Consider the following 57,671-nt stretch of genomic DNA (forward strand, 5'->3'; position numbering starts at 1 on the left):
AAGCAGAAGGCCAAAAGGCTAAAGCGAGAAGTGAAACAAATAAATGAATTGGCAAAAAAGCGTTATGCTTTCAGCCTTGAGCTTTCAGCTCAAAAGAAATTCAGGTGCCTATATCGGCGGTGTCTACCTCTTCCCATTCCGAACAGAGAAGTCAAGCCCGCCAGAGCCGATGGTACTGCGGTAAAACGTGGGAGAGTAGGTCGGTGCCAAATCTTATCCGCCTCAAAGGCTGAATCGTGAAACCCTTCATCATATTGATGAGGGGTTTTTGCGTTTAACACCAATTGGCATTGGGCATCCAGGTCTATATTGGGGAAGTAAACCGTGCTTTGTTGAATTTAGCTTACAAAAAGTACACGTTTGTGGTAAAAAAGTCTTAGCTCTTGATTCTAACCTCTTGATTCTTCTTCAACCATTCCCCAATTCCGGTATATTTGGCTTCATAACATCAAACACATACCATGGATAGACGTGCTTTTGTCAAAACATCGGCCATTACTGGGGCCGGTTTAATTGCCGGTCCGCAGTTTTTAAAGGGTTTTGCTGCGCCTGTTAACAGCGCGGCTGCACCCTTAACTTTAAACGGCAACCGCTTTGTTACCTTTTGCATCATGATACGTACTACGCCATGGGAGGTATCCAGGGATGTAAAGCTGCACCCGCGCGATGAAGCCAACTGGCATACCCTGGCCGGCGTTAAGGCTATGCGTGAAGCTTTTGCCAAAAACAACCCCGACGGGCGGCTAACCTGGGGCTTTACCCTGAACGCGCTGGAAGATAAACGTAAAAACTATGCCGAAATTCGCGCCTACACGGTAGAGTGCCAGCAAAAATATGGCGACGAGGTATCTTATTTCCCCGGTTACTTCCCGGCCATGTACCTGCCACGCGAAAGGATCAATAAGGAAATGACCGAGGCCATCCAGATCATTACCAATTTTGTAGGCAAGGGCTACCGGCCGCAAGCTATCATGGGCGGTTTTTTATCTGCCGATAATTTAAAATACCTGGCCGAGCAGGAAAATATCCACGCGGCGCACGCCGTTATCTGGAGCCAGTTTAATATTGATGGCGGGGGTGCCGACGGTTCGCCCTCGTACCCCTTTTATCCATCAACAGAACATTTTTGCAAGCCGGCGCAAGGCAGTAACGATTTTATTGATTGTGTAAACCTGGACGGCTGGACCATGGATTTTATTTGCGCCCGCCGCAGCGGGGCCATAGGCCAAAAGATTGACGGCTATAACAGCCGCCGTGGCGTAGGCCCGCTGGAAACGTATGTGGGCTGGGGATTAGATTTGGGGCACCGCGAAGTAATGCACACCCAATCCATTCATTTTGATAAGGGCTTCGAGTTAAACAAATTTGGCTGGGTAACCAATATATGGGAGGCACAGCTGGTTTACGAGATGGGCAAAGATTTAATTTGCAACGCACTTGAAATGTGGGTAACCGATACCAAAAAACGCTGGCCCGATACCCATTTTGTAACCTTTGGCGAGTATGGCAACATCTGGCGAAACCAAAATAAAAATAACAACCAGCTAAACTACCGTTTTGAAGAACGAGGCTCGGGCCTGGGCGACTCCTACAACAACCTGGAAATTAAATGGTACATGAACAAGGAGTTCAGGCTGGCTACGCTGCGCGACTGGCACCTGAACACCGCACCCAAAGTAATCGACTTTACCCGCTACGATTTAAAGGCCACCGAACCTACCGACCCAAGCCCTGCACATCCCGTAAAAAACTGGAGCCTCATCAACGTAATAAACCAAAAAGATACCCGCCCGCAGGACGCGCCCAAACTGGTTAAAGAGCTTGATAAACCATCACAGGATTTAATAGCCAGGTATTATCCCGAGGTTATGGTTTAACCTGCTGCCGGCGCAGTCGTGTTACGCGTGTTATTTTCCAATTGCCAAATGGCAGCGGTGGCGGCATAGGTCGCCACCTCAATCAACGGCAACGCAGGGGAAAACGCATATAAGTTGGGTTAACATAACTTAACACATTTCGAAAATATTTTTTGTAAGTATTTGATAGTCAATGCTTTGTATTTTATCATGGTTAACATGATTTAGCGCAGGTGTGGGGTAAAGGTTTCAGCATTGGGTCACCTGTGCTATCGTCGGTATTTGTTTAAAGGAAGTCACAAGTGACCCTTAGGCAGGCCGCCGCACAACACTTGAGTTAAGGGGACCCCCTCAGGAGACACAAAAGCGGTGCCCCGTGCGAATCCCCTCTCGAGCGGGGCGGAGGGGTGTGTCAAGCCAATGAATTCGGAATTCGGATGTTCGATTTCGGATTTTTTTATTTTCGGATTTCGGAATTTTGTCCCCTCAGGTTCTCTCAGCGAGGAACCTGAGGGACGATGCCCGTCGTATCCAGATAATTCATCGCCTGGCATGCGCCCTCAGGGTCCTTTTTCAAAGAGACCCTGAGGGGACAACGAAAAGTCTTAATTCTTGATTCTAACCTCTTGACTCTTCCTATCCTCTCCAAAAAAAGTCTTGCTACTTGATACTTACTACTTGATACTAAAATGCCCCCTCCCCGCAAATCACCAAAAAAGTCTTAATTCCAACCTCTTGACTCTTCCTATCCCCTCCAAAAAAAGTCTTGCTACTTGATACTTACTACTTGCTACTAAAATGGGCGTTCCCTGCGGGCCGGGCTGTACGCTTATACGCCTGCAGGCATTACGCTCGCGGGCCGGTATCCGCTGCCATCCCTAACGCGAACGCCGGGAAACAAACCCACTATACGGCACCTTTGGTATAAATGCTGAAACGGTTTAGCGCGAACATTAAAATAAAGTAAAGGCGGAAGATGCTAATACGTTTTAGCGCAGGTATTGAGTAAAGGGTGGGAGTTGGCTCACCTATGCTTAATCACGTATTTGTTTAAAGGAAGTCACAAGTGACCCTCACGCAGGCAGCCGCACAACACTTGCGCTAAAGGGGGGCAGAATTAATCTAAATGATCAATTTCCGTTTACAAATAAATTCGCCATCAACTCCGCTTGTTTCAATATCGTGTCTATTGCTTTGGCTTGCTTATCCGGCGGGTAGCCCCATTTGGTCAATGTTCTTTTTACAATTACCATCAATTTGGCACGGGCGCTTTCTCGTATAGTCCAGTCGATAGTGGCATTTGCCCTTACTTTATCTGTAATTTCTCTGGCAATATCCTTTAGTTGTTCATCGCCTAAAACCTGCACGGCGCTGTCGTTTATCTCCAGGGCATTATAAAAAGCCACTTCATCAGTAGTTAAGCCAAGCTGTCGCCCTTCCTCATCTGCTTTTTTAATTTCTTTGGCAATGTTAATTAGCTCCTGTATAATTTCGGCAGTGGTTAAAAGGTTGTTTTGGTATTTTTTGATTGCCCCTTCCAACATTTCGAGCAGCTTTTTGCTTTTTACAAGGTTTGTTTTCGACCGTGTTTTTATTTCGTCGTTCAGTAATTTTTTTAGTAGTTCAAGGGCAAGGTTTTGATGTTTCATGCCCTTTACTTCCATCAGGAACTCGTCCGACAAGATTTCTAACCCGGTAATTTCCGGTTTCTGTAATCCGGCAGCTTCAAAAATATCTACCACCTGGTCTGAGCTGATGGCCTGGTCAACTATCTGCTTAATGGTAGTTTCTATTTCAAAATCCGATCTGCCGGTTCCGGTTCCTTCAAACTTTACCAACCGGGCTTTTACTGCCTGGAAAAAGGCTATGTCTTCGCTAATGCGTAACGCCTTTTCGTTCGGTGTAGATAAGGCGTATGCCTGGCTTAGTAACGTAACCTCCCGAATAAAGCGGTTTTTACCATCCTTTAATCCTAAAATATGTTCTTCGGCTTGTAATATGATGGATAGTTTTTCCTGTGCCGATACTTTGAAAAAACGGCGGTAGTTAAATTTAAAACTGTTTTGGTAGTACGCTTCGGGCTCCTCTAATAAAATATCGCTCTGAGTGTAAGCCTTCTCGTTAAAAAATTGCTGCACTACTTCCATCTTTTCTTCCATCAGGTGAATGGCCTGGCTGATATCTAAAGTTGGTTCGCCTTTGCCCCCCGCGGCCGAGTAAAAAGACAAGGCTTTTTTCAGGTCGGTGGCTATGCCTAAATAATCAACTACCAAGCCGCCCGGCTTATCTTTAAACACCCGGTTTACACGGGCAATGGCCTGCATTAAACCATGCCCCTTCATTGGCTTATCAATGTACAAAGTATGCAAACAAGGGGCATCAAAGCCGGTTAACCACATATCGCAAACGATAACCAGTTGTAAAGCATCAGCCGGATCTTTCATGCGCTCAGCCAAATCCTTGCGTTGTTGTTTTGAGGTGTTGTGTCGTTGCATTTCGGGGCCGTCGGCACTGTTGGAGGTCATTACAACCTTTATAGCCCCCTTACTTAAATCATCACTATGCCAATCGGGCTTTAAGGTAGTTATTTCACGGTATAAGTCGGCAGCTACGCGGCGGCTTATGGCTACCACCATGGCTTTGCCGTCGAATACTTTTTGGCGCTGCTCAAAGTGGTTTACAATATCGTTGGCCAGGTTTTTGATACGCCCGGCATTACCTACTATTGCTTCAAGCTTCGTCCACCGGGCCTTGGCTTTTTGCGATTCGGATATCTCCTCATCCTTTTCCAGCTCTTCGTCAAATTCTTCAATCAGCTGTTTGCCTTCTTCGTCCAGGTTTATTTTAGCCAGCCTGCTTTCGTAATAAATACGCACGGTGGCCCCATCGGCAACGGCCTGGGCTATATCGTAAACATCAACATATTGGCCAAACACCTGCGGGGTATTTATATCCGTGCCTTCAATAGGCGTACCGGTAAAACCAATGTAGGTAGCATTGGGCAGGGCATCGCGCATATATTTGGCGAAGCCGTAGGCAATGCGTTCGCCAGTTTTTTGTTTGGTTTCTTTATCTACTACCTGTTTTATCGATGCTTCAAAACCGTATTGCGTGCGGTGCGCTTCGTCGGCTATTACCACTACGTTCCTACGGTCTGAAAGCTGGTCATAAACTGCCCCGCGGTCTTCGGGCGAAAACTTTTGGATGGTAGTAAATACAATACCGCCGCTGGCTACCTTTAACAGTTCTTTCAAATGTTCGCGGTCACGGGCCTGTACGGGTTCCTGCCTTAGCAATTGTTTACAATCGGCAAAGGTTTCAAATAACTGCTCGTCAAGGTCGTTCCTGTCGGTTATTACCAAAATGGTTGGGTTTTGCATTTGGGCCGACGTAATCAACTTGCCCGAATAAAACACCATGCTTAGGCTTTTGCCCGACCCTTGCGTATGCCATACCACGCCCCCCTTTTTGTCGCCTTTGGCACCAGATGCTATGATGGTTGATTCCACCGCCTTATTTACCGCGTAGTATTGGTGATAAGCCGCTAATTTTTTTACGGTTTCAATTTGGGTAATGCCTGCCGTATCAATCTTCTTGGTTTTTTCAAATACAATAAAGTTTCTGATCATATCCAGCAGCGTGGCCGGGTTCATCATACCCTTCAACAAAATTTCCAGCTGAGGGTTAAAACGCGAGGCTTCTTTTTTGCCGTCGGCGGTTTTCCAGGTCATAAAGCGGCTAAAGCCTGCCGATACGCTGCCTGCTTTACACTCGTGCCCGTCAGATATAATACAAATAGCATTATAAGTAAACAGCGAGAGAACAGTGGCCTTATAAGTTTGCAACTGATCAAACGCCTTACGCATGGTAGCGTTTTGGTCGGCAGCGTTTTTTAGCTCGATAACCACCAGGGGTATGCCATTTACAAAAAGGAGGATATCGGGGCGTTTGTTCTGATTTTTTTCGACGATAGTATATTGGTTAATTACCAAAAACTCGTTGTTAAAAACATCATCAAAATCAATAAGCGCGACTTCGTAGCTACGTTCAAAACCGTCTTTTTGATAAGGAATTTTTACCTTCTCCACCAGCAGGCTGTGAAAGCTTTCGTTATTATACAATAGATCGGGTGAGTAAATACGCAGTATCTTTTGAATCGCCTGCTCCTGCGCATCGTGCGGGATGCCGGGGTTTAAGGTAGTTACCGCCTTGCGTAATCGGGCCGTTAAAATTACCTGTTCAAAATTATCCCGCTCGGCAAGCTCGGCACCGGGCGCAATAGCAAGCCCCGGCAAATAAGTCCATCCGCTGTTTTGGAGGGTTTCAATGGCAAAGGCTTCTATATGGCTTTCGGTGATGGGCTTCATTAAGTGAAATTACAATTTTGAATCCAAATCTATAACCCGCTTTTCGTAAGCATTTATCCGGTCAACAGCCTGTAGTATTTCACTTGTCCAGATACTTTCGTTAGGGAGCTGAAACCAAAGTGGGTTACCTCCCTGGCTTGGATATCCAATTTCTTCTTCATGCCCGTTCCATCTCATGGCCAACCGCGTATCGCTGTTTTCCCATATGCCATAGGCTACAGAAAAACCATCGTTATTGTAAATAATGGTGTGAACATGAAATTTGGCAGGCCTTACATCTTCTGGTTTCATTGTTTTTTGATTTAGGTTTTAATTTTAAATATAGTGTTTATTGTGGCATTTGCACTCTTACTTCGCCACTCATTAACTTAGGTAACAAGGTATCGCGCATGTTGATAAGTGAGCGAATTTGAGCTTTATTTTTTTTTATCTTTTTAATAGCATCATCGCAAAAGGACAGTGCGTTTTTCAGAATAAATTCGTTCGGAATATTTATTTTCAAGTCCTTAATCTGATCAAATGTTATTTGAGGAAAAGTACCCGATCTTGATTCCGCCAGTACCTGCAACCATTCCAAAGTTTGAGGATGACTTAAATAAAAATAAATAAAAGCCTGGCTTACAATCCCTTTTGAACGCAATACCATAAGTTTTGTAGATGCTACATAATTTGATGCATCAAAGTCCACATAGGCGTATCTGCCGTTAGCCGGCCTTATTTCACTGAATAAAATATCATCTCGTCGCATAGACTTTTTTGCTTGCCCTGGCAAATTATTTACCGCAACAGGTTCATGCACCAAAACGTCCCCTAAATAAATGTCGGAGGTGTTTAAAAAAACGATATGGTCATCGGGGAATTTATGTGTGGTTGATATGGTTGTAATTAAGTCGCCTAAAATGAGCTGTCTTTCAGATTGTTGTTCCGCTTCCTCCACAAACCATTGCCTAAAAAGCGTTTCAGCCAATTGCTCCAATGTTTTATTTTGGCGATTTAAGAGGTCGATTTTGTTATCAAGGCATTTAAGTATTGCGGCAATACACTGTTGTTCAACTAAAGGAGGCAAAGAAATCGGGATATTCTCTATATCGTTCTTAGAAATATTGGCTTGATTAGCACTCCCGGAAGATTGACTTGCTATATATTGATGAGTGTCTTCATCTTTCAGAAAGTAATACAAATATTCATTAGCTAATTTATCAGTGTTAGACAACAACTTTGCCACTCTTTGGTTAATAAATGCTCTGAGTTCAAATTTGTATTTTGAAACTAATCCTACTACTTGCGTTTGTAATTCTGGGTGATTGCCTGTTAATGATATCAATACATCATCCATTTCGGCTGTGTATTTCAAGAGTTTATCATAATAGAAATGAAACTGTACGTCGTTTAAATGAACGTCCCCATTTGCAACATTCTTAATCTTAATTACGGGCAATGCGCCGCTTTGGTAGTTATCAAGAAAATCTGCAGATTTAAAAGCGTATCCGTTGATGACTTCTATCAATTCCCCTAACTTATGCTCTTTCCATCTTCTATAAAATTCTACCCCAACCCGATCAATATGGCCTAATAACTCCGGCTCCTTAATCTCATTATAATCCAACAAGTCAATTTTATATTTTATCCCTTTATCATCAAAAGCCACGCTCATTTTTAACATATCGTCAAGCGTTAGCTGGTACCCTTTTAAGGCTATATCTATATCAGAATCATCGCGGTAATTGCCTTTGGCTCGTGAACCAAATACATAAGCTTTATCAACCTTAGGGTTGGCTTCAAAAACCTTAACCAGTTTTTCAATGATATCATCCTGCAATCCAAATCTCATCCGTTTTTCTCCTGGTTTATTTTTTCAATTTGCAGGCGTGTCTCTAACTGTATGAACAAGCCATAAAAAACCTCGATAATTTTGGCTGCTATTTCATCGGCGGTATCCTCATCGTAAGTATGCGAGGTAAGGTCTCGGGACTTTTTTAACTGTTTCCAACCTTCCTCATCTGCTATATATCCATCTGCTACAGCCTGACTAACAATTATATTTGGCCCGCCGTTATCATTTGGTCTTTCGTGATGTCGTAACAAGTCTTGCAATGTTTTCCATGCTAAATCATAGGTAAATTCAAAACCTTGTATTAAACCTTGTTCCTCCAAATCAGATAGTGGCCGTTCCTCATTTAGCCGGACAGCAGCACCGAGGCGGGCTAATGCTTTGCGGTAATTATTAAACCGCTGTATCCAGCGAACGTCTTTGTTATCCATTTATTGGTTGTGTACTTATCCAGTTTATATGAACATTTCCGTCTTGCTCAATTACTTTAAAACCAAGGCTTTTCTTTTTTAGCACGTCGCTACCTTTAAATTTATAAGTTTTATTAAAAGGGTTGCTCTCGTGGTTAATCTCAACAATTAAAATGTCAGCAGCTGTTAAACCGACGATGCTAACTCTGTAAAATCCAGAAGTTTTCAACCTTGTAGATGGTCTGATGGTTCGTTTTCGTATAACTTCCTGCATGGTTATCTGATAATTATTTTGGCCAAGTTATCTGCTATCTGCTTATTCAGTTCGGCTTCTTCGGCAATCTGCGCTTCCAGCTCGGCTTTTAAAGTAGTAAAGCGTTCCTCAAAATTAAAGTCGTCTTCCTCATCGGCCAGGCCAACATAGCGGCCTGGGGTAAGCACATAGTTTAATTCTTTTACCCGCTCAATGGTAGCTACATTACAGAAGCCGGCCACATCTGCATAATTACCATCGGGGTTGCGGTAATTGTGGTAGGTACCAGTTATTAAATCCATATCGGCCTGGCTCAGGTCGCGGTTTTTACGGTTTACCAAATAGCCCATATTACGGGCATCAATGAACAATATTTCGTTTTCACGTTTACGAAAACCGCCGTTGGTTTTATTGCGCGATAGAAACCACAAACAGGCCGGGATCTGGGTGTTTAAAAATAGTTTGGTAGGCAGATTTACGATGCAGTCCACCAGTCCGTTTTCGATCAAGGCTTTACGGATATCGCCTTCGCCGGTGGTATTGGTGGTTAACGATCCTTTTGATAACACAAAACCAGCCTGTCCGGTTGGGGYAAGATGATAAAGGAAATGTTGTATCCACGCATAGTTGGCATTACCGGCGGGGGGCACCAGGCGCTGGCCTAAAACCGTCCAGCGGGCATCATCGCGCAATAGTTCGCCACTCCAGTCGCTGTCATTAAACGGCGGATTGGCAATAATATAATCGGCCTTTAAATCCTTATGGGCATCATTTAAAAAGCTGCCTTCATTATTCCATTTTACGTTACTGCTATCAATACCACGGATGGATAAATTCATTTTTGCTAAGCGCCAGGTAGTTTGGTTGCTTTCCTGCCCGTATATCGAAATCCTATCCAGCGGGTTTAAAGCCAAACCGGTTTTACCTTTTTGTTTATAATGATCCTGGTGGCTGGCTATAAACTTTTCGCTTTGGACAAACATGCCACCGCTGCCACAGCAGGGATCAAAAACGCGGCCTTCGTAAGGCTCCAGCATCTCTACCAATAATTTTACTACACTGCCCGGCGTATAAAACTGGCCGCCTTTTTTGCCTTCGGCCAAAGCAAATTCGCCCAAAAAGTATTCAAATACCTTACCCAGCAAATCTTTACTTTGCGCTTCTTTAGTACCCAAAGTGGCCGACCCCACTAAGTTTACCAGGCCGCCTAAACTTGCCTTGTCCAGTTTTTCCTGCGCGAATACTTTAGGTAATACGCCACGCAACGAGGGGTTATCCTGTTCAATGGCATCCATGGCATCGTCAATATCTTTACCAATAGTAGGCTGGGTAGCCATGCCTTGTATGTGCGCCCAACGGGCTTTTATGGGCACAAAAAAAACTTTTTCGGCTATGTACTCATTTTTATCTTCCGGGTCGGCGCCATCGCTTATTTGTTCAACCAGCTGCTGGTGCAGTTCAACAAAGGCGTCGGATATATATTTAAGAAAAATCAACCCCAAAACCACGTGCTTGTATTCGGCCGCATCCATGTTTTTGCGCAGCTTATCGGCAGCTTTCCAAAGTTTTTTTTCTAAAGGTTCTTCCTGTTCTATTTTAGCTGATTTAGCCATGTTATAATTGTCGATTTATCCGGGTTTATTCTTACCTAAAATACACAGTTAACTTTAAAGGCGACCATGTAATAGTTAAAAACTATGGCTAAGATACTATATTACTTTATTACAAGCGGGCGTATAAGGCTTTAGTTTTTTGAGGGATTTTATAAAGGGAAAGCTATCAAGAGGTTGGAAAGATACTGATGCCAATTATTATACAAGCGTTGTGCTGTACCCGCAAGCCACGTTGTGTTGCGTACCGCTGGCACGCAAAGATTGTTAATTTGTTCGGGCTACAAAGCTTTTGCTCCTCCGGAGCATCCTGTCGGCCGCCATCTTAGCACAAGTGTTGCGTGCTTGCCTGCGGGTTAGGCTGCTTGTGAATTTACAGACGAATGTGAAGCACAGGCGCACCCTTGTTCAAGGCCTGTGCTAAAAAAGGGCTAATATGTCACCCTTTCAGGGCTTTGGTTGATGTGGTTTTGTCGATGGGCGATGCCCATCGCAGGCGGATGTCGCCCTTTCAGGGCTGGGCTATGGGTGGCAGTTTGGTACACAACCCGGTTTGAACTTTGCCGGCCCTGAAAGGGATGATATGCCAACACAGAGCGACGCCCTGTGTTTATAACGCGATAACTATGTGAGAGCCCTGAAAGGGTGACATATCCCTCGCCGGACGCTAAGTGTTGGATAGGGATAGTCATTAGTCACTGGTCATTAGTCATTGGTGGTATGGTGGGTTAGTTGGCCGTTCATTGGCTCCCCCCCGCTGCCGTCCCGATAATATCGGGGTGTGCTTGCATGCAAATCGCCACGCTCATTTGTAGCACCAATCAAAATCTATCCCCGCAGCTCGCGTTAGTGATGGAAGTGGATACCGGCCTCGCGCCTAATGCCTGTGCAGTATGAGTACAGCACGGGCCGCAGGCAACGCCATTATTCGTCATTAGTCATTGGTCATTAGTCATTGGTGGGAAGTTCATTAGTCGGATAGTCATTAGTCATTGGTCATTAGTCATTGGTGGGAAGTTCATTAGTCGGATAGTCATTAGTCATTGGTGGGAAGTTCATTGGTTCATTAGTTCATTAGTTCATTGATGGGATGGTGGGTTGGTTGGAGGCTGGTCATTAGTCATTGGTGGGAAGTTCATTAGTTCAAGGTTCATTAGTTTGTTGGTAGCACAGTTTATAAAGTAGTACGTTCATGAGGTGGTTGGTGCATTGGTAGGGGGCTCATGGGCATCACATTGACGGTGGGCCTGGTGGTGTTGGTTTTTGTAAAAGGGATATTTATGGGCGAAGGCAAATAAATTGGTAACAATGGGGCGGTAAATGCATCATATACCCAATTTATAAACCGGAACCCTGGACTATGATGAAGAAACACGCTGTTTTAATTGGTGTAGTAATTGGGCTGATTTTGATGGGGGTAGCCATTGGGCTTTACCCGGGCGGCACCATGTTTGATGAAACTACCGTGGGCTTTAGCTGGAGCCGGAATTTTATTAGCAACTTGTTTGGCGCCAGGGCCCTAAACGGCGCCCCAAACCCGGCCATGATTTGGGCATACGCGGGGATGCTGCTGTTCCCCTGTTGTTATGCGCTGTTTTTTGTACATATGGCCGGCAAAATACCGGTAAAAAATGCGGGTATTATACTCAAATACCTGGGGCTGGTTAACGTGGTTTTCACGTTTTTAACGGTAACCCGTTATCACGATTTGATGCTGATTATATCAACCAGTTTGTTTTGGACGGGCATAGTGATTATTACGGTGTATATCCTGAAAACAAGGCTGCGGCTGTTTAAGCTGCTTTGTATTGCTTGTTTGCTGCTTTTTTACTACGGCGTGTACCTGTGGGCCACCAGCAACTGGGACCTGCTGCCCACGATACAAAAGGTAAATTTCGCCACGTCGACCCTGTTGATTTTAGGGCTGGAGTATTTTACCAAAGCGGAGGATTTCGCTGACGTTCATTAGTTCATTAGTTTATTGGTGGTAGTATAGTCATTAGTCACTGGTCATTAGTCATTGGTGGGATGGTGGGGTTGGGGTATAGTCATTGGTCACTGGTAATTAGTCATTGGTGGAATTGGAATATAGTCATTAGTCACTGGTCATTAGTCATTTGTGGGATGGTGGGGGTGGTTGGCGGGGTTTTGCATGGGGAACGACATGCGGGCGCAGACATACGAAGTTTTTAGAACCTGGTAAGTCTGGGATTTCTCAATTTGTGATAGCTCGCTTTTGGTTGACTTTTTATAAAACGAATAGCGTTAAAACCCCAGCACCAATCCCGGATCAGGCACATTGGCCCTATACTTTTCCATCTCCGAGTATTTACATACACCCGGGTAATCGCCAAACTTGCCTTCCATATCAAACATCAGTTGAAAATGCAGGTGGGGCGGCCACCGGCCATTTTCGGTATTATCGCCAAGGGTGGCTATTTGCCGGTCTTTTTCAACCGGCATACCAACAGTCAATACTTCCAGGCTTTTGCGGCTCAGGTGGCCGTAAAGGCTATACAGTATTAAACCATCAAGGTTATGTTGCAGTATAATGCAGGGCCCATAATCGCCCAGGTTGTTGTTGTCCTGGTAGCTGTGTACTTCGCCGGCAAAAGGCGTATAAATAGGAGTACCCGCCGGGCCCCAAATATCAACACCCAAATGCAGGCGACGTGGCTCGTCTTCGGTATCAAAGTGGGCGCTTGCGGCGTAAATAGTGCGGTGTTCCAGGTAGCCGCCAATGCCGTAGCGACAATTATTCGCTTTCAGTTTATCGCTTACCCAATTGGTAAATTGTTGGGTATCGCCAATGATGGCAGTACTCAACCCGGTATTGGCGGCGGTAAAATCCAACGGAAAAAGCCGGTCGGCACCGGCATTGTAGTCAACCACTTTGCCAATGGCATCGGGGTGGTTTTGTAAATAAGTTTTCAGCTGTTGGTGCCGGTGCATGAAGTATTGATCATTTTAAGTCATTAGCCCCAAGCCTTAAGCCTAAAGAATGGTTTTATCTTTATTGACTCAAGACTCATCCCGACTTAGAACTTAAGACTTGAATTGCTATTCGGTATCGGGCTGGCGCTCTTCTTTGCTTATTTTATCAAAGATCTTATCCATACGTTCTACATATTCGCTGGTATCATCCACAAAAAACTCCAGCTGGGGGATAATCCTTACCTGGTCTTTAATGCGGGCACCCAGTTTGTAACGAATTTCGGAGGCATGCAGCTTAACGGTTTGCAAGGCCAGCTGCAAATTAGTGTTGCCAAAAAAGCTTAAAAAAATACGGGCGATGGCCAAATCGGGGGTAACACGTACTTTGGTTATGGTTACCAGGGTATTAGGCAAATAATTCATGCCTTCGCGCTGAAAAATGGCGGCCAGGTCTTCCTGTATTACCCCTGCAAATTTTTGCTGACGTTTTGATTCCATGTTGATAAGTTAACGCCAATTGAGGCAGATGTTTATTTATTTGGTTCCCTTTAGGAAGTCGGAAGTCTTTAGTCGGAAGTCTTTAGTTAAAAGTAGAAAAGAGAAATAAACTTTTCGACTTTGGACTTTTCGACTTTGGACTTAAAGCTAATTACACATATCCTGCGGGATCTCTTTTGTTATTTTTACTACTTTTTTTACCACAAGGGTGCTGTCATACTCCGATCCCATACCCTCTTTACCCGATTTTAATTTTAACCCCTCTACTTCAACATAAACCGGCTCATAAGGTTTTTCGAAATTCATTTGAGAGTATTGCAGCTCCAGCCGCGCCGAGCTATCGGTTACCCAAAACTCCTGCCCGCTATCGCAATCTTTAAATGATTTTATCTCGGGGCCAAAACTATATAAACCTTTATAAACAACAGGCTTATCTGCTTCATCCGGTTTCCTGTTACATGAGGATACCGCTATAAAAAAAACAAATAAAAAGGCCAGATACTGAAAATAGCTTATCCTCATATAACAAATTTACAAATCCTGTTTGATTTCGTCCAATCCTTTGATGCTTAATCGTGCACTTATTCCCGATGCAATTACAGAAATAGCCCCTACGGTTAAAAAAACCAGCCCAAAATCGCCTATTTCCAAATCAACGGGATAGGCGTCGAGCACCGATAGCGTTGCCCCCATTTTTATTAAACCATAGTGCTGCTGCAGCAGGCAAACGCCCAAGCCCAGGGCAATACCTATAATGCAGCCAAATATCGATATCATCATCCCTTCAAAAAAGAATATACCCTGTATCAGCATTTTATTGGCCCCCAGGCTGCTCAAAATAGCAATATCTGCGCGCTTATCAATAACCAGCATGGTTAACGAGCCAATGATATTGAATATTGCAATAATAAGCACAAAGGTTAATATCATAAAAATACTCCAGCGCTCGTAGTTCAGGGTTTTATACAACTCCGTATTTTGCTCCTTCCGGTTTTTTACCGTGTAGCTTTTGCCTATAGCATCTATTATTTTGTTTTGAACCGATTCAAGATTGGTGCCTTTTTTATAAATAAGCTCCAATGAACTTACTTCTTTAGGCTGATCGAGCAGATCGCGGGCAAATTCAATAGGTGTTACCACAATATCGTCAAAATCCTGCTGGATACCGAACACGCCCGATGGGTTTATGGAGCGTACCCTAAACTCATCCAACGGATTTGCGGAGTTTACCGCGGTACGGCTGGGCGAAAATATCTGGATAGGCAACAACGCGTCATGTACATTAATGCCCAGGTTTCCCTGGATAGTTGCACCAACCACCGCAAAGTTGCGCCCGCCGCTTTTCAGCGTAAAGGAGCCGTTTTGTACGGTGCTGTCCAGTTGTTCATTTTTTAAAAAATCGTCGCTTACGCCTTTTATCGTCCCCAAAAATGGCTTGTCGCCATATTTTATCAAAGCTTTTTCCTGTAGCACCTGGGTAAATGAAAACAGCTGCGGATCATTATGCAGCGATGTAAAATAAGGTGTATTGGGGTCGAAAGTTTTGCCCAGGCGGGTCTCTATCTTAATCTCGGGAGTAAAATTGCTGTAAAGCGACAGGATCACCTTCTCGAACCCGTTAAACACCGATAGAATAATAATAAGCGCGGCGCTGCCAACCAACACCCCCAACATGGATATGCCCGAGATGATATTGATGGCGTGCATCTTCTTGCCCGAAAACAAGTATCTTTTAGCTATGTATACCGAGGTGTTCAATTTAGGGTGTACGTTTTACGTGGTAAGTTATACGTTTTTTGTTTAATTTCATTTCTTCCGGCTACGTATAACGTAAAACGTGCAACGTATAACCTCCCCAATTTTCTAAGCATGCGCGTCCAACGTATAACCGCACCAATTGCTAAGTCAAAAACGGGTTATTTTGTTTTTCGTAACCGATAGTTGTTTCGGGGCCGTGGCCTGGGTAAACGGTGCAATCATCGGGCAGGGTAAACAGTTTTTGTTCAATACTATCCATTAGCTGGGTAAAATTGCCGCCGGGTAAATCGGTACGGCCAATACTCCGCCTGAACAGCACATCGCCGCCAATTAAAATATTGGCCTCCTTATCATAAAAACACAATGATGCAGGCGAATGGCCGGGTGCGAAGATGAGTTCTAATATGGTATTGCCAAACTTTATGCTGCCTGTTTGGGGCAGATACTCATCCGGCAAGGGCGATACCTCATACCTGATGCCCATTTGAGGAGCGTACGATACTACTGCGGTTAGTACCGGCAACTCGCCCTGGTGAAATTTGGGTTTGAGCCCGTATTTATCAAATACAAATTTATTACCCAGTACATGGTCGATATGGCAATGGGTATTTAGTAATAAAACGGGGTTTAAATTATTATCCTTTATAAAATTCACCACCACATTTTGCTCGGTAGCGGTATACATTCCCGGATCAATAATTGCACATTCGCCGGTTTCATCATATAAAATGTAAGTATTCTCCTGGTAAGGGTTGTTCTCAAATGATATAACTTTTGCCATGGGGTAAAAGTACGGATTTAATTTGTTGGGCGGGGATGAGTTTAAAAACGCGGTAAAAAGCGTAGACCGCATAGTATCTAACTATGACTTATTTGTTTTAGTCATATATTTCCCTCAAAAAACGGGCCTGTCACCCTGAGCCCGTCCAAGGGTCGCGCGGAGAGGCCTTTGCCCGCTATGGTTCGACAAGCTCACCATGACAGCCCTTTTCACGATGTCATTCCCCCTTCAGAATTTCGCGAAATTTTATCACTTAGCATGACAGCCATTTTTCACGCTGTCATTCCTCCACCAATTCCACTTCGGCAACAGGGCTAAACAAATAAACGCGTTTGGTTTTTACCTCCACGCATTTAAAACGCTTCCGCAGCTGCTCTTCCTTCCTGAAAATGCGGTCGCCTTTTATTTTAAACAGGGCTTTAAAGGGAACTTTCTCAACCGTTAACATCGCCTCTTTGGGCGCATCATATTTACGGAGCGACCGGTACAAATTCAGGTCCGAACAACTGGAGGCGGCCGGATTATCCAGGTAGCTGGTAATGGCGTGCTTTACATCGGGCGGGAAAATATCCTTTTCAAAAAAAGGCTGCATCATTTTTTTAAAATTGCCTTTCCACTCGGTACCGTGCGGCTTGGCTTTTTGTTTATGCTCGTTCCAGGTATGCAGGTGCGCAAACTCATGTACAGTGGTTACCAAAAATGCATAGGGGTTAAGGTCATAGTTAACCGATATACGGTGACCTTTACCGGCATATGGCGACCGATAATCGCCAAACTTAGTGCCGCGGTTGCGCGAAATTTTAAACTCGCATTTAAAGTAGTCAATCCAGCGGCCGATGAGTGGGGCTGCATCAGGTGGAAGATATCTTTCTAAAACTTTTACTTTATCCAATTTTTACCTCAACACAAATATAAGAATTGATAGTCGATAGTCCATGGACCATAGTTGATGGTTTGTAAAGTTATTGAGAGCCTGCCAGAAAGCCTACTGCCATGAACCATGATCTATCAACCATGAACCCAAACCTATTTCAACAAGTGATACACCATAAAACTGGCCGAATAAGCCAGGGCTGTCATGTAGGCAAATTGGGCAGCGGGCCAGCGCCAGTCTTTGGTTTCGCGGTAAACCACTGCCACAGTACTGGCGCACTGCATGGCAAAGGCGTAAAACATCATCAGTGAAAAAGCTACGGCCAAAGTAAACACAGGCTTACCTGTATCGGGATTGGTAGCGCCATGCATTTTTTGCTGAACCGATTCCATTTTATCGGCATCGCCTTCTACGCTGTAAATAGTGGCCATAGTGCCTACAAAAACCTCGCGGGCAGCAAACGAGCTGATGAGGGCTATCCCTATTTTCCAATCGAACCCTAAAGGCTTAATAACTGGTTCAATTACATGACCAAATACGCCGGCATAGGAGTTTTCCAGCTTTTCTGATGCGATAACCTTATCCAGGCTATCGGGTGTCATGGTTTTAGTGTATTTGGGCTGACTAAAAGTTTTATCTATCTGCGCAAACCTATCACCGGGGCCGTATGATTTTAGCACCCAAAGAATGATGGATACCGCTATAATTACTTTACCTGCCTGAAAAACAAAAGTTTTAGAACGGTCATACATAGTAAATGCCACATTTTTCCACCTCGGCATCCTGTAAACCGGCAGCTCCATAATAAAGTAGCCGCGTTCGCGCGATTTCAGGATAAATTTCATAACGAAGGCTACTACAATAGCCGATACAATGCTGAGCAGGTACATGGCAGTAAGCGCAAGCCCCCGCATGTTAAATACCCACCAAACATTACGGTCGGGCACTACCAGCGCAATCAATAAGGTGTAAACCGGTAAGCGGGCCGAGCAGGCAACCAATGGGGTAACCATAATGGTAATCATCCTGTCCTTCCAGTTTTCGATGTTACGGGTGCTCATGATAGATGGTACCGCGCAGGCAAAGCCACCAATAAGCGGCACCACCGATTTGCCGTTGAGCCCCACTTTACGCATCACCTTGTCCATCATAAACGTAACGCGCGACATGTACCCCGTATCTTCCAGTATGGATATTAATGCAAAAAGAATGGCTATCTGGGGCACAAAAACCATTACCCCGCTTAAGCCGGCAATTATACCATCGCTTACCAGGCTCACTAAAGGGCCGGCCGGCATGGTTTTACTTATTAAGCTTTGCAGTTTTATAAAAAGCTGCTCGATAAGCGACATGGGGTAAGCCGACCAGGAGAATATAGCCTGGAAAATAAACATCAGTATAGCGAAGAAAATGATAAAGCCAAATACCTTATGTGTAAGTATTTTATCTATTTTGTTGCTTACAGTTTCGTCATGCGCCGTTTCGGGTTTCGTAACGGTATCGTATAAAAGGTCGTTTATAAAGTTATAGCGGGCAATAGTTTCGGAGGCTTGCGCCTTTTGCGAGTGGAAAGCATGTTCTTTTTCCAGTTCTTCAATGCGGTCGCTTTCGGCAGGCGTTAAAAAGCCCAGTGTTTCGTGCTGGTGCGCCAACTGCAGGGCTAAATAAGGATTATCAATTTTATATTCGGCCTGAATTTGTGCTACCAGGTTTGGTGCAATCGATTCTACATCAATAGTATCCTGCTGCAGGGCAATTTTATTAGCGTAGGCTATAGTTGTTTTAAGCTGATCGATCCCTTTTATTTTCCGGGCAGATATAGGTACCACAGGTACACCCAACTTTTGGGCAAACAAATTAACATCGATGATAATACCAGCTTTTTCTGATACATCAATCATGTTAAGGCCAACAACAACCGGAATTTTCAGGTCGGCTATCTGGGTGTACAGCAGTAGGTTGCGTTTAAGGTTGGATGCATCCAGGATTACCACGATCAAATCGGGCACCATGCCTTTAGCTTTGTCGGCTAAAACAGAAAATACAATGGATTCGTCTTTGCTTTTGGGGTAGATGCTATAGGTACCTGGCAGGTCGATAATTTCGGCGGTGCGTCCATCGGGCAGCTGGCAAAAGCCTGTTTTTTTGTCGACAGTAACCCCAGGAAAATTTCCTATTTTTTGATTAAGACCGGTTAGTATATTAAATAGAGTTGATTTACCGGTGTTTGGATTTCCTACAAGCGCAACTCTGATATCGGCTTTCAATGGTTACAAAAACTACTGCAAAATAATAGTGGAGGCCTCAAATTTACGAAGACTTAACTGATAACCTGAAACATGAATAGCTATCGGATCGCCAAGGGGTGCTATGCGCGAAATTTTAATTTCTTCACCCGGCAAACATCCCATTTCCATCAATTTAACCGACATTTCAAGGTCAGTAAATTCTTTAACAATCCCTATTTCGCCTACTTCAAGTTGTGAAAGTCTCATCGTATAAAATTAACCTGAGCAAATGTAAGCTTATTTATATTAAATCCAAATAAACAGCCATGGCGTTTTTATATTATTTGAAAATTTGAGGATTTGAAAATTTGAAAATGATTTTAATATGATGTAAAGTCGAAAAAGATATCGGGGCACGGCATTTTCAAATTAACAAATTTTCAAATTGCTCTGAATTTTGGTAACTCCAAAAGTTGGGCAACCGCAGCCTTTTTTGAAGATGCCGCATGATGAAAAACCAGTTAGCAGGATTGCTGCACCCAAGATAATAAGTTTACTTTTCTTCATTGCCAATTGCACTTACTGTTAGCATAACACCAAAAATACCCATACAAGTTCCCAACACATCGCAAAACAGATCACTCCATTCGGCGCTGCGCCATGTAAAAAATGCCCATTGCAATAATTCAATTAAGCCGCCGTAAAAAATACCGGCTACCACGATTATGAATGCCTGCTTATACGAGAAAGTTACCGGCTTTTGTTGCCTTATGGCGCCATTACAGTACAGTACCGTTAAGGTAAAAAACAACCCGGTGTGTGTAATCTTATCAAAACCTTTAAAAAAAAGCGGGAATTTGCCCGATGATCCCAGGTTAACAGAGCAAATTATCAAAACAAATAAGGCCCACAATATTGCGGGCCCCTGATATTTTAGCGTTGCTTTCATTAAGCGCCAACAACAGATTTATAGTCATCAGCAGATAAAAGGCCTTCAATTTCCGAAAGATCGGCAACAGTGATTTTTACCATCCAGCCTTCGCCATAAGGATCTGAGTTTACCAGGTCGGGCTGGTTGTTAAGTGCGGGATTAATTTCGGTAACTGTACCGGTTACAGGCATAAACAGGTCTGATACTGTTTTTACTGCTTCAACCGTGCCAAAAACGGCATCTTTAGCAACTTCTTTCCCTAAGGATGCAATATCCACATAAACAATATCGCCAAGCTCGCCTTGAGCAAATTCGGTGATGCCAATTGTAGCTTCATTGCCTTCAACTTTTATCCACTCGTGGTCTTTAGTGTACTTTAATTCAGCGGGAAAATTCATGTCGTTAAATTTTATGTGCCCAAAAATAATAAAAATTAGGCTATAGCAATAATTAAAGATTTATTGGGAGGCACAAGTGTTAAGTCGAAAGTCATTAGTCGAAAGTCTCGGGCATAATTTTCCTGTTTTCGACTTTGGATTTAAGACATCCGACTAACTACTATCCAATAATTCCCTCGTACCGTAAACGGTTCAATGGTATACCAACATCCTATTTTTCGCTGTAATCTATCACCTGGGCACTCAATATTTTTATCCTGTCGAGTATAGAGCTGTCGGCATTTTTGCGGTAGATGTCAAGGAGTTTATTAATCCGGCTTTTATCTGCATCCTTTACAAGTTTTTGGGCCATTAACTGGCTAACGGCATTCAGCACGCGGTACTCTACGTGTTTCCAGGTTACCTGGTCGGCATATTGCAGCAAACGGTCAAGGTCGCCGGGTTCGGGCTTGGTGATGATCAGCGTAGCAAGCGCCACAATAAGCCCCTGGTTAAAGGAGGTAGCGTTTAGCTCCAGGATCTCATCCTTGGTAATTTTATTGGTTAATGCATAGGCCGCCATATTGCCCGCGCTGGCATTCTTCATACGCACACGCGTACCATAATCACCCGACCGGATACTCATATAGGCCTCTGCCTGTGCTTTCAGGTTGTCAAGGTTGGCCTGTTTATCTTCGGCTACCGCGGCCGGGGCGTTCTGAATGAGCGACTGCGTGAGCATTGACTGCCCGGCCTCTACGTTTTCAATTTTTGCCTGTGCGGTGTCAATTTGATTTTTTAGTTCGGTTAGCGTAGCAGCCTTATCTACCTCCCTGAATTCGGCAGCCAGGTAAAGGCGGGTAACCAGGTAACCAAACAAAAAGCCAACCACAAAGTAACCGATAACAAGGCCATACGCAAAAGCCATGGCAGTGGGCGCTTCGGTTTTACCTGCTTCATTAAGGCCGGTGGCAAAGGCCTGCGCTATTCCCTTTAAATACGGGGGAATTTTAGTAAGCTTTACCAATCCCAAACCCACTATAATTTTTGTGAGCCAATCGGATATATCTGATAGATTGGTATTAACCTGCTGGCGGTAATTATCGCCGCCGGCAGTGCTGCCCGCGCTTTGCACCACTTTGGGGATGCCAAAAAGGAAACCGATGAAACCACCACTAATGGTACAGGCGATAATCCATTCCACCGCGGTCATGGCCGCTTGCACATTATGCGCCCAAATAAGTGCGCTTATGAGCCCAAGCCCAAAAAAGCTTGAACAAAAATAAAGGACCGGCAATATTTTTTCACGTTGCCTTTGGTCTTTTTCGATAATGGCGCGATCCATAATGCCAGGAATTTTGATTTAATTGACTAAGTAAATTTAGCCGCCCCGCAGTGGATATTGCCACGTAAAACTACGTTATTGCAAAGGTGTTTTTACGGATTTTGGGGCGAATTTATATAATATCTCATTGAAAATCAGATCATATAACACCCAGTCCCTGGCACCGGCGCCATACCGGCAATAAATCAAAAAAGCCCTGTTCCATCATCCGGAACAGGGCTTTCATTAATTAAATTGAATTATTTTATTTCAGTGTAAAACCTGTTTTTCCCATGGTGCTGCCATCGGCATAAAGCAACACAGTGTAAGTACCCTTTACAAACGGCGGGGTTGGGTTAACCCAGTCAATAGTGTACTCGGTGCCATCATCCTTAAAATCTATGGATGTTTTGTAGGTGTATTGCAGGTCGGCATTATCGGAGCTAAATGTACCGCCATCGGGCGCGGTTATCAGGTTACCTGTAGGGTCAATAATACGCACATAAATATCGTGCATAGTTTTATTGGCCAACGTATTACTGGCAACTGTAAAATTTATCTTTATTTTTTTTGCAGGCCCGGCGCGGGTTACATCAACCTCTTTACCGCTACCCTTTATTTTGTAGGCCACAATATTTGATGTGGCCAGCTTTAAGGCCTGCGCTACTTTTACCTTGGCATCCAGGTCCTGGTTTTGCTTGGTAAGGGTATCGGCTTTTTTAGATACCGTGGCCAGGTTGTTTTTAAGTGTATCCCGCTCTGTTGTAAGCGTGACATTCTGCTTATGCAGTTCTTCAATATCGGCGGTGTATTTGGTTACAAAATAACGCAGTTGCTTAACATCTTCTTCGGCTTTTACCAATTCGGCCTTGGTAAGCTTCCCTTTTGCCAATTGTACCCGTAAAACTTTAATTTTTTCTTTTAATGAATCGTTTTTGGCTATCATTTCGGCCGACATTTTGGCCTTGCCTGCGTTTACCAGCTCAACCTGGTGTTCAAGGCTGTCCAGGTCTGCTTTCAGTTTGGTTTGTTCATCCTGTTGGGTAACTATCCGCACATCCGACTTGTTTTTTTGCAAGTACAAATACACGTCGGTACCTAACAAAGCCAAAACCACCACAATCAGAAAATAAATTACGTTTGAATTTTTCTTAGGTGGTTGCCCATATTGATTTTCCATAGCAATTAATTATTTAAAGTTTAAATACAGTTTAAAACGGCAGCTGTTTTAAAAATCTACCCTTTTAACCGGAATGTTAATGTACAAGCATATTCATATTAATTGATATTACATGCTTTTTATTGCAATTCTAACTGTTTTTTTAAGTGGTTAACTCTTTAGCGATATTAAACGTAAAAAGGTTAAAAATATGATTTTCAAAAAAATGCAGGTTGAAAAATGTATTGGTGACGGCTAAAATTAAGCACAAAATGCCAAAAACACAACATACAAGCAAATTTTATGACTTATAATAAAACACCTGCAATATGAGTTTTATATCTTTGCAGCTTTAATAAATCGGCTTTAATGCATATATCCCGCCATATTTTACTATTGATATTTACCCTGTTTATTATAACAAGCGTTAAGGCGCAGCCGGCCGAACCGGCTAATGCCCCGGCCGCTGTTAAAATCCAACCCAAGCGCGAATTCAGGGGCGTTTGGATAGCTACGGTTGTAAATATCGACTGGCCAACAAGTACTAAACTTACCATGGAAAAGCAAAAGCAGCAATTGCTGGATATCCTGAACTCGCACCAGGAAACCGGGATTAATGCTATTATGCTGCAGGTAAGGCCCGCTGCCGATGCTCTTTATGCCAAAGGCCGCGAACCATGGTCAAAATATTTAACCGGCCGGCAAGGCCAAAATCCGGGGTACGATCCTTTGGAATTCGCCATTACCGAGGCTCATAAACGCGGCATGGAACTGCATGCCTGGTTTAACCCATACCGGGCAACTTTTGATGGCAACTTTGCCGCGCTTAGCCCCCAGCACATCACCAGGATAAAGCCCGACTGGTTTTTTACCTACGGCGGCATCAAAACCTTTAACCCCGGCCTGCCCGAAGTGCGCGACTATATAGTACAGGTAATATTGGATGTGGTAGATAACTATGATATAGACGGCGTACACATGGACGATTATTTTTATCCTTATCCCATTGCAGGCCAAAAAATAAACGATGAGGATACCTACGCCAAATACGGGCAGGGCTTTGATAATATCAAAGACTGGCGCCGCCACAATGTTGACCTGCTGATAAAAATGATTGCCGATAGTGTGCATGCGCACGATCCTAATATCAAATTCGGTATCAGCCCGTTTGGTATCTGGGCCAATAAGTCACAAAATGAAGTGGGCTCCGAAACCAACGGTGGATCATCATACTACGAAAACTACGCCGACTCGCGCAAATGGATGCAGGAAGGCTGGATTGATTATATAAACCCACAATTGTACTGGCCTATTGGCAACCGTGCCGCCGCGTTTGATAAACTACTAAGCTGGTGGAGCGATAATACCTACGGCAGGCACCTTTATATAGGCCAGGCCGCTTACCGTATTAATGAACGTAAAACCCTGGCTTTTAAAAACCCCGGCCAGCTGCCCAGCCAGATAACCCTTATCAGGAATAACCCGAGGGTACAGGGGAGTGTATATTTCAGTTCCAGCTCGCTTACCAATAATCCGTTGGGGATAACCGATTCATTGCGGGATAATTATTACCGGTACCCTGCGTTGCCGCCGGTAATGCTCTGGCGCGATTCTATAGCGCCCAACCCACCCCAAAACGTCACAGCCCGCCCCGGCTTAAAAGGTGGCGTAGCCGTAAGATGGCAGGCCCCGGCGCTGGCTAAAGACGAAGAGCCTGTTTACGGTTACGTGATATACCGTTTTGATAACGAGAAAATAAATATCGACGATCCTAAAAACATCCTCAAAATTGAATACAACGCCAACCCCGGCTATGATGATAATACTGTACAAAAGGGTAAGACCTATTTTTACGTGGTAACCGCGCTTGACCGGATGAAGAACGAAAGCGATCGATCGCCAACCATCGCGGTCACGGTGCCGTAGGGCCGATGTGCCCGGGGGCTAATAATGTATGAGTTGTTTTTCCGTCAGGCGGTCAAGGTAAATATCAATCTCGCTATCGCCCATACCATATATTTTTTCTGTCGACCAGAATGCATGGTACATTTCGGGCCTGGTTTTTATACCGCTGTTATAAATGTCAAGCAGTTTTTGTTCAATGTAATTTAGGCCGTTGGTATTTAGCCTTAAGCGTTTCAAATGCGCAAGCAGCGCCGGCTTCATAAGGTGTAAAGCACCCCAAAAGGAATTTTCATTAAGCCAGCGCTCCAATTCATCGGCATTGCCGTTAACGTATAACGGCCAGGCTTCGGCAGCCAGCTCAAATTCCCAGTCGCTCAATTGTTCGCGGCTGTCATACAAGTCTTCCAGTTGATCGCCGTTTAACTGGCCAATGCCCTTAAAATCGTCAATGCCGGGAAACTCATTGGGGCAAATCAGGAATACAGCAGGGGCCGACATATTGGTTTGCTGGTTCAGCATCCGCATTACGCCCAGCAGGTTTACCTGGCAATGCAGGTCGAACTCAAACCAGAGATTAACCTCGTCGTACTGGCCGTTTAGTTTGCCCAGTTCGTCAATCACCTTATGCTGATATTCATCTTCCGGTTCGTTAAAAGTTTTTCTGATCCATTTGGATCGATTGCTCCAGAAAGTGCCCGACGAGATGTTTTCCTGCAAGGGGCCTTCTGATAAAACCTCGCGCCAAACCATTACATCGCCATCGAGGCCGGTTTGGTTAAAGCTATGCCATGTTGAATCGCCGTTAAGGATATGAAGGATATTGCTCATAGTACCGTGTTATATACAAAACAACAGGTTTTGTTATGGATTGATGAGCTTTTTTGAAAATATTTTTTGAGACTGTGGTGATGCAAGGGGCCCGATAGATTTTTGAAATTTTTGGTTGGGAATATTTGATTAATTTTGGACTCATTTTTATGTCATTGCGAGGAACGAAGCAATCGCGAACTTTGCATATCCGCCATGAATAGTTCGCGATTGCCACGCTACGCTTGCAATGACATGGCGGTTAATTATTATAACATTGTGCAACTAACTATTCCATCCATATCCAACTTACCCCAGGCAGCCCGGGCCATTATTGAGCATGCCGGCAATAACCGTATTTTTTTATTTTATGGCGATATGGGCGCGGGTAAAACCACCCTGATCAAAGAGTTATGCAAGGCGTTGGGCACTACGGATAATATTAGCAGTCCTACGTTTTCTATCGTTAATGAGTACCATACGGCAAAGGATAAAATTTATCATTTTGATTTTTATCGCCTTAAAGATCAAACCGAAGCGCTGGACATGGGTTATGAAGAATATTTTTACGCCGGCGCATGGTGCTTTATTGAATGGCCCGAAAAAATACCCGACCTGCTGCCCCAACATTATTCAAACATAACCATTAAGGTGTTGGATGACGGTGCAAGGTGGGTTGGCGTGGAAAATATTTAGTTTTCAGGATACATCCTTTTTTCTTATCTTCATCAGCCAGAAAAAAACATATACATGAGTTCAGGGAAATACAGTGGGTTTTCGGATGTTGCCAAACAGGCCATGATGCAACCCCAGGAATCAATGCTGGAGGTCAAAAACAAAAAGAATCAATTATTTATTGGCATTCCCAAGGAAATTTCCTTCCAGGAAAACAGGATTCCGCTTACACCGCTTTCGGTTGCGCTGTTAGTGAATAACGGTCACCAGGTAATGCTGGAAAGCAATGCCGGGCAGGCTGCCAACTTTAGTGATAAGGATTACAGCGAGCAAGGTGCTCTGATTGTTTATGATACTAAAACGGTTTACGAGGCCGATATCATCATTAAAATTGCCCCGCCAATGGTGCAGGAAATTGAAATGATGAAACATGGCCAAATCCTGATCTCGGCCCTGCAGCTGGCCACCCTTAAGGCTGATAGCCTACATGCCCTCATGAAAAAAAATGTTACCGCCCTCTGTTTTGAGCATTTGCTTGATGAAGGCGGCTCGTTGACGGTAGTAAGGGCGATGAGCGAAATAGTTGGGGCCACATCCATACTGATAGCAGCCGAATATTTAAGCAACGTTTTTGAAGGTAAAGGCCTGATGCTGGGAGGCATTACCGGTGTGCCGCCTACCGAAATTGTAATATTAGGCGCAGGCACCGTTGGCGAATATGCCGCCCGTACAGCCATATCATTAGGAGCTGAAGTAAAAGTTTTTGATCCATCAATATACAAACTGCGGCGCTTGCAGAACAACATTGGCGCAAGGGTATTTACATCGGTGGTGCAGCCCATTGTGTTAGAGAAAGCCATTACTACCTGCGATGTGGCTATTGGCGCAATCCGTGCCGAAGATGGTCGCAGCCCGTGTATCATATCCGAAGCTACGGTAAGCCGCATGAAACGCGATTCGGTTATCATAGATGTGAGTATTGACCAGGGCGGTTGTTTTGAAACCTCGGAGGTTACCAACCATACGCACCCGGTTTTCCGCAAATATGATGTTATTCATTATTGCGTACCCAACATAGCTTCAAGGGTTGCCCGTACTGCCACCTATGCCCTCACTAATATTTTTGCCCCCATTTTGCTGGATATAGGCGAACAGGGAGGTATTAAAAACGTGATATGGCAAAAATCGGGTGTACGCAACGCGGTATATATTTACCAGGGCCAGCTCACCAATAAGTACATTGGCGAGCGGTTTTCCATTCCGTGTAAGGATCTTGACCTCCTCATCGTATCGCACAGGTAATGGTATGATGCGTTATTGCCTGTTTGCTTTTGTTTTGCTTAGCCTTAATGCCCATGCGCAGCACTATAAATATATCGACAGCACCCGCGTTTGTGGTATTGCAGGGTATAAAGCACAGGTAAAGGCCGATTCAAATAAACGCCTTGTCGAGATTGTAAAATACATCCCGGCTATAAAACTGGATATCCGATACGCCACAACTAACAACTTTATGCATCGGGTTATGTACAAACAAGCTAAAGCATATGCCAGACTGCCGGTTGTAAAAGCTTTAAAGGATATTCAGGCTGATTTAAAAACGCGGGGGCTGGGCTTAAAAATATTTGATGCCTACCGGCCTTACGCAGTCTCCATAGCGTTTTACGAAACCACGCCCGATACTAATTTTGTGGCCAACCCAAAATTCGGCTCCAAACACAACCGGGGCTGCGCTATCGACCTTACGCTGATTGACCTTAAAACGGGAAAAGAACTGCAGATGCCCACTGGCTTTGATAGTTTTAGCAAAAAGGCATCGGCCAATTACCCCGGGGCTACAACATTACAAACCGCCAATCGCGAGCTACTTAAAACAATTATGCACGCGCATGGCTTTACCGTATTGCCCACCGAGTGGTGGCATTATGATTTTGACGGATGGCGCAATTATCAACTGGCCGATATTCCGTTTACGGCATTATAAATTAAATTTATGAGCAGATATTTAGAGGCGGGCTACACCAAGGCATTATAATTGCTTAGCTATCGCCGGGTAATAATTGATTAAAATGGTAAGCATGAAAGTTTTGAGCAAAGAATATTTAAAGCAACTTTGGAAAGTATTGGTAGCCACATTTAGCGGCTTCATAAGCGATAATGGCTTAAAGCTAAGTGCCTCTTTGGCTTATTATACTGTTTTTTCCATAGCCCCCTTATTAATCATCATCATTTCTGTTGCGGGCCTTGTTTTTGGCCAGGATGCTGCAACCCACAGGCTTTATCCACAAATAGCTCACTACGTTGGCCCAGGACCTGCGCAGCAAATTCAGGATGCTTTAACACACTTAGCGCTTTCGGGCAAATCAGGTGTTGCTGTGGTAATTGGCGTAATTACCTTATTATTAGGTGCCAGCAGTATTTTTATCGAGATACAGGATTCATTAAATATCATCTGGCGCGTAAAAGCCAAACCTAAACGCGGTTGGGTACAATTGCTCAAAAACAGATTTGTTTCATTTTCACTTATCATCAGCCTTGGTTTTTTGCTGCTAACAACCCTTGCTATTAATCTTATTCTTGACGCGCTGAAAGAAAAGATACATAATTTTATACCGGTTGTAACCGGTTTTCTTTTAAAAGGAATTAACCTGGCAATCACCCTTATCGTAATTACCACATTATTTGGCATTATTTTTAAATTTTTGCCCGATGTTAAAATCAAGTGGCGCGACGTGCGCTCGGGCGCATTTTTTACCGCCCTGTTGTTTATGCTGGGCCAGTACGTTATCAGCTTATACATTCAATACACGGCGCAGGGCTCGGCTTATGGCGCTGCCGGTTCAATAATAGTTATCCTGGTTTGGATATATTACACATCAGCTATCCTATACATTGGTGCCGAGTTTACCCAGGTTTATGCCGAAGCATCGGGCAGCCACATCGAACCTGCAGATTATGCCGTATCTGTACAGCAAACCGAGGTAGAAAGGGATGTAAAAAAGCTCCCCCCGCAAAATCCACAGCTTCAGGGTCATTTAAAAACGGACGCAAGTAAGGATAGCAGCAAGTAATCGGTATCACGTAGCAGGACAAACCCATCTAAATAGAAATAGCTAATGGCGTCGGGAAGATATAAGCTTCAAACGACACCTTGTTTTTATCGGCTGATGCTGGTTACATGATCCAGCTACCGAAGAGGCTTATATTGGCCAACAACAGGCACAGTATTTGGACGCGCCTAAATTGCGCGGTCAGTTTGATGTTAACCATGATAAAATATAAAATATTGATTATTAAATATTTGCAATAATTTTATCGAAAATGTGTTAAGTTATGTTAACCCAATTAGATACGTTTGCCCTGTATCAAGGAACAAGATTTTTGACTTCCGGACTGGTTCAATATGCAAAATTGCCTTGATACCTGATACTTTCCTTCACAATATATTCACCGATTATTCGTATATTCGTGTATTAATTTATTAATAAAAAAATGGAAATTAAAGATCAATACGTTTATAAAAACGTTATACAATTAACTGAAGACGATGCATCCCGTAAATATTTGGGTAAAGTATTTGCATGGATGTTTATAGCATTAGGCATTTCTGCTTTTTGCGCTTTCGAATTCTTTCTTAACCCCGGCCTGATGAACCTTATCGTTGACCAGGAAAGAGGCGGATTTTCAACTTTGGGTTATGTAGCCATATTTGCACCAGTTGCCTTTTCGATGATTATAAGCTTTGGCCTCAACAGGTTATCGTACCCCGTTATTTTGTTCTTGTTTATTGCTTACGCTGCTTCAGTGGGGATAAGCTTAAGCATTTTTGGCCTTATTTATACGGCAACATCCATATTTACCATATTTATTAGTGCTGCCGTAGTTTTTGGTATAATGGCTATTGCCGGGTATTTTACCACTATGGATTTAACCAAATTTGGTTCAATTTTAATTATGATCTTTTTTGGTGCATTTGCTGTGGCCATGGTTAACTTCTTTTTAGGTAGTCCGCAACTTAGCTATATACTTAGCTTTGTATTTGTGGTGCTGATGGTTGGTTTAACAGCTTACTACATGCAAATGCTGAAAAGAATTGGTGCAGGTATTGAGTACGGAAGTGCTGAGTCAAAAAAATTGGTGATCATGGGTGCGTTTGTGCTTTATACCACATTTATTAACTTGTTTACTTCAATGCTTCGCTTGTTCGGTAGCAGAAGGTAATAAAGCAACCAATATTTATTATTTAAAAGCTGCCCCGCAAAGGCAGCTTTTTTTGTACACATAAATTTACTTAGCGTACACATAGCCGGGCATATAAACTATTGCATTTTACGGCTTTATTATGCACCTTTGCAGTGCTTATGGAGAAAGACGGAGGGATTAGACCCTGCGATGTCTTAGCAACCTGTGCTTCACAAGGTGCTACATTCTACCCGGCCGGCTAAACAGCCCCTGGAAAGATAAGCGAAAGTCAATTGAACACCCGACTTTTCGATGTAAGCTTTTTTTAGTAGCAAGTAGTTAGTATCAAGTAGCAAGATTTTTTTGTGTTGATCTAATTAAAAATCATGGGCCGGAGTTTCCGTACTTGATACTTGATACTAACTACTTGATACTAACCATGGACATTAGAAAAGAATTAGAAAAACGCATCCTTGTAATTGACGGGGCTATGGGTACCATGATACAGCGGTACCAGCTTACCGAGAAGGATTTTCGTGGTGAAAGGTTTAAAGATCACATCAGCGATCTACAGGGGAATAATGACCTTTTGAATATTACACGCCCGGATATCATCAAGGCCATTCATGCCGAGTATTTGGATGCCGGTGCCGATATCATCGAGACCAATACCTTCAGCACACAAATTATTTCACTGGCCGATTATAAGCTGGAAGAGCTGGCCTACGAACTTAGCTACGAAGGCGCGCGTATTGCCCGCGAAGTGGCCGACGAATACAATCAAAAAAATCCATCAAAGCCGCGTTTTGTGGCGGGTGCCGTTGGGCCAACCAATCGTACAGCGTCCTTGTCGCCAGATGTTAACGACCCTGGTTACCGCGCCGTTACCTTTGATGATTTGGCCAATGCCTATTACGACCAGGTACGTGGCCTGGTTGATGGCGGATCGGATTTATTATTGGTTGAAACCATATTTGATACCTTGAACGCCAAAGCGGCCTTGTTCGCTATCAATAGATACGCCCATGAGTCGGGCAAGCATTTGCCTATCATGATCTCCGGTACTATTACCGATGCCTCTGGTCGTACCTTATCGGGGCAAACTGTTGAAGCTTTCTGGAACTCGATACGCCATGCCAACCTGCTTTCAGTGGGCTTAAACTGCGCTTTGGGTGCCAAAGAAATGAGGCCGCATTTGGCCGAACTTTCTGAGAAAGCAGATGTATTTATATCGGCATATCCTAACGCTGGTTTACCAAACGAGTTTGGCCAGTACGACGAAACCGCGCATGAAACCGCGCACCAGGTTGATGATTTTATTAAAGCCGGGTTGGTTAATATTGTGGGTGGTTGTTGTGGCACCACGCCCGAGCACATCAAATGCATAGCCGATAAAGCGGCCAAATATCCCCCAAGACTTATCCCCGAAATTGAACCCGACCTGCGCCTGAGCGGCCTGGAAGCGGTTACCATAAAGCCCGACAGCATTTTTGTAAATGTGGGCGAGCGTACCAATATCACCGGTTCGCCAAAATTCTCGAAACTTATTTTATCTGAAGATTATGAAGCCGCCTTGGCCGTTGCCCTGCAACAGGTAGAGGGCGGTGCCCAGGTTATCGACATCAACATGGACGAGGGCATGATTGATTCGGAAGCGGTAATGGTAAAATTTCTGAACCTGGTAGCATCCGAACCTGATATTGCCAAACTGCCTATCATGATCGATTCATCAAAATGGACCGTTATTGAGGCTGGTTTAAAATGCATCCAGGGTAAGGGTATCGTAAACTCCATCTCGCTTAAAGAGGGCGAAGAAAAGTTCATTGAGCAGGCCCGCAAAATCCTGAGCTATGGCGCTGCCACGGTTGTAATGGCCTTCGACGAAACCGGCCAGGCCGATTCGTTACAACGCCGTATCGAGATCTGTAAAAGATCATATGATATACTGGTTGATGTGGTTGGTTTCCCTCCTCAGGATATCATATTCGATCCCAACATCCTAACCGTTGCAACCGGTTTGGAGGAACATAACAATTACGCGGTTGATTTTATTGAAGCCACGCGCTGGATAAAACAAAACCTGCCACATGCCAAAGTGAGCGGCGGGGTAAGTAATATCTCCTTCTCTTTCAGGGGCAACAATGTGGTGCGCGAAGCTATGCACTCCGCATTTTTGTACCATGCCATTGGCGCAGGTATGGATATGGGTATCGTAAATGCCGGCATGCTGGAAGTTTACCAGGAAATAGATAAAACCCTGCTTGAGCTGGTAGAAGATGTACTGCTTAACCGCCGCGACGATGCTACCGAACGCCTTGTTGAATACGCAGATACTATAAAAAGTAAAGGTAAAGAGGTTGTACGCGATGAAGAATGGCGTAAAGGAACCGTACAGGAAAGATTATCGCACGCGCTTGTAAAAGGCATTATTGAATACCTGGATGACGATGTGGAAGAAGCCCGCCAAACATACAGCAAACCACTGGAAGTAATTGAAGGCCCCCTGATGGACGGCATGAACATCGTGGGCGACTTATTTGGCGCAGGCAAAATGTTTTTGCCACAGGTAGTAAAATCGGCCCGGGTAATGAAAAAGGCAGTGGCTTACCTGCTTCCATTTATCGAGTTGGAAAAACAACGGGTTATTGATGCCGGCGAAGACAGCAGCGGCAGCCGTGCTAATGCCGGTAAAATATTGATGGCCACCGTAAAAGGCGATGTGCACGATATTGGTAAAAACATTGTAGGGGTGGTATTGGCCTGTAACAACTTCGAGGTGATTGACCTGGGGGTAATGGTACCGGCGCAACGCATTATTGAAGAAGCTAAAAAACAAAATGTAGATATCATCGGGCTCAGCGGTTTAATCACGCCGTCGTTGGATGAGATGGTCCACTTTGCCAAAGAGATGGAGCGCGAAGGTTTTACTATTCCGTTAATCATTGGCGGGGCTACTACCTCGCGTATCCATGCGGCTGTTAAGGTCGATCCGCATTACTCGGGTGCTGCAATCCACGTGCTTGATGCATCGCGCAGTGTTACCGTGTGCAGCAGCCTGATGAACCGTGATGGCCGGGATGCCTATATCAAAAATATTAAAGATGAATACGCAAAATCGCGCGAAGCGCATTTGAATAAAAAATCGGATAAACGTTTTGTTACTATCGACCAGGCAAGGCAAGCCCGTTTCCAGGTTAGCCTGGACGGCGATGTAGCGCCTAAGCCAACGTTTACCGGTACCAAAGTATTTGAATCATATCCACTGGAAGAATTAGTCCCTTATATCGACTGGACACCGTTTTTCCATACCTGGGAATTGCGCGGCAGCTATCCTAAGATATTTGCCGATAAATTTGTGGGCGATGAGGCTAAAAAACTTTTTGATGATGCACAGGTATTGTTAAAAAAGATAGTAAAAGAAAAGCTGCTACACGCCAACGGTGTTATCGGTTTTTGGCCGGCCAATAGTGTTGGAGACGATATTGAATTGTATACCGACGAAAGCCGCACTACTTTGTTAACCCGCATCCATACCCTGCGCCAACAGGCCGAAAAGGTTAAAGGCGACCCGTATTATGCGCTATCGGATTTTATCGCACCAAAAGAAAGCGGTGTGCCCGACTATTTTGGTGGCTTTGCCGTAACCACGGGCATTGGCTGCGATGAACTGGTTGCCGAATTTGAGGCCGACCATGACGATTATAACAGCATTATGGCCAAAGCCCTCGCCGACCGCTTTGCCGAGGCCTTTGCCGAAAAAATGCACGAACTGGTACGTAAAGAATACTGGGGCTACAGCAAAGGCGAACAGCTAAGCACCGACGACCTCATCAAGGAAGAATATCAAGGCATCCGCCCAGCCCCGGGCTACCCTGCCTGCCCGGACCACACAGAGAAAACAACCTTATTTGAGTTATTGAAGGCCGAGGAAAATGCCAAAATGCACCTTACCGAAAGTTTAGCCATGACACCTGCAGCAGCTGTAAGCGGGTTCTACTTCGCGCATCCTCAGGCCAGGTATTTTGGATTAGGTAAGATAAGTAAAGATCAGGTGGAGGATTATGCTTTGAGGAAGCAAATGACAATTGAGGATGTTGAACGTTGGCTTGGTCCTAACATAAATTATTAAAAGTAGAATAAACAAAAAACCGTCATTGCGAGTATTCACCAGCGGAGCTGGAAAAAAAGTAATGACATGGCTGCAACCGGGGTTGTTGTAGAGACGCAACATTTTGCGTCTCCCACCAGACAAGCGGATTTGCAAGGTTGGATTTGCATGCGGGAGACGCAAAATGTTGCGTCTCTACATTAAAAAAATATTGATAATAACATACAACAAACCGTCATTGCGAGGTACGAAGCAATCCCGAACTATACAGGGCGGATTTGCAAATCGGGGATTGCTTCGTACCTCGCAATGACGGATATAATAAGAAACTCGTACCAGAACAAACAATGAAAATAACGGAACATATTGCTAATGCAAAAGGCAAAACACTTTTTTCCTTTGAACTTATCCCACCACTGAAGGGTCAGAGCATTCAGGGCATCTACGATGCCATTGACCCATTAATGGAGTTTAAGCCGCCGTTTATTGATGTTACTTCGCTGCGCGAGGACTTTATTTACAAGCAGCATGATAATGGCTTGCTGGAGAAGTTGAGCTATCGCAAACGCCCGGGTACCATCGCCATCTGCGCGGCTATCATGAATAAATATAAGGTAGATACCGTTCCGCATTTGTTGTGTGGTGGCTTTACCAAGGATGAGACAGAGAATGGCTTAGTTGACCTGCAGTTTTTAGGCATCGAGAATGTGTTGGTTTTGCGTGGGGATGCACGCCGGGGCGATGCATCATTTGTGCCAACCCCCAACGGGCATAACTACGCTACCGATTTGCTGCAACAAGTAGTGAACATGAACAACGGCGTATACCTGCATGAACACAACGACGATAGCCTGAAAACCGATTTTTGCATTGGCATTGCCGGCTACCCCGAAAAGCATTTTGAGGCACCAAACCTTAAAACCGACTTTAAATACCTGAAACAAAAGGTGGATATGGGTGCAAATTTTATTGTTACCCAAATGTTTTTTGACAACCAGAAATACTTCGATTTTGTGAATAATTGCCGGGCCAACGGCATCAATGTGCCTATCATACCAGGGTTAAAACCTGTTACTAACTCAAAACAGTTAATCGGTTTAGCAAAAACCTTCCATATTGATATGCCCGAAGATTTATGCGACGCGGTTAACGGCTGCAAATCAGAAAAAGACGTTCGGGATATCGGTGTAGAATGGATGATAAACCAATGCCGCGAGTTAATAGCTTTTGGCGTACCGGTACTGCATTTTTATACCATGAGCAACGCCGGGCCAACTAAAAGGATTGCGGAGGCGATTTTTTAGGGGATTAAAAGTCGCTTTACAGTGAGTAATTGCTTGAGACTGGAATAAATAAGTAGTTAACAAAGAACCAGATTGTTATCGACCATTTCGTACAATGCCCTTTAAATTAAAGGCAATATGGAATATTTCTGATAGCGTAAAGTTTCCGGACGAACCATAATCTTCTATTTTTTTTATTTTACCACCATCATAAATAACAGTCAGCGTGGTTGTAGTTTGATCTGTACAACCTACAGTGTACTTATCTTTTAAATGGCTGAAGTTTGAACGCTCAATCAATAATAAAATACTGTCTATTTCCGCACGGGCTATTTTAATAGTGTGCGTTTTATTAACTGGGTCTATAATAATGCCAGTGTGCTTTTTTGCATCAATGTTAATATGAAAAGGCATGCAATTGCCTTCGCAGAATCCGTCATTACTAATAATAACCTGGTTTATATCGTGCCGAACAGGGTCTTTAACATAGTTAACAAATTTGTTGTCGATTACAGTAAGCGTATCGCAATCGAGTTTTGTATAAATGAATTTTCCTGACTCATCGTAATGACCATTTTTATCAGGACTGTAAAATAAAACTACATTTTTGCCATTTTCTCTTTTTATAGCCGGATAAAAAAAATGATACCTACAAAGGTATTTGGGTACAATTCTTTTGTATTTGCCCTTAAAGGAAAGTATAGCAAAGATTTCTGATCGGTCCTCAGCACCGCAAACAAGTAAGTCTGTTTCTCCGTTATTGTCGATATCCGCCTTAAACCAATGCTTATTTTTTAGGGAGTCGGGAACTTCAATAGCCTCGGTATAATAATTATCGAACTTTTCTTTTGCATTTTGTTTACTAAAAAACTGTTTTACGAATATGAATACATCCTTGTCTGTTTTAATAGAGTCTATTGAATTTCCCGAACAGGACTTTAGTGATGCCACGAACATCACTAAAGTCAACAAAAAACTTCTGCGTAAAAATTGTATTTGCACACCTGTCATAAACTTGCTATAGCCGGTTACTAAATCTTCCAAAATGGTTTTTTATCCGCTTTGGGGCTTCGCCATTAATTGTATAACCCGCTCTGCTCCCCATTCTTCATCGTCGGGTATTTTTTTCCAGTCGATGTTTACAATTTCTAACCGTTGGGTAACCGTGCCTGGCCAGTTTACCTGGAGGCCGTTTTCCGTGACCGCTGCAATAATCATTTGGGCAACCTGCAGGGCTTCGTCGTCATTTTGCGTAACGCTATCAAAACCTAAATACAAGTTCCGGGTATTGGGGTCAATAGCCCTGGCTAAATCCTGCGAGTGATAATAGCAAAAGCCATTAGCTTTAACACCTAATTCCTCCAGCCGCTCTATCGTCTCCATGCAATCGCCTGCGCCATCTTGTTTGGTATAACCGGCATTGTGCAGGCATACTATCTTTTGAGCAATCAGTTGGTCAAATGCTTTGGCCAGCTTATCAAATCCGGTTGGTTTTGCCCACTGCAAAGCTTCCTTTTGATGCTGATTGTATTGTTGGTGGATGGTTTGTTTTAACCACTCTTCGTCAATGTCATCCTCTTCATAAAACATATCTTCTAAACCTTCAAAAATCTGTTGCTCATTTTCAAATCCAAACTTTACATCCAGTTCTATTTGCTCTAAAGCCTCGTCTTTCAGGTCTTGTGTCATTGGGAGCGCGATATTTAATATTTTTCTTAAAAGCTAATTATCAAATATCTACATTTAACTATTACCATCCACGTTACTATCTATGGATTTTTTCAGCCACATCAAATCTGTTATTGGTATTATATTGGGCCTTAGCATTACCCATTTGCTTAAAGGGGCGGCTAAGCAAATTCAGCATCCGGGGCGCAATAAACCTTATTGGGTGCACAACCTGTGGGCCTTTTACATGTTCCTGTTATTGCTGCATTTTTGGTGGTGGGAGTTTAACCTGCACGATATTAAACACTGGCTGTTCCTGGAGTATTTCTTCGTGATATTTTACATCGTAATTTATTACAGCGTATGCGCCCTGCTATACCCCGAAGACCTTAACGACTATAAAGATTACAACGATTACTTTTATTCGCGTCGCAAATGGATATTCGGCATATTAGGGGCAAGTTACCTGTTAGATATGGTGGATACTTTTATAAAAGGCCACGCCTACTACAGCCACTATACCCTGGAATACCCCATTCGTAACATTAGCCATTTTGTGTTATGCATGGTGGCCATGAAAGTGAATAACAAAACTTTTCATGCCATGCTGGTAATTTTATTTATCGTTTACGAATTCTCTTATATTTTAAGGCTATTTTAAGCTAAAAAGATATCCTATATACAGGATGTCTTTTTTTATCAGCTAATTTATTTGCAAAAAACAACAAGGTTTGTTTTTACATAAAAAATAGCGTACCCCAAAGGATGTAGGGCTAAACTGGGTATTGGTAGGGGTTGCCGTTTATTGGCTCTACCTTTGTCATAGCAAACTGAATATTTTTGCTCATATTCCATCGGGATGTTTGTGATATAAGTTGTTGATAATCTTTCCCACTTTAATACCCCGGGGGTATTCGCAATGTAACAACACAAGCATGGACATTATAAACCCTCAATTTCAGCGAATTTTTTACTGATAATTTCAAGGATTTTACATTTGGAATCTGCACTGCAATTCGCAAAGCCTCCCGAAATAGCAAACCCTATCGGCCTGGATTTACTCGATTTGCTGATTACAAATTCTTCTATTGTTTGTGGTAAACAACTACAATTCAAATAGTCTTTTTTTAGCGATAGCGACTGTAGCCTATTAATATTTAACGTTTGTAATATTTTCAGAAACTCTTTGTCCTTGATTTTTTTTGCTGATGAAAGGGGTAATTGCTTATAAGCCATAAGCATTGAATCCTGTGCAAAATAATAAAGTTCATCATCTATCATGGCTATAGCCGTCAATATAGGTTTGGCCTTCGTCATATTATTTAGATTGTACTTATAGATACATACATATCTGTTTTTATTGAAATTGCCTCCGTTTCTGTTGCAGCTTAATAAGATTAATGAAAATACTGCTATTTTTAAAGTCGTCTTCTTTAAAATTCCCATACCTGTTTTTATCAAGCTACCCTTTTTCAGCCTACCTTTCGATTCTATGACTTCAGACTATTATGTTTTTGAGTCTCCATGGCAACCATACCTACGCTACCCTGCCCATCCCTCTCTATCCAAACTCCTGAAATGAATAGCTTCGGCCAGGTGTTCCAGTTTAATTTCTTCGCTGGCGGCAAGGTCGGCAATGGTGCGGGCTACCTTGAGGATGCGGTCATAGGCGCGGGCGCTCAGGCCAAGTTTTTCCATGGCTTTTTTCAGAAGGGTTTGGCCGGCGGCATCTATTTTGCAGAGGTCGCGTACCATTTGGGGGCTCATTTGGGCATTGGCATGTAAATCGGGGCGGTTGCCAAAGCGTTCTATCTGAATTTCGCGGGCTTTGATCACGCGTTCGCGGATGTTTTCGCTTTTTTCGGCCAGCCTGTCTGACGATAGCTCGTTGAAATTCACCGGGGTAACCTCCACATGCAGGTCTATCCTGTCCAGCAGCGGGCCCGATATCTTGCTCAGGTATTTTTGCACCATTCCCGGCGGACAAATGCATTCTTTTTCGGGATGGTTATAGTAGCCGCAGGGACAAGGGTTCATACTGGCCACCAACATAAAGCTCGATGGATAATCAACGGTAAATTTCGCCCTTGAGATGGTTACGCGGCGTTCTTCAAGCGGCTGGCGCATTACTTCCAGGGCGCTGCGTTTAAATTCGGGTAATTCATCCAGGAACAAAACACCATTGTGGGCAAGCGAAATTTCGCCGGGGGCTGGATTGCTTCCGCCGCCTACAAGGGCCACATCTGATATTGTATGGTGCGGGCTCCTGAAGGGCCTAATAGTAACCAACGCATCGGCAGCGGCAAGCTTACCTGCAACGGAATGAATTTTGGTGGTTTCTAATGCTTCGTATAAACTTAGCGGTGGCAAAATGGATGGCAACCTGCGGGCCAGCATGGTTTTACCGGCTCCCGGCGGACCGATCAGGATCACGTTATGGCCACCCGCAGCTGCAATTTCCAGCGCGCGTTTGATGTTTTCCTGGCCGCGCACTTCGCTAAAGTCGCTGTCATAGTTGCACAGACTATCGTAAAACTCTTCGCGGGTGTTTACAATTACAGGTTCAAGCTTTACGTCGCCATTAAAAAACCCCACAACCTCTTTAATGCTTTCAACACCATAAACTTGCAGGTCATTTACAATGGCGGCCTCGCGGGCGTTTTGTTTGGGGAGGATAAAGCCCTTAAAGCCATCTTTACGGGCTTGTATGGCTATTGGCAATGCACCTTTGATGGGTTGCAAGCTACCATCAAGCGATAGCTCGCCCATAATGATATACTTATCAAGTTCCTCGGCATCTAACTGGCCCGAGGCGGCTAACACGGCGGTAGCAATGGTGAGATCATATGACGAGCCTTCTTTTTTGATATCGGCCGGGGCCATATTTACCACTACCTGCTGCCGCGGCATCCTGAAATTGCAATTTTTTAGTGCCGAATCAATACGGAAATAACTTTCTTTAATAGCCACATCCGGTAGGCCCACAATAAAATATTTGGTACCTGCCGCTATATTTACCTCAACTGTAATGGTGATAGCCTGTATCCCATAAACCGCACTGCCAAAAGTTTTAACTAACACGATGATAAAGTTTGTTCAAAGCGTAAGATAAAAATTTTTAAGTATCGCAAGATAAAAGGAACATAAAAATGTGCCTAAAACAAAAACGGCGCCTTATGGGCGCCGCTGTTAAATACTTATGACCGTTGTTTATACGTATCAAAATCGCTGGCAAAATCTTTCAGGATGTTGTACCAGGAATGTGCCCAGTAGTTACGGAAGCCAAAGCCACGGCTGTTTCCGGTTTTATAAACGGTAAATAATACTGTTTTATCGTTCATGTTTACAAAGGTTACCCAGGCGCCCGCCTCGTGTGTTGCTTTATTCATGCCTTCAACAAACAGCATCATGCCCAGGCCTTTCTGCCCCTGGAAATCGTAATTCTTTACCAAATCAACAATGTCTTTTTCTTTGAGGGTGCTAAAGTCGCTTGGCTTCTCGGTAAAAAAGTCTTTGGTGATGGCGTTATTCACAGCTTCGGTTACTTTAAAAGCAAAGTGTACACTATCGCGGTGCGAGGCACGGGGCACGTTGTATGTTTTTGGCTCGGTTATAAACAGGTTTGCCCAGGCCGGGATAAATTTACTTACAAATTCGGAGTTCAATAGTTCGCCCGATGCCTTATATGCCGCTTCAGAGCCAATAAATCTTGCCTGCGAAAAGTCCATCCCCAACCAGGTAACCGGTACTTTAGGGTTAAACACATCGGCTTTGGTTTGTGCCACGGCAACATTTACCGAGGTGCAGATAATTAGGGCAATAAGACAGCTAAATTTTGTGATCACTTTCATGGTTATGGTATGCTTTATATTACCTGCTATTGTTAAGTCAACAGTACTAAGTCGTAAGTCTAAAGTTGAATTTCTTCTTTTTTGGCTTAGAGCTTAAAACTCTGGACTAAAGACTATCCGTCAATTTATCGCCGACACGACACCAGTACCACCGGCAGGTGATGCAAAATAACGCACAATTCATGTAATTAGCATAATTATAAAATAACCTGGCTGTTAAATTTTTGTTGCCATGTGCACAACCAGGTCAAAATGAGGCTAATATTTTTGAAAGATTAAAACGCATTTACAAACAGGAAAAACACACAGGATACCACGGCATAAGCCATCAGCATAATTGACCATGCTTTTTGGTTGTTTTTACTCAGTTTTTCAAATGCGATATTCCATTTTTTAAACCGGCCGTTGTTTAGCAGGATAAAGTAATTAAGCAGCAATGCGCCCGAGGCAGCCAAAAGCATTACAGTTGCAGTTACCTGGTTAATATTAAACCATTTTTGATGTAGGCAAAGCTGGGTAAACATCAGCAGGTTGGTTAGCAAAAGGATTAACAGGAAACTAACGCCAAAAAGCGAGTTAAATTTGGGTAGGCCACCTTGTCCGAAATTTCTGGCGTTCCATCTGTAAGCGGTTACATAAATGGATTTAATTGCTGCTGTGTTCATGATGTTAATGGTTTAAAGGTTAATAGTAGGTAGTTAAACGAGCCATTGGAATGGATTGTTTGGTTGATAACGCAAACTACAAAATTATATTATGCAAAAATTCCAAATTTTTCAAGATCGCCATATAAAAATTTGCACGCACTGCTAATTTAAATATGCCGGGATGGCGCTTTCTTGCGGGTAAACAAAAACGGCCACCAAAAGGCAGCCGTTTTATATTATTAATGTTGCAGATTTTTATTTTGCCGAAGCCATTTGAAGCAAGGCAGCGTCATGATGGTATTTTACTTCGGCTTTGTTATCAAATAACATAGCCGCGCCGCTTTGGGCGGTATAAGCTGGCCAGTTGGGTAAGCCTTTGGCATTTGGGTTGCCGGTATGGGCAAAATTTATCCAGGCCTGGCTCATTTTATTGGCTAAGGTATAGGCATCCTTACCTCCACCTGTCATTTCTTCGCAGCGTTTAATGTTATCAAACTCAAAACAGATATCTATACAGTGGATGGATTTAAACATGCCATCGGCCACTGGCGATTGCCAGGTAAACATATACATGTAAACCGGGGCCGCGCCTGTTACTGCCGATTTTGCATTGGCCTGGCGGATAACACCCGGCCTGAAGGTTGCCAAATCAATATCCAGGTAATCGGATGGTTTTACAGTACCCGGGTAGGCTTTTAAAACCTCGGCCATGTAGGCATCTGTTTTATCGGCATATTTTTTTTGCAGGTAGCTTTTAACATCGTCCATGCTAAAGTTACGGATAGCCGGATTTATCAGCGAGGCCATAAATTCGGTTTTGGTTGAGCCTACCAGTAAGGGAATGTTTTTTGATAGTTGGGCAGCAGCGGGGTCATTTAGCTGGTAAGGCAAAAACACGCCGTCGTTAACAGGCTCCCAGCCAAGGCCAAAACCGGCAACAGGCTTTCCTTCGGCTTTTAGTTGCTGGGCAACTTTAGGTAAAGCTTTTTTTGCGGCGGCGCTCAGGCGCTCATATGATATGGTTTGTAACGAATCTGCCTGGTTTGGCTGCAGGTTCAATACTTCCAGCATAGCCGCGCCAATTCTTTTTGATACATCGTTATCCATAAATTTTGACTGGTAACTGCCGCTTTGCACAATAGCTTTATGGAACAAGCCTTTTGCTGATGGTGCCGCCATTAAGGTAGTAACCTTGCCACCACCGCCCGACTGGCCAAAAATGGTTACATTATCCGGATCGCCGCCAAAGCTGGCTATATTTTGTTTTACCCATTGCAAGGCGGCCACAATATCAATCATACCCACATTGGCCGATGATTTATATTTATCACCATAGGCTGATAGGTTTAAAAAGCCCAACAGGTTTAAGCGATGGTTAATGGACACTACAACAACATCACCTTTTTTACTCAGGTTTTCGCCATCATAGGATGGCAGTTCAATAGCCGAACCGGCTGCAAAACCGCCGCCATGCAGCCAAACCATTACAGGGCGTTTCTTTTGGTCGTTAATACCTGGCGTCCAAACGTTAAGTTTCAGGCAATCCTCGTTCATATAGCCCCAGTTGTGCTGAAAGCCAAACTCGATGGGATCGTTAACGGTGGTAGTTGGGTCGATAGGGCAAACAGCGCCGTATACCAGCGATGCGCGAACACCCTGCCACGGGGCCGGCTTTTCGGGCGCCATAAAACGTTTGGCGGTTGCATAAGGGATACCTTTGTAATTAAAGGTACCGTTGTGGATGTACCCGCGTACCTGCCCGGCATCGGTGCTGGTTACGGCTACGTTTTCGCCGGCAATAATGGCATCGCTGCTTTGGCTGTAGCCAAATAATGGCAGCAGGCAAATGGCCAGTAAAGCCCAAAATGTTGAGTTTTTATTCATGGTTATCTGGGTTAATATAATTGGTTTATGGATTATCCGGGGGCTGAATAACGTATACCATTACCACGATTTTTGGGACGATATGCCCATAATTATCATTGTGTAGGTATTACACAATGATAATTATAAAATTTTATAAATCAATAGGGCTGTTGATTTATTTAGCAGATAGTCACAAGCTTATTACTTTTGCACAGTAATACCTTCAAGGCTAAAAGATGCCAGTAAATTAATGTTAGGGTCAATTATCACCTTGACATCGCCGGCAGTCACGGGTACTTTAAGTCCGGTTTCCTTATTTTTAATATTCATGGTGTAGGACTTATCATTAACAGTAAACTCCAACGGGAAATCGTAAAGCCATGCCTGTTTTTGCGTTACCGATATTTCTACAACAGAACTATTTGCGCGTTGTGCCCATGTTATCTTTAAATCCGGATGGCCGGCAGTCCGTAGCCATTGTTTAAAAAATGGTTTTAGGTTTTGGCCGCTGGCTTTTTCCATCACAGCACATAGGTCGGCAGTATTGGCGTTACGTCCGTTGTACATGGTGTAATAATTACTTACCCCTTTCCAAAATATAACGTCCCCGAGTTTGCGCCTCAGCATATGCAGTACCCATCCGCCTTTCTGGTAACTGTTGGCGTTTAGCAATTGCATGTATTTATCTTTTACAGCTGTATCAACAACGGGGCTCAGCCTTTTCTTTTCAAAATCAATAACGGTTTGCCTGTCCTCTATTAGCCGCTTTTTTAAGGTATCGGCACCGTATTTATTCTCGAGGTACAGGTTGGTCATGTAAGTGGCAAAACCTTCGCTTAACCATAAGTGGGCAAAGTTTTTTTCGCTTGCGCCGTCGCCAAACCATTGGTGGGCTATTTCATGCGCCATTAACTCTTCTATGCCCTTGCTGGTAACCGACTCTTCGAAATAAAATATAGCACTCGCATTTTCCATCCCGCCAAATATCGTTTTGGATTGTACGTTGGCCAGTTTCTCATAACTGTACGGGCCAACCTTTTTGATGAAAAACGGCAATATATCTTTTGCAATAGCATAGTTTTTAAAACCGGCGTCCTTGTTTTCGGGAAACACATAGGTATAAACCGGGATACCGCTAACATCGCCGGGATGGTCAATGGCAAATTCGGCAACGCCAATTACCATTACTTTGGTAGGCAGCACCACGTTTTCCTGCCAGTGGGTAAGTTTTAGGTGGTTATCCAACGCTTTCTCTTCCAGTTGTAAACCATTGGCGACTACCTGGTAATGATCGGGCGCGGTTACTTCAAAGTCAACGGTTGCTTTATCTGCAGGGTCGTCAACACAGGGAAGCCAGTTATGTGCCCGGTTTGGCCAGTTATCGCCAAAAAAAGTACGGTGACCAAAGTTGTTGGTAGATATGATCAATCCATCGGCAGGTATACCTTCGTAGCTAATTATAAAGTTGTGCCTGCTGGGGGCTTTAACCTGCGTGTATATTTTAACAATATCGCTATCCTGTTCAAATTTAAGGCTTTTGCCATTTTCGGTTACTGCTGATACAGTCATCCCTTTGCCACCGGCATTCTTTTTTACCAGGTTCAGGCTAAAGGAGGCAGCATCCTTTATAAATTTTATGGCTACGGTGGCCTCGCCTTTTATATTGTTATTGTCGTCATTAAGCTGTAATGCAAAATTGTAGTGCTGCACATCAATAGCCGAGCCGGGAACCTGGGCATGGGCAGATAACGCAAAAAAGGTAAAAGCTACAGGAAATAGTTTTTTATAGTAGAGGATTGAACGCATACAAAACGGTTTAAATGCGAAGTTTATAAAAAACTACAGCATTTAAACCATATGTTAATATTTTTACGTGAGAAAAAACGCAATTATATTAAAAAGTTACACTGGCACCAGCCGAGAACAAAAAGTAAAGTCCGTTTTTTGACGTATTGCTCACATAATCAACCTGGTTAAATGGTTTTATGAGGTATGGTGTAAAAACTATCTGCACTTTGTTTATAACGTAGGTAACTGGCATCGATCCGCTAAAGGCAAGCAGCTGGTATTTTCTTACTTCCTTTTGATTTTCCTGGGTTACGGTTTGGGTAATAATGGTTTGCTTGGGCTGATTAGGGAACAGGATATTGATAGGCGTTTGCTTTTGTGGCGACTCTACCGACCGGGTTACTTGCGACTCGGTATAATAGGTTTGGTAAAACGATTGTGTACCGGCATACAATGACGCTGTCGGCGTAAACTTAAGTCCATTTAATTTGGTTGCCCCGGTTTTAACCGCAAATATTTCCTTCGATAATTCGGCTGTATTGATGATGTCATTCTTGTTGTTTTTATCAAAACGGTAACTGCCGCCGATGCTAAGTTTTACAATATTATCGGGGTTGGCGTACAATGAACCATCAATGGTAGCATTAAAAGACGATAAGATGATAGGGCTGCTGCCGGTGATAAAAAATTTGGTAGCCGATATGGTACCGCCGTAATACTTTTTACTATCAAACCCAAAAACGTAACCCGGCGTAACACTCAGCCCCTCGGCACCCGATTTTGACCCGTTTAAATCAAAATAACCTATTGCGCTCAGGAAAAATCCATGCTTGCTCACCAGTGTTAGCGATGGCAATAACAATGGCACACTGCTTTCATCGCGGCGGCCGGCGTAGGTTAGGTTGGACATGTATTGTAGCCCGGCATTTACAAATAACTCCTTTACCTGTGGCTTTTTTGCCGTATCGGTAACGGTTTGTTGTGCAAATGAGGCAGTGCAGCTGCCCATAATTATAAGCAGCGCGGTAAGTTTAAGTTTTTTCATGAAGGATTTGATGTACGTGGCCTATGTTTTAAATCAACAAAAGGGCCGCTAACGGCCCTTTTGCTAATTACATTGCTATAATTTAATGTTACTGTTTAGCAGTGCTCACTTTAGTTGAACTGCTGCCCGATGCACTAACTGTTGCGCTTTTTTTACCTGCTTTTACTGTGGTTGCAGATGATCCACTGTGTGATAAGCTTGCTTTGGTGGTTTTTGTAGTTGTAGCTGCACTACCAGAGGTATTTAAACTCCCGGTGCTGCTAACACTAACGTTTTTCCTGGCAGTTATAGCCTTTTTACCTACTGCAGAGGCTGTGTTAACCGAAGCGGTTTTAGCTGCGGTAGCTTTTGCGGCAACATCGTTGGCCTTAGCGCTAACATCGGCCGATGCGTTGTTTGCGGCATTTTTTGATGCTGTAAATGCGCTACCTGCGGCTGTTGCAGCCTTATCTGCCGATACCGAGCCATTTACGTTACCCGAACCTGCAAGGTTTGCAGCTGTATTTGCGTTATTCACTGCAACATCGGCATTTGTTACTGCAGCGGTGTTAACAGTTCCGCTTACATTGGCTGCCTGGCTTGCGGCTGTTTGCGATTGCACGGCTGCCGCTGTGGTTGCTGCCTGGGTTTGGGCTACAGTACGCGCCGCTGCATTTTGCGCCTGTGCGGCTGCCTGGTTTGTGATATTGGTAGTAGTTGCTGCTGCTTTTTGAGCTACAGTAGCTGCGTTAACAGATGGTAATGCTGTTTGGGTAACAATTTTTGTTGCTGTTGCTGCACCTACGTTAACCTGTGCAATGCTTGACTTTGCCGCGAAAAAAGCTGCTGTAAATAATACTGATTTAACTAAAGTTTTCATAATATCTATCTATTAAATTGATGGTTTACATGCCGGGTTATTAACCCGGCACCATGACATTGCGTAGACAAATGGTATGCCATTGACCAATTAAAACCGGAATAGATTAAATAACTTGTGCTTTTGTATAGAAAAAAATACACAAAACAAATATCAGATGACCAGATATCAAGAGTTGGGAGACATATAACCATGCCACGAATACAACATCCTGGTTAAATGACAAAGCCCATCGTAAATCACCATGGGCTTTGTTGCATTTTAAAATGCCCTTGTGGGGCCAATAGTTTTACATTTTTGGCATGCGGCGCATCATGCTGGCCATGGCGGCGGGGTTGCTCATTTGTTTCATTACCTTTTTCATGTCGTCAAACTGCTTCATTAACCGGTTTACTTCGGTTAAATCGGTTCCGGAACCTTTGGCTATACGGTTACGACGGCTTTGATTAATAGTTTCGGGGTTTGATTTTTCAAACGGGGTCATTGACTGGATGATGGCCTCGATAGCTTTAAAAGCGTTATCATCAACTTCAACATCCTTCATCATTTTGCCTACGCCCGGAATCATGCCCATCAGATCCTTCATGTTACCCATTTTTTTGATCTGTTGTATCTGGCTGTAAAAATCGTTAAAATCAAATTTGTTTTTGCGGATCTTCTTTTGCAGTTCGGCAGCTTCCTTCTCGTCAAACTGCTGCTGAGCGCGCTCAACCAACGAAACCACGTCGCCCATGCCCAGGATACGGGATGCCATACGATCGGGGTGGAAAACATCAAGTGCTTCCATCTTTTCGCCGGTACCTATAAACTTAATGGGTTTATTTACAACCGATTTAATAGATAAGGCTGCACCACCGCGGGTATCGCCATCAAGCTTGGTTAATACTACGCCGGTAAAATCAAGCCTGTCATTAAACACCTTAGCGGTATTTACGGCATCCTGACCTGTCATCGAGTCAACTACAAATAATATCTCGTGTGGTTTTACCGCTCTTTTCACCTGCTCAATCTCCACCATCATGGCTTCATCAATAGCCAGGCGGCCGGCGGTATCAATAATCACTATATTATGGCCATTTTGTTTGGCCAGGGCAATACCCTCCAGCGCAATAGCCACAGGATCTTTCGATTCGCGGTTTGAATATACCGGTACGCCAATTTGCTGGCCTAATACTTCCAGCTGATCAATAGCCGCGGGGCGGTAAATATCATCGGCAACCAGTAAAGGCTTTTTATTTTTTTGTGTTTTAAGATAATTGGCCAGCTTGCCGGTAAAGGTTGTTTTACCCGCACCGTTTAAGCCCGCAATCAAGATAATGGTTGGCGAAGCCTTTATTTCCAGTTCGGCAGTGGTGCCGCCCATAAGCTCGGTAAGCTCATCGTTCATGAGCTTGGTAAGCAACTGGCCTGGCGAAATGGCTGTTAGTACATTATTACCTAATGCTTTTTGCCTTACATCATCAGTAAATGCTTTGGCGGTTTTATAGTTTACGTCGGCATCAAGAAGGGCCTTGCGGATTTCCTTCATGGTTTCGGCCACGTTTATCTCAGTAATAGTTCCTTGCCCCTTCAGTACCTTAAAGGCCCTGTCGAGTTTATCCGAAAGATTTTCAAACATTGTAATATCCCAGTTTTGAGGTTACAAAGGTATGATTTTGAAAGTTAATTTTAAGACAGATGTATATGCCGTTTTCGGCCCGGCAAAATCAACAAAAAAGATGTGTTTTTTTTAATAAGATAAAACAAACCCACAGCTATCCAATTTTCACCAATGACCAATGACCAATGACCAATGACTATTACGGGAATCTGTACAACATCCCCAGCGCCAAGCCTTCTGTGGCCTGGGCATCTTTTGAGGTATGCTGATCATATAACAGCGTACCATTGATGGTAACATTGATTAAACGGTTTACCCGGGCCGATAATACAGCATCAACGCGGTGTGTAACATATTTAAGCGACTGCCCATAAGGGATAAACAATGCATAGCGTGTATTCAGGTGGATGTTTTTCATCAAATCCTTATCAAACAGCGCTACCATTTGAAATGCTAAATCGTTTTTAATAGTTTTGTTAGTATCTACACCGTAATTATCGGTTTGAAAGCGGCGGATACTTTTATCTAAAACAAACGTTTGCCTTGCGGTACCGGTACCTAAACGTAAATCAAAGTAAGGGGCTGGCTTATACTCCAAACCCAACGACTCGGTTAAATAGCCCGGAGCCATAAAGTTCGAGATCTGTTGGGCATCAAAACGCCCGTTGCCCTGGTCAACATAGTTAAAGCCCTTGTCAAACTGCGACTCAAACGTCAGCGCGCCGAAAAGGTACCAGTGTTTAGATAATTGCGAGGCTACCTTATTATCAAAGTAAATCCTGTCGTTGGTTTTACGTTTGCCCTGGCCTTTGTTTTTGGCAACGCCATAAGTAAGGTTAAGCTCAGATACGTAGCTAAAAGGAGCGTTGTTATACTCGGTATGGTATATAAAGTTTGTACCCAGCGCTACCGAGTTTACACCACCGGCGCTATAGTTGCTGGTAAAGGCCGACTGGCTAAAATTCAGCCCAAAAGTTACCGCCTTTTTCCAGTGGATAACCTTATAATCCAACATACTAACAGGCAATTGCTCGCGTATTATCTGGATTGGCCTAACCCTGGTGGGGATGGAATTTGGGCGCGAATTGATGCGTAACTTGTTAAGCTGCGCGGTATCAATTTTAACGGTGTCCTTTTTCAGCGAATCGGTTTGCTGGGCGCTTACCGATGTGCTGCAGGCTATCGATGCTAATAAAAGCAGGGCAAGTCTGGTTTTTAACATAAAAACAAAATAAAGCAAAAAACTTCTTTTATAACGTGATAAATCAAAATTGTTGCACATTAAGGGGCAGTATCAAGTATTGGGTATCAAGTATCAATACTTTTTTTTGAGGGGGATTTTTTCAGAATAGTTGCAAACAGATGTTTATCCCTTGTTATCAAACAGCCAAAAGATTCTAATTTTACACCTGTAAGGGTCTGTACTCATACTTGATACTAAGCAGCAAACAAAAAATGAAACTTTACCAGATTAACGCTTTTACTGATACTTTGTTTGGCGGTAACCCGGCCTGCGTGGTGCCGCTTACGGATTGGCCGGCTGATGAGGTACTGCTGAAAATTACACAGGAAAACGCCGTTGCCGAAACTGCTTTTTTTATTGACCGCGGCGATCATTTTCACCTGCGCTGGTTTACGCCCGAGATTGAGATGGACCTGTGTGGGCATGCAACGCTGGCTGCCGCGCACGCCATTATTACTATTTTAAATTACCCAACAGATAAAATTATTTTCTGCACCCTGAGCGGCGAGTTAATAGTGACCGTAAAAAATGGGATATATACGCTTGATTTTCCGTCGAGAAAGCCTGCCCCCGCAGTATTACCTGAGCTGATTAGCCAGTCATTAAGCATCCAGCCAAAAGAGGTACTTAAGGCAAGGGACTACGTGCTGGTTTATGAAAGCGAAGCCGATGTGCGCAACATAACCCTGAACCGGCAGCTGTTTGACCAGGTAAATCTTGATCCCGGTGGCGTGGTAGTTACAGCAAAAGGCGATCACTGCGATTTTGTATCGCGTTTTTTTACACCCCAGGCCCTTATCCTTGAAGACCCGGTAACCGGATCGGCACACTGTTCGCTCATTCCGTTTTGGGCCGAAAGGTTAAATAAAAAAGAGATGGAGGCGTTGCAACTATCGGCCCGGCTTGGCAAATTGTTTTGCATTGACCAGGGCGACAGGGTATTGATAAGCGGCACTGCCCGCACCTACTCCATCGGCGAAATTTTGATGTAACAGCATGGGGCCACAGCGAGCTGGAATCTCGACTTGTTTTTACTACGTTAAGGGTAGTATCTCGACTTTTTTGATTCGGACTTTCAGCTGCTGTCTTGACACCTGATACTTGCGACTTAATACTTGCCCTGGCATCCTGGTACTATTTTGATCAATCGTTTGCGTAAACAGCTTAAGTAAGGGTTAATTTTTCAGGCAAATTCCTACATTTGCCAAAACTAAAAGTTGATGACTGAAAAAATTTTAGTGATTGGTGCCAATGGTCAAATTGGTACCGAATTGGTTATGGCATTACGCGGCATCCACGGTGCCGAAAATGTAATCGCCTCCGATATTAACGATCCTACCTATGCCATCCGCAACAGCGGCCCCTTCGAAATTGTAAATGTGCTTGATAAGCATAACCTGCACCACATATTTGATAAACACCGCCCAACCCAGGTTTACCTGCTGGCTGCCATACTATCGGCCGTAGGCGAAAAAAAGCCAAAAATGGCCTGGGATTTAAACATGACGGGGCTTATCCATGTGCTTGATTTTGCTGTAGAGTTTAAAACTGCCAAAGTGTTTTGGCCAAGCTCTATTGCTGTTTTTGGTCCGCACTCGCCACAGTACAATACGCCACAGTATTGTGTAATGGACCCCAACACGGTATATGGCTTTAGTAAGTTGGCGGGCGAGCGCTGGTGCGAGTATTATTTTGAAAAATATGGTGTTGATGTACGCAGCATCCGTTACCCCGGCCTTATCGGCTGGAAGGCATCGCCCGGCGGTGGCACCACCGACTACGCGGTGCACATATTTCACGAGGCATTGAAGAATAGTAAATACGAAAGCTTCCTTTCGGCCGAAACCGCGCTGCCAATGATGTATATGGAAGATGCCATAAGGGCTACCATCAGCCTCATGGATGCACCGGCAGAGCAAATTAAAATCCGCTCGTCATACAACCTGGCCGGCATCAGCTTTACGCCAACACAACTGGCCGAAGAAATTAAAAAGCATATCCCGGCGTTCGAGATAAGCTATACAGATACCGACCCACGCCAGGCCATTGCCGATAGCTGGCCCAAATCAATTGACGACAGCAGCGCGCAGCAAGACTGGGGCTGGAAACTGGAATACGACCTGCCCAAAATGACCGCCGATATGCTGGACAATTTGAAGCGGGTGCTGTAAGGGGAAAGGTTAAAGGTATTCGCGCAAAGACGCAGAGTCGCAAAGTGATTTGCTGATTTTTTCTTAGCGTCTCGGTGTCTTTACGCGAAAGTAAAACTTTAATTTTTCTTAACTCAATAGCATTATAAAAACCCTGAGGGACCAAAGGAATCACATCTTCCCAAATTCAAAAACACCCCATTCAATTAATGCGCCCGCCCTTGTTCGCTCTCGGCGCCGCCGGTATCTCGCTTTTGAGGGGTGTTAGTTAATTTACCAAAACTATAGGTAAATGCCAGCGTGGCTACCCTGGTATCTAAAAAGTTATGGAAGGTGGCATTGGCGCCCACAATATTGGTAATGGTGCCGCTTGGCCTGAAGGTGTGGAAAATATCGCGCACATTTAACTTAATTGATCCCTTATTATTCAATATTTTTTTCTGGATAGCCGCGTTAAGCATGCCTTTAGGCAGTATAACAAACTGGCCGTAAGTGCCCCCGTTATCATAAAAGCCACTTAGTTCGGCACTCCAGGTTTTGGATAAGGTGAACTGGTTGTTGCCATTGCCCGAAAATGTGTATTGCGATTGATTAAGGTACCCGGTGTAAAACGCCCCCTGGTAAGTATTTTTATAAACCTCGGCATATAAGTTAACCGACCACCATTTGGCCGGCTGAAAGTTGCTATTGGCAGACAGGTTGATTGTTTTCTGTCGCCCTATGTTGCCCTGGGTGCTGATGAATACGTTGTTGCTGTTGTGAATGGTTTCGCCCTGAACATCGATGGTATAATTATAGGCAAGCGCAACTGTAAACAAACTCCTGAAACTATACGCCAGTTTATAATTATCAGTAAACTGTGATTTTAAGAAAGGGTTACCCGAAAAATAAGTAAACTTATCTACAAAAAAGGTAAAGGGATTTAAGCTTCCGTAGCTGGGCCTTCCAATGCGGCGGCCGTACGACATAACCAGTACATTATGGCCGGCTGTATCCAGGTTGTATGAAAAATAAGCAGTTGGGAACAGGTTGGTATAATGTTTAACAAACGAAGAATCGGCCTTTTGGGCATTTCCCAGCTGATGGCCCGATCCGTTGGTATTCTCCAGCCGCAAGCCGGTTTGTAATGAAAACCGGCCCAGGGTTTTGTTGAAATTAACATAGCCTGCATTGATGTTTTCTTTATATAAAAACCGGTTGGTATTGTTGTAGTCAATAGTGCTTACATTATCAACCACGTTAAAATAATTGGCAGCGTTATCTGTGCTCACATAGCTGCTTTTAACCCCGGCCTCCAGCTTGGCTTTGCCCTTAAGCGGATGGGCGTAATCGGCCTTTGCCGAGTAAATGTTGATGGTGGATGGCAAATTATCAGTCAGCGTTTGCGAATTTGTTAACGTGCCATCGGGTAAAAAAGTGTTGTTTACAAACAGCTGGTTGCTGCCGGCGGCATCGTGAATATAATCCAGGTCGAATGTAAGTGTACGGCCAGTGCTATCAAATTTATGGGTATAATTCAGGTTTATACCCTTGCTGTCAAACTTATTGGTAGATGTATTCAGCGTATTTATGGTCGAATCCAGCCCGCCATCTTTGTTGTATAACAAGCTGTATACCGGGCTGCTGTCATGATCATGCGATATATTGCCGGTAAATACCACGCCCCATGTAGTTTTTGGCGACGAATAAAAGTCCATTCCGGCTTTAATATTGGTGTTGTTACCGGAGGGCCTGAAATAGGAGATGTCTTTTAACGAAGAGGTTCTATCTCCATTGGCATCAAAATAATCGCGGTCAATTTCCAGCCGTCTGAATGTTTTTTGCTTGTTGTAAGCAAGGTTGGCGAAAATATTAATTTTGTCAACACGGTAATTCATGTTGATGCTCTCGTCTGTCCGGCCATAAAAACCGAGCGCATAATTGGCCGAAACCACCGCGTTAAATCCCCTGGTGGTATTTTTTTTTGTTTTTATATTAATTACGCCTGCATTTCCTGCGGCATCATACTTGGCTGGCGGGTTATCCATCAGCTCTATCTGGTCTAATGACGATGACGGTAACGAGCGCAGGTAAGTTGCCAGGTTTGCGGTCGAAAGATAGGTTGGTTTATCATCAATCATCACCATTACGCCGCTTTTTCCCTTAAAAGTAATATTGCCATCGGCATCAACCTGTACGCCTGGTGTTTTTGCCAATACTTCCAAAGCATTGGCGCCGGTGTTTGATATCAACGCCCCAACATTAACTACAGTGCGGTCTATTTTTTGTTGCACATACGATTTTTTGGCCGTTATGGCCACCTCATTTAACTTTTTGCCGGCCAGCAATAAAATAAACGGGGGTAAATTAACCGGCTTTTGATGGCTTACAACCACTGGACTGCTTTGGTAAGTTTTATAGCCAATATAAGTAGCCTTAATAAGGTAGGTATCGTCATTTACGTTTTTAAATACGAAGCCACCATCCGGGTTAACAAGCTGTGTACCTACCACGCTTGAATCTTTTGCAGCAAGTAAAATAACGGTTGCGCCATCAAGTGGTTTCTTAGTATCATCTAAAACAATACCCGAAATTTTACCGCTGTTGGTTTGCGCCTGGGCAACATTAAAAAGTAACAGCATGAATAAGGGCAACAGAAATACGCGTATCAGTTTCATCATGACTATAAGACATGGGCTGCGCTATTATCGTTACATCATTTTATACTTTATTTAGATGGGTGGCGGGTATCTCCCCGGTTACCAGGTAAAAGGTTAAAGGCGAAAGGATAAAGGTTTTAATCCTATTTTTGCATACGTATTAAAACAGTATTATATTCGCTGCCCGTCCATGGTTTATAGGCTATGGACCATCGACAAAACAAAAGTTATGGGAAGAGCATTTGAATTCCGCAAAGAAAGAAAGTTTAAGCGCTGGGCCAAAATGGCGGTGCAGTTTACCCGTTTAGGGAAAGAGATTGTAATGGCCGTAAAAGCCGGTGGTGGTGATATTACTACTAACTCGCGTTTACGAACAGCTGTGCAAAACTCAAAGGCGGTAAACATGCCTAAAGACCGCGTTGAGGCCGCTATAAAACGCGCCACCAGCCGCGATGAAAAAGATTACGAAGAACTTGTTTACGAAGGCTATGCGCCTTATGGCGTTGCCGTTTTGGTTGAAACGGCTACCGATAATACCAACCGTACTGTTGCCAACGTACGCAGCTATTTTACCAAATATGGCGGTTCGCTGGGAAAAACCGGGTCGTTAGATTTTATTTTTACCCGCAAATCGGTATTCACCTTTGAGCCGGGCGACCGCGACCTGGAAGAATTAGAGTTTGAACTGATTGATGCTGGCCTGGAAGACCTGTTTGTTGAAGCAGATGAAGAAGGAAAAGATATCGGCGTTATCCACACCGCGTTTGAAGATTTTGGAAAAATGCAGAAAGCGCTGGAAGAAGCCGGAGTTGAAGTAAAATCGGCCAAACTGGAGCGCGTACCACAATCATTCCACGAAGTAACCGAAGAACAGGTGGTTGATATTATGAAACTGATTGACCGTTTGGAAGAGGACGACGACGTACAAGCGGTGTACCATAACATGGCGGAGTAAACTTTGATTTGAAAATTTGAAGATGGCAGATAAGGTAACAATTTGAGGATTTGAAATGGTTTGATAAGGCAGAAAGCATTTTCAATTATTCGTGTCTTTTTCATTTTCAAATCTTCAAATTACCAAATTTTCAAATCAATAGTGGTTTTCATTTTCAAATTCTCAAATGTTCAAATTCTCAAATTAAAAAACATGCCACTATTCAGCTCACGTAAGGAAGAAAAAAAAGTAAAGGTAACCTTTGCCAACGGCCTGCTTTTTGTTGAAAAACCCGATGGTAAGCAACAAGCTTTCCCGCTGGAGTGGTTCCCCAAACTGATGAACGCTACCGACGAGGAACGTGACGACTGGAAACAAACAGATAAAGGCATCCATTTTAATCAATTGGATGTGGACGTGACTTTATAGAGTCAAGATACAAGAATCAGTAATCAAGAGTTTTGAATGCGGGCGATTTGTCTTGATTCCTGGCTGTTGATTCTAACATCTAATTCCTATGCTATTCGAAGAGTTTTTTAAAAAGAAAAGGATTGATCTTGCTGCTTTACAAGTAGCCGAGGGATTGTTGTTTTCGGAATTTAAAGACCACTTTGAGCAAATGGGCGAGAAAAGTTTTGACCATAGCAAAAAATACTGGTTTAATAAATTAAGGCGCCGGTTCCCTTTGGCTGCCGAAATTAAAACCGAGCGGGTACATATTGCCAACCCTTTAGCCGAGCAAACTATTACCGAAAGCCTGATAGAGCCCGGCAACACAGCACCACCTAAAATTGGGTTTACACCAAAATTCAGGGCTACAGCGGTACCACCAAAACCAGTTAACGAAGCAATTGAAGAAACAAAACCCGCAGAAACATCAACGCCATCAGAAAATATAGCACCCAAACCGGCATTTAAGCCGCGTTTTAACCCGGGCATGGTAAAACCCAAAGCGGCTGAAGGCGCAGACGCTATTGAACAAAAGGCGGATGTTGCCGATGGAGGAGTTACACCGCCCACAGAAACACCTGCTGCCAGGCCCGCTGGTTTTAAACCACGGTTTAATGCAGCAATGGTAAAACCAAAGCCTGCCGAAAAAAGCGAAGCCCCTGCCGATAAGCTGGAAGCAAAAGAACAACCAACAGCAGCAGCCCCCGAAACGCCTGTTGCCAAGCCAGGCTTTAAGCCACGGTTTAACGCGGCCATGATGAAGCCAAAACCCGCTGAAGG

General features: G+C 43.8%; 48 protein-coding genes, 1 rRNA gene and 1 riboswitch (1 of these 50 running past the window's edge). Of the genes, 17 read left to right on the plus strand and 32 right to left on the minus strand.

The annotated features are described in order from the left end of the window. The first annotated feature begins 100 nt into the window (after positions 1-100). Together rrf and AC1DV1_RS20145 are read left to right on the plus strand one after the other, a co-directional pair. Positions 101-212: ribosomal RNA gene (gene rrf / locus AC1DV1_RS20140) — 5S ribosomal RNA — on the plus strand. A 249-nt stretch (positions 213-461) separates the two neighbouring features. Next, positions 462-1,877, plus strand: a complete 1,416-nt coding sequence (locus tag AC1DV1_RS20145; protein WP_477362527.1) for a DUF3863 domain-containing protein — start codon at positions 462-464, stop codon at positions 1,875-1,877. A gap of 1,109 nt (positions 1,878-2,986) precedes the next feature. Here AC1DV1_RS20145 and AC1DV1_RS20150 read toward each other — a convergent pair. Genes AC1DV1_RS20150 through AC1DV1_RS20175 form a run of 6 tightly spaced genes read right to left on the minus strand, consistent with a single transcriptional unit; the run spans position 2,987 to position 10,330 of the window. After that, a complete protein-coding gene (locus tag AC1DV1_RS20150; protein ID WP_477362529.1) occupies positions 2,987-6,223 on the minus strand; it encodes a type I restriction endonuclease subunit R in 3,237 nt (1,078 codons plus the stop codon). Between the two features lie 9 nt (positions 6,224-6,232). Continuing rightward, positions 6,233-6,514, minus strand: coding sequence for a hypothetical protein (locus tag AC1DV1_RS20155; protein WP_477362531.1), 282 nt, complete (start codon positions 6,512-6,514; stop codon positions 6,233-6,235). A 37-nt stretch (positions 6,515-6,551) separates the two neighbouring features. Continuing rightward, positions 6,552-8,054: a restriction endonuclease subunit S gene (locus tag AC1DV1_RS20160; RefSeq protein WP_477362533.1), complete on the minus strand. Its 1,503-nt coding sequence runs from the start codon at positions 8,052-8,054 to the stop codon at positions 6,552-6,554. After that, positions 8,051-8,485: a nucleotidyltransferase substrate binding protein gene (locus AC1DV1_RS20165; RefSeq protein ID WP_477362535.1), complete on the minus strand. Its 435-nt coding sequence runs from the start codon at positions 8,483-8,485 to the stop codon at positions 8,051-8,053. Before AC1DV1_RS20165 ends, AC1DV1_RS20160 begins: the two co-directional genes overlap by 4 nt. Beyond that, complete coding sequence (locus AC1DV1_RS20170; protein ID WP_477362537.1) at positions 8,478-8,738, minus strand: hypothetical protein; 261 nt, start codon at positions 8,736-8,738, stop codon at positions 8,478-8,480. The genes AC1DV1_RS20165 and AC1DV1_RS20170 overlap by 8 nt, the downstream gene beginning before the upstream one ends. 2 nt (positions 8,739-8,740) lie before the next feature. Then, positions 8,741-10,330 carry a type I restriction-modification system subunit M gene (locus AC1DV1_RS20175; protein WP_477362539.1) on the minus strand — a complete coding sequence of 530 codons (1,590 nt, stop codon included), beginning with the start codon at positions 10,328-10,330 and terminating at the stop codon, positions 8,741-8,743. A gap of 1,357 nt (positions 10,331-11,687) precedes the next feature. Between AC1DV1_RS20175 and AC1DV1_RS20180 the strand changes: the two genes are divergently transcribed. Further along, positions 11,688-12,296 (plus strand): hypothetical protein, encoded by a 609-nt coding sequence (locus AC1DV1_RS20180; RefSeq protein ID WP_477362541.1) that lies wholly within the window; start codon positions 11,688-11,690, stop codon positions 12,294-12,296. A gap of 296 nt (positions 12,297-12,592) precedes the next feature. Here the strand turns inward: AC1DV1_RS20180 and AC1DV1_RS20185 are convergent, their stop codons facing one another. The 12 genes from AC1DV1_RS20185 to AC1DV1_RS20240 all read right to left on the minus strand — a co-directional run bounded on the left by AC1DV1_RS20185 (position 12,593) and on the right by AC1DV1_RS20240 (position 23,212). After that, entirely contained in the window at positions 12,593-13,279 is a 687-nt protein-coding gene (locus AC1DV1_RS20185; RefSeq protein WP_477362543.1) for a peptidoglycan DD-metalloendopeptidase family protein, read from the minus strand. A 108-nt stretch (positions 13,280-13,387) separates the two neighbouring features. After that, positions 13,388-13,759 (minus strand): 30S ribosome-binding factor RbfA, encoded by a 372-nt coding sequence (rbfA, locus tag AC1DV1_RS20190; RefSeq protein ID WP_477362545.1) that lies wholly within the window; start codon positions 13,757-13,759, stop codon positions 13,388-13,390. Between the two features lie 147 nt (positions 13,760-13,906). After that, a complete protein-coding gene (locus AC1DV1_RS20195) occupies positions 13,907-14,281 on the minus strand; it encodes a hypothetical protein (protein ID WP_477362546.1) in 375 nt (124 codons plus the stop codon). Between the two features lie 9 nt (positions 14,282-14,290). Further along, positions 14,291-15,517, minus strand: coding sequence for an ABC transporter permease (locus tag AC1DV1_RS20200; protein WP_477362548.1), 1,227 nt, complete (start codon positions 15,515-15,517; stop codon positions 14,291-14,293). A 142-nt stretch (positions 15,518-15,659) separates the two neighbouring features. Further along, a complete protein-coding gene (locus AC1DV1_RS20205; protein WP_477362550.1) occupies positions 15,660-16,298 on the minus strand; it encodes an MBL fold metallo-hydrolase in 639 nt (212 codons plus the stop codon). Between the two features lie 280 nt (positions 16,299-16,578). Further along, on the minus strand, positions 16,579-17,190 hold the full coding sequence (locus tag AC1DV1_RS20210; RefSeq protein ID WP_477362552.1) for a SprT-like domain-containing protein: 612 nt from the start codon (positions 17,188-17,190) through the stop codon (positions 16,579-16,581). Between the two features lie 134 nt (positions 17,191-17,324). After that, positions 17,325-19,439, minus strand: a complete 2,115-nt coding sequence (gene feoB, locus AC1DV1_RS20215; protein WP_477362554.1) for a ferrous iron transport protein B — start codon at positions 19,437-19,439, stop codon at positions 17,325-17,327. Positions 19,440-19,451: 12 nt separating this feature from the next. Further along, positions 19,452-19,667: a FeoA family protein gene (locus AC1DV1_RS20220; protein ID WP_477362556.1), complete on the minus strand. Its 216-nt coding sequence runs from the start codon at positions 19,665-19,667 to the stop codon at positions 19,452-19,454. A 286-nt stretch (positions 19,668-19,953) separates the two neighbouring features. Further along, a complete protein-coding gene (locus AC1DV1_RS20225) occupies positions 19,954-20,349 on the minus strand; it encodes a VanZ family protein (RefSeq protein ID WP_477362558.1) in 396 nt (131 codons plus the stop codon). Beyond that, on the minus strand, positions 20,349-20,729 hold the full coding sequence (gcvH, locus tag AC1DV1_RS20230; protein WP_477362560.1) for a glycine cleavage system protein GcvH: 381 nt from the start codon (positions 20,727-20,729) through the stop codon (positions 20,349-20,351). Before gcvH ends, AC1DV1_RS20225 begins: the two co-directional genes overlap by 1 nt. Positions 20,730-20,940: 211 nt before the next feature. Further along, positions 20,941-22,053, minus strand: a complete 1,113-nt coding sequence (locus tag AC1DV1_RS20235; protein WP_477362562.1) for a hypothetical protein — start codon at positions 22,051-22,053, stop codon at positions 20,941-20,943. A 244-nt stretch (positions 22,054-22,297) separates the two neighbouring features. Continuing rightward, positions 22,298-23,212 carry a hypothetical protein gene (locus AC1DV1_RS20240; protein ID WP_477362564.1) on the minus strand — a complete coding sequence of 305 codons (915 nt, stop codon included), beginning with the start codon at positions 23,210-23,212 and terminating at the stop codon, positions 22,298-22,300. 348 nt (positions 23,213-23,560) lie between these two features. Between AC1DV1_RS20240 and AC1DV1_RS20245 the strand changes: the two genes are divergently transcribed. Beyond that, on the plus strand, positions 23,561-25,117 hold the full coding sequence (locus AC1DV1_RS20245) for a glycoside hydrolase family 10-like protein (protein WP_477362566.1): 1,557 nt from the start codon (positions 23,561-23,563) through the stop codon (positions 25,115-25,117). 18 nt (positions 25,118-25,135) lie between these two features. On the opposite strand, the gene AC1DV1_RS20250 is transcribed toward AC1DV1_RS20245, so the two are convergent. Continuing rightward, positions 25,136-25,924, minus strand: coding sequence for a DUF1835 domain-containing protein (locus AC1DV1_RS20250; RefSeq protein WP_477362568.1), 789 nt, complete (start codon positions 25,922-25,924; stop codon positions 25,136-25,138). Positions 25,925-26,119: 195 nt separating this feature from the next. Here AC1DV1_RS20250 and tsaE point away from each other — a divergent pair, with 195 nt between their 5' ends. The 7 genes from tsaE to metF all read left to right on the plus strand — a co-directional run bounded on the left by tsaE (position 26,120) and on the right by metF (position 36,172). Next, positions 26,120-26,599 (plus strand): tRNA (adenosine(37)-N6)-threonylcarbamoyltransferase complex ATPase subunit type 1 TsaE, encoded by a 480-nt coding sequence (gene tsaE, locus AC1DV1_RS20255; RefSeq protein ID WP_477362570.1) that lies wholly within the window; start codon positions 26,120-26,122, stop codon positions 26,597-26,599. Positions 26,600-26,653: 54 nt separating this feature from the next. Beyond that, complete coding sequence (locus AC1DV1_RS20260) at positions 26,654-27,880, plus strand: alanine dehydrogenase (protein WP_147054882.1); 1,227 nt, start codon at positions 26,654-26,656, stop codon at positions 27,878-27,880. A 4-nt stretch (positions 27,881-27,884) separates the two neighbouring features. Then, a complete protein-coding gene (locus AC1DV1_RS20265) occupies positions 27,885-28,562 on the plus strand; it encodes a M15 family metallopeptidase (RefSeq protein WP_477362572.1) in 678 nt (225 codons plus the stop codon). 94 nt (positions 28,563-28,656) lie between these two features. Continuing rightward, on the plus strand, positions 28,657-29,649 hold the full coding sequence (locus AC1DV1_RS20270; RefSeq protein ID WP_477362574.1) for a YihY/virulence factor BrkB family protein: 993 nt from the start codon (positions 28,657-28,659) through the stop codon (positions 29,647-29,649). A gap of 421 nt (positions 29,650-30,070) precedes the next feature. Then, positions 30,071-30,799 carry a Bax inhibitor-1/YccA family protein gene (locus tag AC1DV1_RS20275; RefSeq protein ID WP_477362576.1) on the plus strand — a complete coding sequence of 243 codons (729 nt, stop codon included), beginning with the start codon at positions 30,071-30,073 and terminating at the stop codon, positions 30,797-30,799. A gap of 135 nt (positions 30,800-30,934) precedes the next feature. Next, positions 30,935-31,045: riboswitch (SAM riboswitch) on the plus strand. A gap of 154 nt (positions 31,046-31,199) precedes the next feature. Then, entirely contained in the window at positions 31,200-34,889 is a 3,690-nt protein-coding gene (gene metH, locus AC1DV1_RS20280; protein ID WP_477362578.1) for a methionine synthase, read from the plus strand. Positions 34,890-35,215: 326 nt separating this feature from the next. Beyond that, positions 35,216-36,172, plus strand: a complete 957-nt coding sequence (gene metF / locus AC1DV1_RS20285) for a methylenetetrahydrofolate reductase [NAD(P)H] (protein WP_477362580.1) — start codon at positions 35,216-35,218, stop codon at positions 36,170-36,172. A gap of 75 nt (positions 36,173-36,247) precedes the next feature. Here metF and AC1DV1_RS20290 read toward each other — a convergent pair whose 3' ends face one another. Beyond that, positions 36,248-37,153, minus strand: a complete 906-nt coding sequence (locus AC1DV1_RS20290; RefSeq protein ID WP_477362582.1) for a DUF6438 domain-containing protein — start codon at positions 37,151-37,153, stop codon at positions 36,248-36,250. Positions 37,154-37,204: 51 nt separating this feature from the next. After that, positions 37,205-37,840 (minus strand): DUF6891 domain-containing protein, encoded by a 636-nt coding sequence (locus AC1DV1_RS20295; protein WP_477362584.1) that lies wholly within the window; start codon positions 37,838-37,840, stop codon positions 37,205-37,207. 82 nt (positions 37,841-37,922) lie between these two features. Between AC1DV1_RS20295 and AC1DV1_RS20300 the strand changes: the two genes are divergently transcribed. Beyond that, entirely contained in the window at positions 37,923-38,480 is a 558-nt protein-coding gene (locus tag AC1DV1_RS20300) for a hypothetical protein (RefSeq protein ID WP_477362586.1), read from the plus strand. Positions 38,481-38,761: 281 nt separating this feature from the next. Here the strand turns inward: AC1DV1_RS20300 and AC1DV1_RS20305 are convergent, their stop codons facing one another. From AC1DV1_RS20305 to AC1DV1_RS20350, 10 genes are all read right to left on the minus strand, one after another. Then, positions 38,762-39,136, minus strand: coding sequence for a hypothetical protein (locus AC1DV1_RS20305; RefSeq protein WP_477362588.1), 375 nt, complete (start codon positions 39,134-39,136; stop codon positions 38,762-38,764). A 225-nt stretch (positions 39,137-39,361) separates the two neighbouring features. Beyond that, positions 39,362-40,900, minus strand: coding sequence for a YifB family Mg chelatase-like AAA ATPase (locus AC1DV1_RS20310; protein ID WP_477362590.1), 1,539 nt, complete (start codon positions 40,898-40,900; stop codon positions 39,362-39,364). Between the two features lie 116 nt (positions 40,901-41,016). After that, positions 41,017-41,670 carry a hypothetical protein gene (locus tag AC1DV1_RS20315; protein WP_477362592.1) on the minus strand — a complete coding sequence of 218 codons (654 nt, stop codon included), beginning with the start codon at positions 41,668-41,670 and terminating at the stop codon, positions 41,017-41,019. A 275-nt stretch (positions 41,671-41,945) separates the two neighbouring features. Then, complete coding sequence (locus AC1DV1_RS20320; RefSeq protein ID WP_477362594.1) at positions 41,946-42,335, minus strand: hypothetical protein; 390 nt, start codon at positions 42,333-42,335, stop codon at positions 41,946-41,948. 237 nt (positions 42,336-42,572) lie between these two features. After that, positions 42,573-44,201 (minus strand): carboxylesterase/lipase family protein, encoded by a 1,629-nt coding sequence (locus AC1DV1_RS20325; RefSeq protein ID WP_477362596.1) that lies wholly within the window; start codon positions 44,199-44,201, stop codon positions 42,573-42,575. A 183-nt stretch (positions 44,202-44,384) separates the two neighbouring features. After that, positions 44,385-45,989, minus strand: coding sequence for a M1 family metallopeptidase (locus AC1DV1_RS20330; RefSeq protein WP_477362598.1), 1,605 nt, complete (start codon positions 45,987-45,989; stop codon positions 44,385-44,387). An 88-nt stretch (positions 45,990-46,077) separates the two neighbouring features. Next, positions 46,078-47,016, minus strand: a complete 939-nt coding sequence (locus AC1DV1_RS20335; RefSeq protein WP_477362600.1) for a hypothetical protein — start codon at positions 47,014-47,016, stop codon at positions 46,078-46,080. An 88-nt stretch (positions 47,017-47,104) separates the two neighbouring features. Further along, complete coding sequence (locus AC1DV1_RS20340) at positions 47,105-47,875, minus strand: hypothetical protein (protein ID WP_477362602.1); 771 nt, start codon at positions 47,873-47,875, stop codon at positions 47,105-47,107. Positions 47,876-48,164: 289 nt separating this feature from the next. Continuing rightward, positions 48,165-49,493, minus strand: coding sequence for a signal recognition particle protein (gene ffh, locus AC1DV1_RS20345; RefSeq protein ID WP_477362604.1), 1,329 nt, complete (start codon positions 49,491-49,493; stop codon positions 48,165-48,167). A gap of 181 nt (positions 49,494-49,674) precedes the next feature. Continuing rightward, complete coding sequence (locus tag AC1DV1_RS20350; protein WP_477362606.1) at positions 49,675-50,697, minus strand: DUF3078 domain-containing protein; 1,023 nt, start codon at positions 50,695-50,697, stop codon at positions 49,675-49,677. Positions 50,698-50,930: 233 nt separating this feature from the next. On the opposite strand from AC1DV1_RS20350, the gene AC1DV1_RS20355 reads away from it, so the two are divergent. Together AC1DV1_RS20355 and AC1DV1_RS20360 are read left to right on the plus strand one after the other, a co-directional pair. Then, the gene (locus AC1DV1_RS20355) at positions 50,931-51,710 is read left to right on the plus strand and encodes a PhzF family phenazine biosynthesis protein (protein ID WP_477362608.1); all 780 of its coding nucleotides are present in this window, start codon (positions 50,931-50,933) and stop codon (positions 51,708-51,710) included. Between the two features lie 228 nt (positions 51,711-51,938). After that, positions 51,939-52,889 carry an NAD-dependent epimerase/dehydratase family protein gene (locus AC1DV1_RS20360; RefSeq protein ID WP_477362610.1) on the plus strand — a complete coding sequence of 317 codons (951 nt, stop codon included), beginning with the start codon at positions 51,939-51,941 and terminating at the stop codon, positions 52,887-52,889. A gap of 185 nt (positions 52,890-53,074) precedes the next feature. Here the strand turns inward: AC1DV1_RS20360 and AC1DV1_RS20365 are convergent, their stop codons facing one another. Next, positions 53,075-55,528: an outer membrane beta-barrel protein gene (locus tag AC1DV1_RS20365; RefSeq protein ID WP_477362612.1), complete on the minus strand. Its 2,454-nt coding sequence runs from the start codon at positions 55,526-55,528 to the stop codon at positions 53,075-53,077. Between the two features lie 208 nt (positions 55,529-55,736). Here AC1DV1_RS20365 and AC1DV1_RS20370 point away from each other — a divergent pair, with 208 nt between their 5' ends. The 3 genes from AC1DV1_RS20370 to AC1DV1_RS20380 all read left to right on the plus strand — a co-directional run. Further along, entirely contained in the window at positions 55,737-56,462 is a 726-nt protein-coding gene (locus AC1DV1_RS20370) for a YebC/PmpR family DNA-binding transcriptional regulator (RefSeq protein WP_477362614.1), read from the plus strand. Positions 56,463-56,654: 192 nt separating this feature from the next. After that, complete coding sequence (locus AC1DV1_RS20375) at positions 56,655-56,870, plus strand: DUF2442 domain-containing protein (protein ID WP_477362616.1); 216 nt, start codon at positions 56,655-56,657, stop codon at positions 56,868-56,870. Between the two features lie 88 nt (positions 56,871-56,958). Then, positions 56,959-57,671: the 5' portion of a hypothetical protein gene (locus tag AC1DV1_RS20380; protein WP_477362618.1), read on the plus strand. It continues 295 nt past the right edge of the window; only the first 713 of its 1,008 coding nucleotides appear in the window; its start codon is at positions 56,959-56,961; its stop codon lies off the right edge, out of view.

Source organism: Mucilaginibacter sp. P4_D1 (genome assembly GCF_056401935.1).

Excerpts from the sequence above, each read along its gene's own strand:
- AC1DV1_RS20145 (WP_477362527.1), top strand. The coding sequence starts at position 462 with ATGGATAGACGTGCTTTTGTCAAAACATCGGCCATTACTGGGGCCGGT.
- AC1DV1_RS20150 (WP_477362529.1), bottom strand. The coding sequence starts at position 6,223 with ATGAAGCCCATCACCGAAAGCCATATAGAAGCCTTTGCCATTGAAACC.
- AC1DV1_RS20155 (WP_477362531.1), bottom strand. The coding sequence starts at position 6,514 with ATGAAACCAGAAGATGTAAGGCCTGCCAAATTTCATGTTCACACCATT.
- AC1DV1_RS20160 (WP_477362533.1), bottom strand. The coding sequence starts at position 8,054 with ATGAGATTTGGATTGCAGGATGATATCATTGAAAAACTGGTTAAGGTT.
- AC1DV1_RS20165 (WP_477362535.1), bottom strand. The coding sequence starts at position 8,485 with ATGGATAACAAAGACGTTCGCTGGATACAGCGGTTTAATAATTACCGC.
- AC1DV1_RS20170 (WP_477362537.1), bottom strand. The coding sequence starts at position 8,738 with ATGCAGGAAGTTATACGAAAACGAACCATCAGACCATCTACAAGGTTG.
- AC1DV1_RS20180 (WP_477362541.1), top strand. The coding sequence starts at position 11,688 with ATGATGAAGAAACACGCTGTTTTAATTGGTGTAGTAATTGGGCTGATT.
- AC1DV1_RS20185 (WP_477362543.1), bottom strand. The coding sequence starts at position 13,279 with ATGCACCGGCACCAACAGCTGAAAACTTATTTACAAAACCACCCCGAT.
- rbfA (WP_477362545.1), bottom strand. The coding sequence starts at position 13,759 with ATGGAATCAAAACGTCAGCAAAAATTTGCAGGGGTAATACAGGAAGAC.
- AC1DV1_RS20195 (WP_477362546.1), bottom strand. The coding sequence starts at position 14,281 with ATGAGGATAAGCTATTTTCAGTATCTGGCCTTTTTATTTGTTTTTTTT.
- AC1DV1_RS20205 (WP_477362550.1), bottom strand. The coding sequence starts at position 16,298 with ATGGCAAAAGTTATATCATTTGAGAACAACCCTTACCAGGAGAATACT.
- AC1DV1_RS20220 (WP_477362556.1), bottom strand. The coding sequence starts at position 19,667 with ATGAGACTTTCACAACTTGAAGTAGGCGAAATAGGGATTGTTAAAGAA.
- AC1DV1_RS20225 (WP_477362558.1), bottom strand. The coding sequence starts at position 20,349 with ATGAAAGCAACGCTAAAATATCAGGGGCCCGCAATATTGTGGGCCTTA.
- gcvH (WP_477362560.1), bottom strand. The coding sequence starts at position 20,729 with ATGAATTTTCCCGCTGAATTAAAGTACACTAAAGACCACGAGTGGATA.
- AC1DV1_RS20235 (WP_477362562.1), bottom strand. The coding sequence starts at position 22,053 with ATGGATCGCGCCATTATCGAAAAAGACCAAAGGCAACGTGAAAAAATA.
- AC1DV1_RS20240 (WP_477362564.1), bottom strand. The coding sequence starts at position 23,212 with ATGGAAAATCAATATGGGCAACCACCTAAGAAAAATTCAAACGTAATT.
- AC1DV1_RS20245 (WP_477362566.1), top strand. The coding sequence starts at position 23,561 with ATGCATATATCCCGCCATATTTTACTATTGATATTTACCCTGTTTATT.
- AC1DV1_RS20250 (WP_477362568.1), bottom strand. The coding sequence starts at position 25,924 with ATGAGCAATATCCTTCATATCCTTAACGGCGATTCAACATGGCATAGC.
- tsaE (WP_477362570.1), top strand. The coding sequence starts at position 26,120 with ATGAATAGTTCGCGATTGCCACGCTACGCTTGCAATGACATGGCGGTT.
- AC1DV1_RS20260 (WP_147054882.1), top strand. The coding sequence starts at position 26,654 with ATGAGTTCAGGGAAATACAGTGGGTTTTCGGATGTTGCCAAACAGGCC.
- AC1DV1_RS20265 (WP_477362572.1), top strand. The coding sequence starts at position 27,885 with ATGATGCGTTATTGCCTGTTTGCTTTTGTTTTGCTTAGCCTTAATGCC.
- AC1DV1_RS20270 (WP_477362574.1), top strand. The coding sequence starts at position 28,657 with ATGAAAGTTTTGAGCAAAGAATATTTAAAGCAACTTTGGAAAGTATTG.
- AC1DV1_RS20275 (WP_477362576.1), top strand. The coding sequence starts at position 30,071 with ATGGAAATTAAAGATCAATACGTTTATAAAAACGTTATACAATTAACT.
- metH (WP_477362578.1), top strand. The coding sequence starts at position 31,200 with ATGGACATTAGAAAAGAATTAGAAAAACGCATCCTTGTAATTGACGGG.
- metF (WP_477362580.1), top strand. The coding sequence starts at position 35,216 with ATGAAAATAACGGAACATATTGCTAATGCAAAAGGCAAAACACTTTTT.
- AC1DV1_RS20295 (WP_477362584.1), bottom strand. The coding sequence starts at position 37,840 with ATGACACAAGACCTGAAAGACGAGGCTTTAGAGCAAATAGAACTGGAT.
- AC1DV1_RS20300 (WP_477362586.1), top strand. The coding sequence starts at position 37,923 with ATGGATTTTTTCAGCCACATCAAATCTGTTATTGGTATTATATTGGGC.
- AC1DV1_RS20305 (WP_477362588.1), bottom strand. The coding sequence starts at position 39,136 with ATGACGAAGGCCAAACCTATATTGACGGCTATAGCCATGATAGATGAT.
- AC1DV1_RS20315 (WP_477362592.1), bottom strand. The coding sequence starts at position 41,670 with ATGAAAGTGATCACAAAATTTAGCTGTCTTATTGCCCTAATTATCTGC.
- AC1DV1_RS20320 (WP_477362594.1), bottom strand. The coding sequence starts at position 42,335 with ATGAACACAGCAGCAATTAAATCCATTTATGTAACCGCTTACAGATGG.
- AC1DV1_RS20325 (WP_477362596.1), bottom strand. The coding sequence starts at position 44,201 with ATGAATAAAAACTCAACATTTTGGGCTTTACTGGCCATTTGCCTGCTG.
- AC1DV1_RS20330 (WP_477362598.1), bottom strand. The coding sequence starts at position 45,989 with ATGCGTTCAATCCTCTACTATAAAAAACTATTTCCTGTAGCTTTTACC.
- AC1DV1_RS20335 (WP_477362600.1), bottom strand. The coding sequence starts at position 47,016 with ATGAAAAAACTTAAACTTACCGCGCTGCTTATAATTATGGGCAGCTGC.
- AC1DV1_RS20340 (WP_477362602.1), bottom strand. The coding sequence starts at position 47,875 with ATGAAAACTTTAGTTAAATCAGTATTATTTACAGCAGCTTTTTTCGCG.
- ffh (WP_477362604.1), bottom strand. The coding sequence starts at position 49,493 with ATGTTTGAAAATCTTTCGGATAAACTCGACAGGGCCTTTAAGGTACTG.
- AC1DV1_RS20350 (WP_477362606.1), bottom strand. The coding sequence starts at position 50,697 with ATGTTAAAAACCAGACTTGCCCTGCTTTTATTAGCATCGATAGCCTGC.
- AC1DV1_RS20355 (WP_477362608.1), top strand. The coding sequence starts at position 50,931 with ATGAAACTTTACCAGATTAACGCTTTTACTGATACTTTGTTTGGCGGT.
- AC1DV1_RS20360 (WP_477362610.1), top strand. The coding sequence starts at position 51,939 with ATGACTGAAAAAATTTTAGTGATTGGTGCCAATGGTCAAATTGGTACC.
- AC1DV1_RS20365 (WP_477362612.1), bottom strand. The coding sequence starts at position 55,528 with ATGATGAAACTGATACGCGTATTTCTGTTGCCCTTATTCATGCTGTTA.
- AC1DV1_RS20370 (WP_477362614.1), top strand. The coding sequence starts at position 55,737 with ATGGGAAGAGCATTTGAATTCCGCAAAGAAAGAAAGTTTAAGCGCTGG.
- AC1DV1_RS20375 (WP_477362616.1), top strand. The coding sequence starts at position 56,655 with ATGCCACTATTCAGCTCACGTAAGGAAGAAAAAAAAGTAAAGGTAACC.